This is a genomic window from Bacillus sp. REN3 (assembly GCF_017912555.1).
Lineage (GTDB): Bacteria > Bacillota > Bacilli > Bacillales > Cytobacillaceae > Mesobacillus.
The window spans coordinates 132,467-190,137 of record NZ_JAERSD010000001.1; the positions used below are offsets into that span (position 1 = coordinate 132,467).

Consider the following 57,671-nt stretch of genomic DNA (forward strand, 5'->3'; position numbering starts at 1 on the left):
AAAAGCGATGTCATCTGCTGCTGAGCAATTGGACCCACAGCCGGATTTCCTGCTTATCGATGCAGTTGATCTGGTGACACCGTATCCTTCTGAAGCTTTGATCAAAGGAGACGCAAGGAGCATAACAATTGCAGCAGCTTCCATCATTGCGAAGGTAACGAGAGACCGGCTGATGAAGGCAATTGCCAAGGAGTTCCCTCACTATGGATTCGAGGCGAATATGGGCTATGGCACAGCTTTCCATTTGGAAGCGATAAAGGAGCATGGCGTGACTCCTTGCCATCGGAAAAGCTTTGCTCCTGTCAAGGAATGTTTAGGAAGTGGACAAAAGTAAGGCGGTGTGGATGATGGACACAGTAACATTGCAATCCATGTTAAGCCAAATGGGAGCAACACAGCAGATAAAAACGGTTGTATTCATCCCTGGACAGATCATCAATGGGAAAATCCTGAAGCTCTTTCCCGAACGAATGGCAGAGGTGCAGATCGGATCCCAAAAGCTGATTGCCCAATTGGAGGCTCCGCTATCGACGAACGAACGGTACTGGCTGCAGGTGCAGCCCGGTGATGGGAACAAGATTCAGTTAAAGGTCATGGCTGCAGCAGAGGATACAAGGCAGAGTGAAGGCCTAGGCAAAATTCTTCGCGGACTTTCCGTCCCGGTTACTAAAGAGAATCTGGAACTTATCCGATATTTTGTGAAAGAAAAGCTTCCTGTCAGCAAGGAAACATTGCCAGTCGCTTCGAATTTGCTGAGATCAGCAAATTCAAAGAGTGAGGGACTGGAAGCGGTCAAGATGATCCTGACTAGGGCGCTGCCGCTGACTCCGGCAACTTTTTCGGCATTATATACATTCAATAAGGAGTCTTCCCTTATCCAGCTGATGATCCAGCTACACGGCGGTTTAACGGATTTGCCGCCAACTGAAACGATCATGAAGTCAAAGGCTTTGCTTGAGGAGTTGCTTCCTCTGAAAAAGGGCACGGAAGCTGGCAGTCCTCCGCCTGTTGATCTTGATTCGAATCCGCTGTCGCCCGCAAAAATAAAGAAATTCCTTTCCACGCTCGGCATGTCATATGAAAGGCAGCTTTTCTCTGAAGCAGACACCAGGCCGGCGGGAGAGCAGCGCAGCATCACAGAAGGCTTGAAACCGCAACTGTTGCGCCTGATGCATGAACAACCGCCACAGGCTGTAAAGGATGCAGCAGAACAAATTGTAAACAAAATCACCGGGTTTCAGCTGCTATCGCAGGAATCAGGGCCCGTCCAGCAGCTGGTTATGCAACTCCCTATTATCATTGGGGGGAAAATGAATGAAATCACGATGCAGTGGAGCGGGAAGAAGGCACCAGACGGAAAAATCGACGCTGGCTATTGCAGGATCCTGTTTTATCTGAAATTAGGACATCTTAAGGAAACAGTCATTGATGTCCAAATCCAAAACAGGGTCATGAGCATAGGGGTAATCAATGAACAGCCAGCGTTAAGTGATCATTGCTCGCAACTGTTGCCAGAGCTGAAAAGCAAACTGTCGGAAATTGGTTATTTATTGTCGTCACTGTCCTTGAAGGCGCCCGAAGAGAATCCTGCTGGCGGGGGAGGCAAAATGCTTGCTGATTTGTACGGCAAGAAAGAATACACCGGGGTGGATATCAAAATATGACAAATTCAAAGTCAAAGGTCAGGAAAACTGCAGTTGCCCTAGGTTATGATCCAAAAACAAACGACCCGCCAAGGGTGCTGGCAAAAGGGAAAGGCCTGGTAGCTGGGGAAATCATTGAAAGGGCAAAAGACAATGATGTGCCGGTCCAGGAGGATGCTTCACTTGTCGAAGTCCTTGGCCAGCTTGAGCTCAATGAAAGGATTCCTGAAGAACTTTATCAGGCAGTCGCCGAAGTTCTAGCCTTTCTTTACCGGCTCGATAAACTGGCAGGCGAACCAAATGAATGATGCTCATGGAGGAGAAACAGGGCAAAATGATTCTTCGAAACTTACTCTAGTCGGGAAAAATGAGGTACCCCGGCTTTTTTTGTTTGTTCTAAACAGCTTGTAAAATGCCAGAATTTATTTTTGAATATCTGCAGGTTGGAGGATGGCGTGAAAACGCCCATAAATATTGGAGGTCACTGGAAAACATTTCGCCTTGGCACGATGAAGTCATGGAGGCCCCTATATGGAGTTAAATGGATCGATTGTTACATTGGCCATTCTGTTTGTGTAAAGTAAGTTTCTGTTTAATAAAACTAGGTTGATTGGAACGGAAGGTGCGAGACTCCTTGAAAATGCTGACGCATTTTCTTCGTGCGCGGATGAATTCACGGAAGCCCATTCAGTGTCCTGCGGGATTAGCGGGACAGGTGAGACACCGCACGCCCCGCGGAAAGCGAGGCATCCCGATGTGAAAATCAACCGGCCAATGAACAAAGGCTTTCCTTCAAGTATTTTTTCAGTGGCCTGAAATATCGCGGGGTTTTCCTCCGGGGAAGTCTGCTCAAAACTCCTGGGGAACCGGGCAGCCAGGAGTGGAAACTGAGCATTGATTAAAGGGCAGCCATGTTGGCAGAAACCGCCTTTGCCAATAGACGGAAGCGCTTACAAAGTTTTTTTGGAATATTTAAAAAGCCTAAATATTTAAATCATAAAGGTAGACAAGCTATATTTCATTATATAAAATGAAAGCGCAGTCTATTATTAATAATTGAGATGAATAATATTTTCTACTTAGAAGAGCCTGTATGATAGATGGACCAGATAGGCTGTTCTAATAGATAGGAGGATGGGAAATGAATGTCCATGAGTATCAAGGGAAAGAAATCCTCAGAAAATATGGGGTAAAGGTGCCTAATGGCAAGGTTGCTTTCACGGTTGAGGAAGCGGTTGAAGCAGCAAAGGAACTGGGAACGTCAGTATGTGTCGTAAAAGCTCAGATCCATGCCGGCGGAAGGGGTAAAGCTGGCGGTGTAAAGGTTGCCAAGAACCTAGAGGAAGTACGTACATATGCAAGTGAAATTCTTGGAAAAACCCTGGTTACACACCAGACAGGTCCGGAAGGCAAGGAAGTAAAGCGTTTGCTGATCGAAGAAGGCTGCGACATCAAGAAGGAGTATTATGTCGGTTTAGTGCTTGACCGCGCTACATCTCGTGTCGTCCTGATGGCATCCGAAGAAGGCGGCACAGAAATCGAGGAAGTTGCAGCAGCAACTCCAGAGAAAATCTTCAAAGAAGAAATCGATCCTGTTCTTGGGCTTATGCCTTATCAGGCTCGCAGGATTGCATTCAATATCAATATCCCTAAGGAGCTTGTCAACCAGGCTGTCAAGTTCATGATGGGCCTTTACACTGCCTATATCGAGAAGGATTGCTCGATTGCGGAAATCAATCCGCTTGTCGTGACAGGAGATGGTCAGGTATTGGCGCTTGATGCCAAGCTGAATTTCGATTCAAACGCGTTATACCGCCAGAAAGACGTCATGGAATACCGCGACCTTGATGAAGAAGATCCGAAGGAAATCGAAGCGTCCAAGTATGATCTGAGCTACATTTCCCTTGATGGGAATATCGGCTGCATGGTTAACGGTGCCGGCCTTGCGATGGCGACAATGGATATTGTCAAACATTATGGCGGGGATCCTGCCAACTTCCTTGATGTTGGAGGCGGCGCGACTGCGGAGAAAGTAACGGAAGCGTTTAAAATCATCCTTTCAGATCCGAATGTTAAGGGTATTTTCGTAAATATCTTCGGCGGCATCATGAAGTGTGACATCATTGCCACTGGTGTAGTGGAAGCCGCAAAACAGGTTGGCCTCCAGGTTCCGCTTGTTGTCCGTCTTGAAGGTACGAATGTTGAACTTGGCAAACAGATTCTGAATGAATCCGGCTTGAATATCATCGCTGCTGAATCAATGGCAGACGGTGCTGAAAAAATCGTTTCATTAGTGAAGTAGGATCGAAAGGAGAGAAAATTGACGTGAGCGTATTTATTAATAAAGATACAAAAGTCATTGTCCAAGGTATTACGGGTTCAACAGCCCTTTTCCATACAAAGCAGATGCTTGAATATGGTACACAAATTGTTGGAGGAACTACCCCCGGCAAAGGCGGCCAAGAGGTAGAAGGCGTTCCAGTATTCAATACTGTCAAAGAAGCGGTTGATAAAACAGGTGCGAATGCTTCTGTCATCTATGTTCCTGCGCCATTCGCAGCGGATGCGATCATTGAAGCGGTCGATGCTGAACTGGATCTTGTTATTTGTATCACGGAGCACATCCCTGTCCTTGACATGGTGAAGGTAAAGCGTTATATGGAAGGGAAGAAAACACGCCTTGTCGGTCCTAACTGCCCTGGTGTCATTACTCCTGAAGAATGCAAGATCGGCATCATGCCTGGCTACATCCATAAGAAAGGGCATGTTGGCGTTGTTTCCCGTTCTGGTACATTGACATATGAAGCTGTACACCAGCTTTCACAGGCTGGCGTAGGCCAAAGCTCCGCGGTGGGAATAGGGGGAGACCCGGTCAACGGAACGAACTTCATCGATGTCCTCAAGGCATTCAATGACGACCCTGATACTTATGCTGTCATCATGATCGGTGAGATTGGCGGAACCGCAGAGGAAGAAGCGGCTGAGTGGGTCAAGGCGAACATGACAAAACCAGTTGTAGGCTTTATTGGCGGCCGGACTGCACCTCCTGGAAAGCGGATGGGCCATGCCGGCGCGATCATTTCAGGCGGGAAGGGTACGGCAGATGAAAAGATCCGTGTCATGACCGAATGCGGCATCAAGGTTGCCGACACTCCAGCTGTAATGGGTGAGACATTGATCAGTGTCCTGAAAGAACAGGGAATCTACGATAAATGCAAAACACACTAAGGAAAGAGTAACATGAAACCAGCCCCCCCACTGGGTGGGGGCTGTTTCTTCGTGTTTAAAATTTGCTGCCAAAAGGTTGGGAGGCTGTTATTAAATGGATGAAGCGACAAAGAGGCTGATCCATCTTGTCCATAGTACACAAAGTTGGAAAACCATATATTCCATCATTAAAACCGATCCTTTGCTAGAACATATTTATAAGGCTCCATACCATTCCCCATTATTTCCCCAGGCCAGTTCCACACTCGACAATCTCCATACTATTCCAATCGACAAGCTTTTGGCTGAGTATGCTTCCTCTGACATTCAACTGATTTCAATTTTCAATCCTGCTTATCCAGAAAGGCTGAAAACAATATACCAGCCGCCCTGGATCCTTTTTGCCAAAGGAAATACTGCCTTGTTAAAATGCAATCGAATGTTGGCCATCGTCGGATCACGTGATGCTACCCAGTATGGACGGCGCACAATAGAGTATTTGATGCCCGGACTGATTGAGAACGGACTAATGATCATCAGTGGACTCGCAAAGGGAATTGATGCCCATTCGCATAAGGAAGCCATCAAGCAGGGAGGGAAGACAGCTGCGGTCATCGCTGGAGGTTTCAATCATATTTATCCAAGGGAAAATCTTGCCCTCGCCAGCTATATGATGGAAAAGCAGCTTGTCATTTCTGAATATCCGCCGGGGTCACGGCCGGAAAAATGGCAGTTTCCGATGAGAAACAGGATTATAAGCGGGCTTTCATTGGGTACACTTGTTGTGGAAGCAAGGAAGAAGAGTGGCTCACTGATCACGGCGGACTATGCATTGAATGAAGGCAGGGAAGTTTTCGCCATCCCGGGAGATATCCTTTCACCGCATTCTGAAGGATGCCATGACTTGATTCTGCAAGGTGCGAAGCTGGTAAAAAGCCCTTCGGAAATCTTGGAAGAGTTGAATATATATAATGAAAAAACAAGGTGCGAATGCTGACTAGTTGACGGAGAAATTGTCATAAAAATTTCCATTCCATCAAATTTTTTTAAGTTTTAAGGAATATTTATATCAAAAAGGTTGAAATAATTTTCATTCTGTTATACATTTTGCATCAGGTATTTTAAAAAAACTGCCAGGATGAAAACGTTTACCTCGTGGATTGATTTGACATCAGGTAAACAATGTGGATAATAGTAGTCATAATTTTGGACCTCTAAGGAGGATAATTGGATGTCAGATTTTTTAGTAATCGTTGAGTCGCCTGCAAAGGCTAAAACGATTGAACGCTATCTGGGGAAAAAATATAAAGTGAAAGCATCAATGGGCCATTTGCGCGATTTGCCAAAAAGCCAAATGGGTGTTGATATAGAGCATGATTATCAGCCAAAATACATTACAATCAGAGGCAAGGGACCTGTCCTCAAGGAATTGAAAACCGCCGCGAAAAAAGCAAAGAAAATCTATCTCGCGGCTGACCCCGACAGAGAAGGGGAAGCGATTGCCTGGCACCTTGCCCAAAGCCTTGATGTTGAGGTTGAGTCGGATTGCCGGGTTGTTTTCAACGAAATCACAAAGGATGCCATCAAGGAATCGTTCAAGCATCCACGCCCAATCAACATGGATTTGGTGGATGCACAGCAGGCAAGGCGTGTTCTGGACAGACTTGTGGGCTATAATATCAGCCCGCTCCTATGGAAAAAAGTCAAAAAAGGGCTGAGCGCTGGACGGGTCCAGTCTGTAGCGATGAGGATGATCATTGACCGGGAAAAAGAAATCAATGAATTCAAACCGGAAGAGTACTGGACGATTAAAGCGGATTTCCTGAAAGGCAAGTCCTCCTTTGAAGCGTCCTTTTACGGAATTGGTTCCAAGAAGATGGAATTGAAAACTGAAGAAGATGTCAATAATATCCTGAAAAGGATTAATGGGAACCAATTCACAGTTGCTTCCGTGACGAAAAAAGAACGAAAACGCAACCCTGCCCCATCTTTCATCACTTCTTCCTTGCAGCAGGAAGCGGCAAGGAAATTGAATTTCCGGGCCAAGAAGACGATGATGCTCGCCCAGCAGCTTTACGAAGGGATCGACCTTGGCAAAGAAGGGACAGTTGGTTTAATTACTTATATGAGAACCGATTCCACCCGAATTTCAGAAGTAGCCCAGCGAGAAGCGAAGGATTACATCACCGGGGAATTCGGCAGCCAATATGTCCAGACGGAGGCGCGGAAAGAGAAAAAGCAGACAAACGCTCAGGATGCGCATGAAGCGATCAGGCCGACAAGCGCTTTGAAAGTTCCTCAAAAAGTGAAGGAGTACCTTTCAAGAGACCAATATAGACTTTATAAACTGATTTGGGAACGATTTATCGCAAGCCAGATGGCACCGGCGGTCATGGATACAATGAGCGTTGATTTGAAGAACGGGGATATCACTTTCCGGGCTACAGGATCAAAGATCAAGTTCCCGGGTTTCATGAAGGTGTATGTGGAAGGGACGGATGATCAGGTTGAAGAAAAGGAAAAATTCCTTCCTGATCTGATAGAAGGCGATCAAGTCAGCAAGAAGGACATCGAACCGAAACAGCACTTTACGCAGCCTCCGCCAAGGTATACGGAGGCAAGGCTTGTCAGGACGCTTGAGGAACTGGGAATCGGCCGGCCTTCCACCTACGCTCCGACTCTTGATACCATCCAGAAACGGGGCTATGTCTCTCTTGATAATAAGCGATTTGTCCCTACTGAATTGGGAGAAATTGTCCATGAATTGATGATGGAATTCTTCCCGGATATCCTGGATCTCGAATTCACAGCCAAAATGGAGCAGGACCTTGACAGCGTAGAAGACGGAAAAGTCGATTGGGTAAAAATCATTGATGATTTTTACCGTGAGTTTGAAAAGGATTTGAAAGTGGCAGAGCAGGAAATGCAGCAAATCGAAATCAAGGATGAACCTGCCGGGGAAGACTGTGAACAGTGCGGAAGCCCAATGGTATTCAAGATGGGGAGATACGGGAAATTTATGGCCTGCAGCAATTTCCCGGATTGCCGCAACACAAAGGCAATCGTGAAGGAAATTGGGGTAAAATGCCCGAAATGCAAAGAGGGGAACATCATTGAGCGGAAAAGCAAGAAACGGCGAATCTTTTATGGTTGTGACCGTTACCCGGAATGTGACTTCCTATCATGGGATAAGCCGCTTGCCCGCAGCTGTCCGAAGTGCGAGAGCTTCCTGGTTGAAAAGAAGCTCAAAAAAGGCGTGCAGGTTCAATGCACCGAGTGTGATTATAAAGAAAAACCACAAAGCTAGAGTGAGCCCAAGCTCACTCTTTTGTGATTTCTGGAATCCATTCAAAAAATAATCATGCTGTACACAAAATCAGAAAAAACGAAACTTTTCGCTTTTATTTTCGTATAGGAAAGTGCAAAATGAAACAGGTAATAGGTGATTAGGAAGATAGGGAAACAAAACAGAAGATTTTTGGACAGGTAAATGCTATAATGGGTATTTTGATGCCTGGAGTGGCATTTTAATGTTTCCAGCCTATCAAAATTGGTGAACAGTCAGCAAGAAGCTTAAGATAAAGCTAGTGAAAAGCAATTGGAGGTAACTTTTATGACCGAAGCAACCGTTAATGTCATCGGTGCCGGACTCGCAGGCAGCGAGGCTGCATGGCAGTTGGCCCAAAGAGGCATTAAAGTCAATTTATATGAAATGCGTCCCGTTAAACAGACGCCGGCACATCATACAGATAAATTCGCGGAATTGGTCTGCAGCAACTCCCTGCGCGCCAATACACTGACGAATGCGGTAGGAGTTTTAAAGGAAGAAATGAGGATGCTTGATTCTGTCATCATTGGAGCAGCCGATGCGTGCGCTGTACCTGCCGGGGGAGCGCTCGCAGTTGACAGGCATGAGTTTGCAGCTCACGTTACCGAACGTGTCAAGCACCATCCCAATGTGACGGTTATCAACAAGGAAATCACGGAGATCCCTGATGGCCCTACAATCATTGCGACAGGACCTCTGACCAGCGAGGCGCTCTCCCAGCGACTGAAAGAATTGACGGGTGAGGAATACTTGTATTTTTATGATGCTGCGGCGCCGATCATCGAAAAAGATAGCATAGACATGGACAAAGTTTATTTGAAGTCCAGATATGACAAAGGTGAGGCCGCATACTTGAACTGTCCGATGACAGAAGAAGAATTTGACCGCTTTTATGAAGCGCTGATTGAGGCGGAAGCAGTTCCGCTGAAGGAATTCGAGAAAGAAATCTTTTTTGAAGGCTGCATGCCAATCGAAGTGATGGCCCAGAGAGGACGCAAAACGATGCTCTTTGGTCCGTTAAAGCCTGTTGGCCTTGAGGATCCGAAGACAGGTAAACGCCCTTACGCTGTCGTCCAGCTCCGCCAGGATGATGCAGCAGGTACCCTTTATAACATCGTTGGCTTCCAGACCCATTTGAAGTGGGGGCCGCAAAAAGATGTGATTAGGCTGATTCCCGGCCTTGAAAACGCAGAAATTGTCCGCTATGGTGTCATGCACCGGAATACATTCATCAACTCTCCAAAGGTGTTGAAGGCAACATACCAGTTCAGGAACCGGGAGGATTTATTCTTTGCAGGCCAGATGACTGGAGTGGAAGGGTATGTGGAATCTGCGGCAAGCGGCTTGATTGCCGGCATCAATGCTGCGCGGCTTGCCAAATGCGATGAGCCAGTTGAGTTCCCGCAGGAAACGGCAATGGGAAGCATGGCCCGCTATATCACAACGACAAACGCAAAGAACTTCCAGCCGATGAATGCGAACTTCGGATTGTTCCCGGATCTACCAGAAAGAATCAAAGCAAAGCAGGAACGCAATGAAAAGCACGCTTCCAGAGCATTGGAAACAATTCAGAAATTTGTGAAAAATTTGTAATTTATATTGCGGGGGCTATACAAATATGATACTATTATGTAGCCCTTGTGAGGTGACTTTATGGAGCCAAATGTGAACAATTCATTAAAGTTATTTATTGAATATTTACAAATTGAAAAAAATTACTCACAATATACAATTGAACATTATCAACATGATATTAGGGAATTTTTTATGTTCATGTCTGAACAAGGGATTCCATCGGTTGGGGATGTAGAGTATTCAGACACTCGTATCTACCTGACGAAATTATTCGACCATCAACTATCCAGAAAATCGGTAGCCCGCAAGATCTCCTGCCTAAGAAGCTTTTATAAGTACTTGCTGAGGGAAAAGATGGTTGAGGAAAACCCTTTTTCACTTGTATCGACCCCAAAGCTGGAGAAACGCCTTCCTGATTTTTTTTATGAGCAGGAGCTTTCCCGGCTATTTGATGCGTGTGAAACCGATACACCGTTAGGAAAAAGGAATAAAGCGATCCTGGAATTGCTGTATGCGACAGGGATGCGGGTAGGCGAATGCTGTCAGGTCCAATTGAAGGACATTGATTTTTCATTGTCAACGGTTTTGGTCCATGGAAAAAGGAAAAAAGAAAGGTATGTGCCTTTCGGAAGCTTCGCTCATGATGCGCTCGAGGATTACATATTGAATGGGAGGCGGGAACTCCTCAAAAGCAAACAGGACCATGGTTTTTTATTCGTCAACTTCCGTGGGGGCCCACTGACAGACCGGGGAATACGGGATGTGCTGAATCGATTGATTGAGAAATCGGCGCTGACCGGGAAAATCCATCCCCATAAGCTACGGCATACGTTCGCAACCCATATGATGAGCAATGGGGCGGACATGAGAACTGTCCAGGAATTGCTCGGGCATGCAAACCTTTCATCGACTCAGGTATATACCCATGTCACGAAAGAGCATCTGCGCAATATTTATCTGTCACACCACCCGCGGGCATAAGAAAAAGGAGGACGAGAGAGTTGTCAGAATTCCACTCTACCACGATATTTGCAGTCCGGCACAAAGGCCAATGCGCAATGTCAGGCGATGGGCAGGTGACCTTTGGAAATGCGGTGGTCATGAAGCATACTGCCAGGAAAGTAAGGAAGCTCTCCAATGGAAAAGTGATCGCAGGCTTTGCAGGCTCTGTTGCCGATGCCTTCACCTTATTCGAAATGTTCGAAGGGAAGCTGGAAGAATACAATGGCAACCTCCAAAGGGCAGCTGTCGAGCTAGCGAAGGAATGGCGCAGCGACAAAGTGCTTAGACGCCTTGAAGCAATGCTGATTGTCATGAATGAAAAGGACCTGCTGCTCATTTCCGGTACTGGTGAGGTTATCGAACCAGATGATGGCATCCTGGCGATCGGCTCGGGCGGCAACTACGCTTTATCAGCTGGACGGGCGCTTAAGCAATTTGCGGGCGACCATTTGACAGCCAGGGAAATAGCAAAATCCGCGCTTGAAATCGCGGCTGATATTTGTGTCTATACAAACCACAATATCATTGTCGAGGAACTGTGATGGAAAAGGAGGGTATAGTGTGAAGCAAACAACCAATTTGACTCCAAGGCAGATCGTTGAACGGCTTGATCAGTATATCGTCGGGCAGAAGGATGCAAAAAAAGCTGTTGCCGTAGCACTTAGGAACCGTTATCGAAGGGGATTGCTTTCCGACAATATAAGGGATGAGGTCATTCCCAAGAACATCCTGATGATTGGGCCGACTGGTGTCGGAAAAACCGAGATTGCCAGGCGAATGGCAAAACTTGTCGGCGCGCCGTTCGTAAAGGTAGAAGCTACGAAATTCACAGAGGTAGGATATGTCGGCCGCGATGTAGAATCAATGGTAAGAGACCTGGTGGAAACCTCGATCAGGCTCGTAAAAGAAGAAAAGGTGCAAATGGTCAAGGAGCCGGCCGAGGAAAATGCCAATAAACGCCTTGTCGAACTGCTTGTTCCCTCAGCGAAAAAATCATCCAACTATAAAAATCCGCTCGAAATGCTGTTTGGCGGATCGAATCAGCCAGAGCAGGAAACAAACCAGACGGAAGACATAGGGTTGTTTGAAAGGCGGAAAGCAATCAAACAAAAGCTGGAATCCGGAGAACTGGAAGATGAGATGGTCACGGTGGAAGTTGAAGAGCAAATTCCGTCAATGTTTGATATGCTGCAAGGATCCGGGATGGAACAAATGGGCATGAATATGCAGGACGCCTTAAGCGGCTTGATGCCTAAAAAACGGAAAAAAAGAAAGCTTCCTGTCCGAGAGGCCAGGAAGGTACTGATCAATGAAGAGGCACAAAAGCTAATCGATATGGATGAAGTCACACAGGAAGCAACGAACCGCGCTGAACAGGCAGGAATCATTTTCATTGATGAAATTGACAAGATTGCCAGCAAGAGCTCAGGCGGAACTAGCGCTGATGTTTCCAGGGAAGGTGTACAGAGGGATATCCTCCCAGTAGTGGAAGGGTCGACAGTCGTTACCAAATATGGGCCGGTCAAGACGGATCATATCCTGTTTATCGCTGCCGGTGCCTTCCATATGGCGAAACCGTCGGACTTGATCCCGGAACTTCAGGGACGCTTCCCTATCCGGGTCGAACTGACGAAGTTGACAGTCGATGATTTCTATCGGATCCTTGTCGAGCCGGATAATGCATTGACGAAGCAATACCAGGCATTGTTGGAAACGGAAGGTATACAAATTGAATTTTCTGACGATGCTATTCGTAAGATTGCCGAAGTGGCATTCGATGTGAATCAGAATACCGACAATATTGGTGCGAGAAGGCTTCAGACGATCCTGGAAAAGCTGCTTGAGGATTTGAGTTTCGAAGCTCCTGACATTACCATGGAAAAGATAGCCATCACTCCTCAATACGTTGAAGAGAAGCTTGGTGCCATTTCACGCAATAAAGATCTTAGCCAGTTTATATTATAAGGTATGCCGTTTCATAGGATTGCCAATAGGGTAGACAAATAGAGGAAACTATTGTGCTGAAGAAATGAAATGAACCTGAGAAATAAAAAAATGTAAATAGTGTTGAAGCAAATAGGAGGAAGAAACAATGGACTTACTAACAAAAACCAGAAAAATTAATGCGCTGCTCCAAAAAGCTGCAGGCAAACCAGTTAACTTTAAAGAGATGTCTGAAACATTGAGTGAAGTTATTGAAGCGAACATATTCGTGGTAAGCCGCCGCGGGAAGCTATTGGGATTCGCAATCAATCAGCAGATTGAAAACGAACGTATGGTAAAAATGCTCGAAGACCGTCAATTTCCAGAAGAGTACACAAAAAATCTTTTCAACATCCAGGAAACATCTCCGAATCTTGATGTCAACAGTGAGTATACTGCCTTCCCGGTTGAAAACAAAGACTTATTCAAAAATGGCTTGACAACAATTGTGCCAATCATTGGCGGCGGTGAGCGCCTTGGGACACTGATCCTGGCAAGACTTGAAGAACAGTTCCACGATGATGACCTGATCCTGGGTGAATACGGAGCTACAGTTGTAGGGATGGAAATCCTTCGGGAGAAGGCTGAAGAGATCGAAGAAGAAGCACGAAGCAAGGCTGTTGTCCAAATGGCTATCAGTTCCCTTTCCTACAGTGAGTTGGAAGCAATTGAACATATTTTTGAAGAACTGAATGGCAAGGAAGGATTGCTGGTCGCTTCCAAAATCGCCGACAGAGTAGGAATCACACGTTCTGTGATCGTCAACGCACTTCGCAAACTTGAGAGTGCTGGTGTCATTGAGTCGCGTTCCCTAGGAATGAAAGGAACGTATATCAAAGTCTTGAACGATAAATTTTTATTTGAGCTTGAAAAATTGAAAAGCAACTAATTCATCATCATCACCCGCCTCTGGCGGGTTTTTTCTTTTTACACTCCAAAAAACACGAGCATAGGTCCGAGTAAAGAAGTGTCAACTTTGTGCTTGTTGTACAGAGAATTGTTACAAAATTGTTTCGATTATTTTACGGAATTCAAGAAAAAATGGAATATTTCAAATAAAATCAATCTGCTCCTTTGGGACAGCAAATAGGCTTTTTATCACGAAATAAAGCTAGTGGAGGTAAAAAAATCCAATTCTTTATACCTATAAAACAGTCTGAAACACATATATAATTTCAAGTTTTTAACCATTTTTTACAAAAAATGAAAATGAATAGGAATAAAGTAACGGTTAGGAAAATAAGTCGAAATAAGGATGAAATTTAACTAAAAGTACATAGACAGTTTATTACATCTTCTTTACAATTAACCATATATGACGAAATTCACCAAAGAACTACAAATTTCTTCAAAATGAATTCATGGCAATTGTGAGGTGTAAAAATTGAAGCTGTTTTCAAATACGATTACGACGCTTGAACAAGCGTTGAACTATTCGTCGCTGAAACAAAAAGTCGTCTCGCAAAATATTGCGAATGCCGACACGCCGAACTATAAAGCAAAGGATGTGCGGTTCAAGGCGGAATTCGACAAGGCGCTTGCGCATTCATTAGAGGCAACCAAAACGGATCATCGCCATTATGATTTTAAGAACAATGGGCCCGGAACCTCGCTGATGTACAGGAACAATCTTAACTACAATGAAAATGGCAACAGTGTGGATCTGGATAAGGAAATGTCAGATCTTGCCGCGAACCAGATTTATTACAATGCGTTGACTGAGAGAATCAGCGGGAAGTTCAATTCACTTCAGTCCGTGATACGAGGTGGGAAATAATTATGTCGATGTTCCATAGTATGAATACAACCGCATCCGCCTTGACTGCACAGCGTTTAAGGATGGATATCATTTCCTCGAACATGGCTAATGTGGATTCCACAAGGAGCATTAACGGGGAAACATACCGCCGTAAAATGGTCGTCCTTGCACCCAAAGAAGGGAGCTTTTCTTCGCTCCTCAATAAAGCGATGGGCACCGCAGGCAGTCAAACAGCAGGAAATGGCGTAAAGGTAACGAAAATCAAAGAAGATGAAACGCCATTCAAGATGGTTTATGACCCGGAGCATCCTGATGCTGACCCGGCAACAGGGTATGTGGAATATCCGAATGTCGATCCATTGAGGGAGATGGTCGATTTGATCAGTGCTACCCGTTCCTATGAAGCAAACGTAACCGTGTTCAACGCTTCAAAAGGAATGATGATGAAAGCCCTTGAAATTGGCAAATAAGGAGATTAAACAGAATGAATAGTCCAGGAATAAGTTCCGTTACGCAAATGGTCAAGCCATTTGGGGCAAATGTGTCTACTCCCACACACAAAACATACGAAGCGGAAAAGAGTTTTTCGTCCGTACTTAAGCAATCAATCGAAAAATTAAATGAATCCCAATTACGATCGGACATCATGACTGAAAAATTGGCGCGTGGGGAAAATGTCGACCTGCACCAGGTGATGATTGAAAGCCAAAAAGCCAGCATTACCCTCCAGGCGACTTTGGAAGTAAGGAACAAAGTAATCGAAGCATATCAGGAAATGATGAGGATGCAGGTTTAACCAAGTAGCTAAAAACTAGAGTGTCAGCGGTTATTAGCTGTATACAAGAAGAGACATAATAACCGGGGGATTGAAATGAAAGAAACCGTTCAAAAGTATATGCATGCAACGAGGGATTTCTGGCACAGGCGCTCCAAAAAGCAGAAAATCAGTCTGGCTGCGTCCCTTTTATTCGTCCTGGCGATTGCAGGCCTGACAGCCTTTTTCTCTGCCGGGACAACACTTGTGCCCCTTTACAGCAATCTCTCCCCTGCAGAGACAGGGACAATCAAGGAGAGCCTTGACGCAAGAGGGATAAAATCAGAGATCACGGACGAAGGGAAAACGATCCTCGTTCCGGAAGAATCGGTCGACAGCCTGAAGGTTGAACTAGCTGCGGAAGGAATCCCGAAATCGGGAAGCATCGATTATTCATTTTTCAGCCAGAATGCCGGAATGGGCATGACCGATAATGAATTCAATGTGCTGAAGCTTGAAGCGATGCAGACAGAACTGGCTGATTTGATAAAAGGGATTGAGGGTGTGAATGATGCCAAGGTGATGATCAACCTTCCTGAAAAAGGTATCTTCGTCAAAGACAGTGCTGAGCAAGCGTCTGCATCCATCGTCCTTAACACTAGCCCGGGTTATCAATTCAAGGAAGAACAGATTGCGGCGCTTTACCATCTGGCTGCAAAAAGTGTGCCGAATCTTCCTACTGATAATATCGTCATCATGAACCAGTTTTTTGAGTATTTTGATTTGAAAAATGAAAGCAACTCCAATGGATCATCATTTGCTTCACAGCACGAAATCAAGCAACAGGTCGAAAGAGATGTGCAAAGACAGGTCCAAAGCATGCTCGGTACATTGATGGGGCATGACAAGGTGGTTGTATCTGTCACTGCAGATATAGATTTTACTCAGGAAAACAGGGAAGAAAACCTGGTTGAACCGGTTGATAAAGAAAACATGGAAGGAATTGCGGTCAGCGCCCAGCGTCTCACTGAAACTTTTTCAGGGAAGGGGGCGGGACCTGGGGGTACGCCAACAAGCGGGGATAATCCTGATGTCCCAACATACCAGGAGGGTGCAGAGGGGAATGGCGATTACGAAAAGGTTGAGGAAACAATCAACAATGAAGTCAACAGGATCCGCAAGGAAATCACCGAAAGTCCATACAAGGTAAGGGATTTAGGTATTCAAGTAATGGTTGAACCTCCGACACCGGATGATCCGAATTCCCTTCCGCAGGAACGTGTTGACGATATCACAAGGATTCTTGGAACAATCGTCCGGACTACAATCGATAAAAAGACCTTGGAAAATGAACTGACGGACGAAGCAATTGAAGACAAAGTAGTGGTTTCAGTCCAGCCGTTTAACGGAAAAGTCACATTCGACAACAAAACGGCAGAAAAACTGCCATGGTGGATCTACCTTGTCGGAGGTCTCCTGCTTGCGGCGATCATCATCCTGATCATCCTATTCATCAGGCAAAGGAGGAAGGATGATGAGGAAGAAATCGTGATGGAGGAAAACACAGAGCAAATTTATGTTCCGGACGTGAACAAGGAATACGAAACTGAAAAAACAATGAAGAAAAAACAGCTTGAAAAGATGGCGAAAGAAAAACCAGAAGACTTTGCTAAATTATTGCGGACCTGGATTTCTGAAGATTAGGAGGGGGATTCATGGCAAGGAAAGACCAGAAAGAACTGACAGGCAAACAAAAAGCAGCGATCCTCCTGATCTCGCTTGGACCGGATGTTTCCGCCTCAGTATACAAACATTTAAGTGAAGAGGAAATCGAAAAGCTGACACTCGAAATCTCAGGAGTGAAAAAGGTGGATTCGCTTGCTAAAGAAGAAATTATGGAGGAATTCCATAATATAGCCCTTGCCCAGGATTATATTTCCCAGGGCGGGATAGGTTATGCGAAAACAGTACTGGAAAAAGCCCTTGGGGCAGATCAGGCGGCTGTGATCATCAACAGGCTGACTTCATCCCTGCAGGTAAGGCCATTTGATTTTGCCAGGAAAGCGGATGCCGGACAAATTCTCAATTTCATTCAAAATGAGCATCCCCAGACTATTGCCCTGATTCTTTCTTATTTGGATTCAACCCAGGCAGGACAGATCCTTTCGGAACTTCCGCAGGAAGTCCAGGCAGATATCGCAAGAAGGATTGCAGTGATGGACAGCACTTCACCAGAAATCATCAGTGAAGTGGAACAAATACTGGAAAGGAAGCTGTCGGCAACGGTCACCCAGGATTATACCCAGACAGGCGGTGTCGAAGCGGTTGTCGATGTCCTGAACGGTGTTGACAGATCGACTGAGCGGACAATCCTCGATGCGCTTGAAATACAGGACCCAGAACTTGCGGAAGAAATCAAGAAGCGGATGTTCGTTTTCGAAGATATTGTTACGCTCGATAACCGGGCGATCCAGCGTGTCATCCGGGATTGCGAGAACGAGGACCTTATGCTTGCCCTTAAAGTATCAAGTGAAGAAGTCAAAGAGATTGTCTTTAAGAACATGTCCAAGAGAATGGTTGAAACATTCAAAGATGAGATGGAATATATGGGTCCTGTCCGCCTCCGAGACGTAGAGGAAGCACAAACGAGAATCGTCGCCATCATCCGCCGCCTTGAAGAAAGCGGAGAAATTGTCGTAGCCCGTGGCGGAGGGGATGATATCATTGTCTAGGCTCATCAAATCCCACCTGGGCAGCCAGGAGGCAGGAGAAACGAAAGTCATATCTGTACGGATAGTGGAGATGGGAACACAGGAAGAAAGCAGGCCAGACCTGTCACTGATGGATGCTGATCGTGCAAGAGTACTAGAGAAAGCAGCACAGGAGGCAGAGGCAATTGTAGCGAAAGCAACAGCCGAAGCAGAGGCAATCAAGCAGCAGATCATGAAGGAGCAATCAGGATGGGAGCAGCAAAAAGCTCTTATCGCCGAGGAAGCCCGTACTGACGGGTACACACACGGTCTGGAAGATGGCAGAAGGGAGGGGTATGCGGAATACAGGGAAAGTATTCTTTTGGCAAGGGAAATGGTGGAGGCCTCCAAACGGGATTACCATCAGCATATCGAATCATCCGAAAAGGTCATCCTTGAACTAGGCATGAAGGTTGCAGGGAAAATCCTCGGCAAAAAAATCAGCTTTGAAGAAGAGTTCCTCGGATTAGTAAAAAGAGCTTTGAAGAATGCCAGGGATTATAAAAATATCCAGCTGCATATCCATCCTAATCATTTTCAGTTCTTATTGGCGCAGAAAGAAGAATTGGCTGCTGTTTTTCCACAGGAAGTGGATTTCTATATCTACCCGGATGATGAAATGCCGGAAGACGCATGCATCATCGAATCCGAAAACGGGAGAACCGACGCGAGCGTGGATAGCCAGCTAAATGAAATAAAGCTACGGCTCTTTGAACTGTTGGAGGATGATAGTCAATGAAGGCTGCTGATTTGATTGGTCATATCGACTTTGTTGAAAGCTTCAAACGGTATGGGCGCGTCAAGAGAGTCGTCGGGTTGATGATTGAGTCGCAGGGACCGGAAAGCTCAATCGGTGATGTTTGCTTCATTCATGTCGGGACGAAAAAGAAGCGAAAGATCCGAGCGGAGGTAGTCGGCTTCCAGGATGAGAATGTCATCCTCATGCCGTATACATCGGTCCATGATATCTCTCCAGGGTGCCTTGTGGAAACCACGATGAAACCTCTGGAAATAAAAGCTGGAGAGGGCTTGATTGGCAAGGTTGTTGATTCCTTGGGGCTACCGCTTGACCAGTCCAGCCTTCCGAATGGATTAACTTCCGTACCGACAGAGCAAGACCCGCCTAATCCGTTGAGCCGGCCGCCGATATCGGAACCCATTGAAGTAGGCGTAAGGATGATCGACAGCCTCCTGACTGTCGGAAATGGACAGCGTGTCGGGATATTTGCAGGGAGCGGCGTCGGAAAAAGCACTTTGCTTGGAATGATTGCCAGGAATACAACCGCTGACTTAAACATCATTGGACTAATCGGGGAACGCGGCCGGGAAGTTCGCGAGTTTATTGAACGGGACCTCGGGCCCGAAGGCCTTAAAAGGTCGATTGTCGTTGTCGCAACTTCTGACCAGCCGGCGCTCATGAGGATTAAGGGTGCCTACACCGCCACGGCCCTTGCAGAGTATTTCCGCGATAAAGGGCTGAATGTCATGCTGATGATGGACTCGGTCACAAGGGTAGCCATGGCGCAGCGGGAGGTTGGGCTTGCAGTAGGCGAGCCGCCGACGACAAAAGGATATACGCCATCCGTTTTCGCCATCCTGTCGAGGCTCCTTGAACGTACAGGCACGAACGAAACAGGTTCCATCACCGGTTTTTACACCGTGCTTGTTGATGGGGATGATATGAATGAACCGATTGCGGATACTGTCCGAGGCATTCTGGACGGCCACTTTGTCCTTGACCGTGACCTTGCGAATAAAGGTCAGTATCCGGCTGTGAATGTCCTGAAAAGTGTCAGCCGGATCATGAACAATATTGTCAGTCCTGACCATATAAAATCCGCAGAGAAATTGAGGGAGCTTTTAAGCACCTATACCAAATCGGAGGATTTGATCAATATCGGAGCCTATAAGAAAGGATCTTCATCCGAGATCGATGAAGCAATCCAGCGTTATCCGCAAATCCTCAGTTTCATGAAGCAAAGCACCGCTGAAAAGGTTTCGATCGCAGAGAGTATTAGTCAGCTGAAGCAATTAGTAGGGAAAGGTTGATGGTTCAAATGCGTTTTCAGTATAAATTCGAAAAAATCCTCTCACTGAAGTCCCGGGAAAAGGAGGAAGCGCAGGCGGTCTATGAGGAAGCGGTCAAAAAGTTCGAAGAAGCTGCGGACAAGCTATATCACTTGCTGAAGAAAAAAGAAGATCTGGAAAGCTATCAATCCAGCAAGCTCACAAACGGGCTGCAGGTGCAGGAAATCCGCCATCATCAACAATTCATCGGCAATCTGGAGAAGTCAATCGAACATTGCCAGAAGATTGTCATGAACGCAAGGAACATGATGAACTTTCAACAAAGTCAGCTGATGGAAAAAAATATTGAAGTCAAGAAGTATGAAAAGATCAAGGAAAAAGATCATCTTCAGTTTTTAGCTGATGAAAAATATGCTGAAGGCAGAATGATGGATGAGATCTCGATTCAGCAATATATGAACCGGGAAATTAGGTGATTGAATGGGTAAGAGTATCGAGGAAAAAGAGAACCAGCGTGAAAATAGGTTCCAATGGTTCTTGTTTGTCATTGTGATTCCAACATTATTTGCGATTGTGATTGCCCTTGTCGTCCTGACGTTTGCCGGGATCAACGTCTTCCAGACGGCGAAGGATATTGGCGCAAAACTCCCTTTTGTCTCAAAGATGGTGGAGGACACCAAGCAGCCATCAATCGAGGAGTACGAGAAAAATATCATCCGTCTCGAAGCAGAGATAAAAGACGGGGAAGCAAAAATGGAGCAATTGCAGTCAAAGATTGAAAGCAAGGATTTGCAGGTAGAACGCCTGGAACTGGAGAAGTCCCAGCTTGAAGCGCAAATAGAGGAATTGACAGCCATACAGCAAGATAACAAGCGGGCATTCAGGGAGATCGTGAAAACATATGAATCAATGTCGGCAAAAAGTGCAGCTCCCATCATCGCTGAGATGAAGAACGAAGAAGCGGTCAGGATATTGACCAATATCAAACCGGATGCGCTGGCGGCTATCATGGAAAAGCTTCCTGCAGCAGAGGCAGCTAAATATACGGAAATGCTGACCAGCGAATCAGAGAAAAAGGTACAGTGATATTCCAGTTGAATGAAAGGGGGTGAGAAAGTGAAAGTAGGAGGTTTGGGTTTTTGTCATACCGTTGCATCCGGAATGCAAAATTCAACTGAATCGAAAGGGGATTTGGGAGGGTTCAATGAATTGATGGCAGCCGTGCTGACCGGTATGGCCGGAAAAGCAGATGCAAGTCAGGCTGGACAGCAGCAAACAGTTCCAGGTGAATGGGGACTGACGGGACTTTTTGATTTCCTTAGTAAGCAGGAGCTGGCCGAACTGGAAGAAGGGATGCACATCCTCGAAGATTTAATCGTTGAATCTGGAAATCTTCTTGACCATGCATTAGTCCATCTTGATATTCAGGTGGATGAGATCGAATCCCTGCTTGCGAAGTGGGGGCTGACAGAGGAAACAACTTTTGGTGCAGATATGGATAAAGATGATATTTTGGCATTCCTTTCTGCGTTCGTGGCGGACCTTGCTGGACTTTCCCAAAAGGATTTGGCAGGAAAGCTAGGAAAAGAAGAAATACAGGCAATTAAAGCCGTTAAACTGATTGAACTGATGGCTAAGTATTCAGATGCAGATGAAGGAGAAAAAATAGAATCCATCAAGGAGTCATTGCGCCTTATCGGCAGCAAGCTTGAGGTGATTATTGGCAGCAAACAAGCTACAGATCAAATACAGTCGCGATTTACCCGTTTGGCAGCTGAATTAAACATATTGAATGGAAAAAATGTTGAAAATCAAAGCTCAGCTTCAACAGATGCCAGCGTAAAAGCGGAAGGCCCAGGAGGAACGATTCCTTTCCTGCCGCATTTAGCAAGGGCGGAGCAGCTGACAATCATGTTACAAAATGAAGATAAGCCGTTTTCTGCGGAACAGCTAATGAAGCAATTCGAATCGATCCTTTCCAAAGCTCGGTTCATGAACAGCGGCGGGATGCAAAAGCTTTTCTTCAAGCTTTATCCTGAGCACCTTGGCAGCCTGAGGGTCGAACTGTTCCAGAAGGATCAGACGATGATGGCCAGGATCATTACGACAACCAGTACTGCAAAAGAAATACTCGAATCACAAATAAACGGCCTGAAGCAGGCATTTGCAGCACAAAACATTTCAGTCGACCGGATTGAAGTGTCGCAGCAGACACTGCAACAGGAACGGTTCTTGAACAAGGATTCCCAGCAACAGCAGCAAAGGCAGCCTGAAGGGCATTCCGAGGAAAAGCAGGAAGAACATGAAGATTTCCGGTTTTCTTTCGAGGAAGCGCTGCTGAACACAGAAATATAGGAGGATAATGGAATGGTGAATACAATAAATCCTTCATACCTGCTATCCAGCATCCAGAAAGAGAGAAAAAATGCAGGTTCGGATATCTTGGGGAAGGATGACTTTTTAAAGATCCTGATGACCCAGCTTCAAAACCAGGATCCTTTGAATCCGATGCAGGATAAAGATTTTGTTGCCCAGATGGCTACCTTCTCTACTTTGGAGCAAATCACCAACATGGGGAAATCAATTGATCGTTTTGTCCAGGCAGAACAGCAAAACCAAATGATTTCATACAGCCAGTTTGTCGGCAAGGATGTTACCTGGCATAAAATCGAGGTTGTGGATGGCGAGGAAGTTGTCAAACAAGGTACCGGAAAGATTGCTTCCGTCCAATTTAAGGAAGACGGCGTAACGTTTGTAATGGAAGATGGGTCAGTACTTGAGCCAGCGAACATTTCACAGATCAATGAAATTTCAAGTGAAAACCATATGCTGCAGGCAAGCATGCTGATCGGAAAGACTGTTACTTATCTTGATGGAAATAAAGAAGAAAAATCAGCGGCAGTGCAATCGGTCTCTTTCAAAAATGGCAAGACTTCCTTTACGCTTGCCGATGGAAACAATACAGAAATCGGTTCTTCACAGATTACTAAAATTCAATAATTTAGGGAAGTGATGTGATGGATAAAGCAAGTTTCCGTCCCATCCAATCACTGCATGCGGGTACGGCCGGCAACAGGCCTGTTAAATCGAACCAGCTGCCGCGAACGCCATTTTCAGTGCAGCTGCAATCCGCGATCCAGACGAACAGTCAACTCTCTGTCAGCAAGCATGCAAAAGAGCGTCTGGCCCAGCGTGGAATCGAGATTTCGCAGGAGCGATGGGCGAGGATTGAGGAAAAAGTCAAGCAGGCAAAGCAAAAAGGCGTGAATGATTCTCTTGTACTGCTGAAGGATGCAGCGCTGATCGTCAGCGCCAAAAACAATACAGTGATAACGGCAATGGGGCGGCATGAAGCTGCAGAACAAATTTTCACGAATATAAATGGCACAATCGTAATGGAACACTAAATGGAAAAGGGCTGGACCTTGATAGGGGGCCTGGGCTGTGGACTGATTGAAGCAGCCCGTAAAATAGGGAGGAGTCAAATAAATGCTACGTTCAATGTACTCAGGAATTAGCGGAATGAAAAACTTCCAAACCAAACTGGATGTCATTGGTAACAATATCGCCAATGTGAATACATACGGCTTCAAAAAGGGCCGTGTCACCTTCAAGGATACAATGAACCAGACGATTTCCGGGGCAAGCACAGCGCAAAATAACCGCGGCGGTAAAAATCCGATGCAAGTCGGGCTCGGATCGACACTGGCAACAGTGGATACAATCCATACACAATCAAGTTTACAGACAACCGGCCGCTCACTAGACCTGGCGATTTCGGGTGACGGCTATTTCGTTGTAAAGCAAGGGAATGCCCAATTCTACACAAGGGCAGGGAACTTTTATCTGGATGAACAAGGAACACTCGTCAATGGCGATGGATATAAGATTCAATCCTACAATAACGGTGTCCTTCAGGATATTAAGGTCGATGTGAACTCGATTCTGCCAGCGCGGCAAACAACAAGCATTACGATTGACGGGAATTTCCCTACAGAGGTTTCTGGGAATACTGAGCAATTGCAGCAATTGAAGGTTGTTGATGGTGACGGTGTGGAGCATACGGTAGAAATGAAATTGACAAATATCAGCGGAAACGTCTGGGAAATGACATTGCAAGACAGAAGTTTAAGCAGTCCGCAGCCGCAAGTTGTAAGGTTCGATACTAGCTCGAAAACATTCACTCCGGCAAACTTCACATTGGCAGTAGAGGGAGGAAGCGTCCCCCTTACTTTTAACAGTGGAAATGTCACAACGACTGGGAGCAATCTGAATGCTCTTTTTAGCCCTGATGGTTCAACCCAGGGTTCAATCGAGAGCTTCAGCATCGGGCAAATGGGTGAGATCAGCGGCGTCTTTTCCAACGGAAAAGTTGAGCAGCTGGGAACGATCGCCCTGGCGAAGTTCAGCAACAGTTCTGGATTAAGCAAGGTTGGAAATAACCTTTTCCAGGATTCAGTGAATTCCGGAACAGCAAATATTGGCACACCTGGTGACGGATTCGGGACGATCGCTTCCGGCGCATTGGAAATGTCGAATGTGGACTTATCTGAAGAATTCACTGAAATGATCACCGCCCAGCGTGGGTTCCAGGCCAACACAAGGATCATCACAACTTCGGATGAAATCCTCCAGGAACTCGTGAATTTGAAACGATAGATTAAGAGAGGAGCAGGGCTGAAGGCAAATGCTTTTGGCCCCTGGTGATTATTGTGATCAAAGTGACGAAATTGAATGGCAAAGCATTTACACTCAATGCACTTTTTATTGAAGCGGTTGAATCCTTTCCCGATACGACGATCACCCTTGCAAACGGGAGGAAATACGTTGTTCAGGAGAGTGAGGGACGCGTCAGTGATTTAATCAGGGAATTCTACCAGGATGTTGGCCTGATAGGAAGGCGAATGTTGGAGGAACAGAAAGATGAAGAATAATAAGCTGGTTACAGTGATGGCGATCATGCTGGTCGCAATTTTGCTGGTTGGCACGATTGCAGTCGTGGCAGTCCTGAAGCTTACGGGTGAAGATAAAAAAGAGGAGCCAACCATCGATGAGGTGTTGGAAGCTTCTGTCGATATTCCCGAAGTGACCACGAACCTTGCTTCTAATGATTTTATCAAGATTTCTTTTAAAATCGAAACTGATAGCAAAGAAGCTAAAGAGGAACTTGAGAAAAGGGATTTTCAAGTGAGGAATATCATCATCTACGAATTATCGGAGAAGAAATCCGAAGAGCTGCAGGGCGTAGAAGGAAAGAAAGGCCTAGAGGAAACGCTTAAAACAAAAATAAATAGCCTCATGCAGGATGGCAAGATAAAGAAAGTATATATTACAGGGTCAATCCTCCAGTAACAGCATACTGCAGATCAATATGAATTGGAGGTGAAGGGAATGTCAGGAGAAGTATTATCCCAGAGCGAAATTGACGCTCTGCTATCCGCCCTTTCGACAGGTGAGATGGACGCCGATGAGTTGAAGAGGGAGCAGAATGAAAAAAGGGTGAAAACATACGATTTCAGAAGGGCTTTAAGGTTTTCGAAGGACCAGATCCGCAGCCTCACCCGTATCCATGAAAATTATGCAAGGCTGCTGACGACATTTTTCTCGGCACAGCTGAGAACTTATGTGAATATCAGTGTTGCCTCTGCGGACCAGATTCCGTATGAAGAATTCATAAGATCAATCCCAAAAATGACCATCCTGAATGTTTTTGACGTTCCTCCATTAGAGGGCAAGGTCTTGATGGAAGTCAATCCGCATATTGCTTATGCGATGCTTGACAGGATGTTGGGAGGAAAAGGCGCCAGCCATAACAAAGTGGACAGCCTGACAGAGATTGAAACAAAGATCATGTCTAACATGTTCGAAAAAGCATTCGAGAACTTCAGGGAAGCATGGAGCACCATTTCGGATATTGATCCGCAGCTCGCGGAATTTGAAGTGAACCCTCAATTCCTGCAAATGGTTTCCCCGAACGAAACAGTGGTTGTCATCTCATTGAATACGACGATTGGCGAAGCAAGCGGAATGATCAATGTCTGTATCCCGCATGTGGTGCTGGAGCCAATCATCCCAAAACTTTCAGTGAAGTATTGGATGCAGTCAGACAAAAAGGAAAACCTGCAAATCGAGAATTGGAAACTCCAGCAGGAAATCCAGAGAGCGGATGTGATGGTGACTGCCGAACTGGGATCATCGGATCTTTCGATACATGACTTCCTGATGCTCGGAATTGGCGATGTCATTGAATTGAATCAGAAAATTGACCAGCCAATGGTCATAAAAGTCGGCGAGATCCCTAAATTTGTTGGACAGCCAGGGAAAGTAAACAAAAAATTAGCCATTCAAGTGTTTGATACATTGAAGGGGGGAGACGATGATGATGAGCGATGACATGCTTTCACAAGACGAAATTGATGCGCTTTTGAAGGGTACCTCGGATGAAGCGGATGACACTGAAGAGATGATTGATGTAGATGATTACTTTTCTTTCATGGAAAGGGATGCTCTTGGCGAGATAGGCAATATCTCATTTGGGAGTTCAGCCACGGCCCTGTCGACTTTATTGAATCAAAAGGTGGAAATCAATACACCTACAGTCACGGTCGTACAGCGTGCCAAGCTGTCAGATGCCTTTCCTGACCCTTATGTAGCTGTGCAGGTTTACTATACGGAGGGATTCACTGGCAGCAATATGCTTGTCATTCAACAAAGTGATGCTGCTATTATTGCAGATTTGATGCTGGGCGGCGACGGCCTCCATCCAAGGGACTTAATGGACGAGATCCAATTGAGCGCTGTGCAGGAAGCGATGAACCAGATGATGGGCTCCGCAGCGACATCCATGTCGACTGTCTTTAGCAAGAGGGTAGATATTTCCCCTCCGGATATCAATCTATTAAACGTCGTTGAAGGAGAAGGAACGGAAGCAATCCCAAAGGACGATATACTCGTCAAAGTATCTTTTTCCCTCAAAATCGGGAATTTGATAGATTCGAATATTATGCAGCTGCTGCCAGTTTCCTTTGCCAAAAGCCTTGTGGATGAGTTGCTGAATCCTGGTTCGCAGAGGTCCAGCTTGGAGGAGCCGGCACAACAAGCTAGACAGGATATCCAGGATGTGTCCTCTATGTCCAGGCAGGATGGAGCTGACCAGCCGCAGGACGGTCAATATCAGCAAGATTACAATCAACAGCAGCCTTACAATCCAGGGGGACACCAGGGAATGCCATCAGGGAACGGGTGGAATCAGCAACAGGCAAAGCCGGCAGGATCACAGCATTTTGGCCATTCAAAGCCAGTGCCGCAGCCAACGGTCCAGCCTGCTGTTTTTTCAAACTTTGAAACGTATCAGCCGATGCAAACTGAAACGAAGAATCTTGAAATGCTTCTTGATATTCCATTGCAGGTCACAGTTGAACTGGGCCGGACCAAGCGATCAGTGAAGGATATCCTTGAACTGGGGGCGGGCTCCATCATCGAATTGGATAAGCTTGCAGGTGAACCCGTTGACATCCTGGTAAACAACCGACTGATTGCCCAGGGAGAAGTAGTGGTCATTGATGAGAACTTCGGTGTCCGGGTTACAGATATAATCAGCCAGACAGACCGTTTAAAAAAACTGAAATAGCATTTTAGGGGGAAGAACAGTGACAAAGAAAATTCTAGTCGTTGATGATGCGGCTTTCATGAGAATGATGATAAAGGATATTTTGTCTAAAAATGGATTCGAGGTAGTAGCAGAGGCTGCCGATGGAGTACAGGCGCTGGAAAAATACAAGGAATTCAATCCGGATTTAGTGACTATGGATATTACGATGCCGGAAATGGATGGCATTACTGCATTGAAGGAAATCAAGAGCATGAATCCAAATGCAAAGGTCATCATGTGTTCCGCAATGGGCCAGCAGGCAATGGTCATCGATGCCATCCAGGCCGGAGCGAAGGATTTCATTGTTAAGCCATTCCAGGCTGACCGGGTGATCGAAGCGATTTCCAAAACACTTAGCCAGTGAACTTAATTCTTAGAGGGTGCGGCAATTGTCAAGATTATTAAAAACTGCCACAGCGGTCCTTTTCCTGATAACTGCTCTGCTGAGCCCGCATGGCATGGCATCTGCTGAGCAGCAAAACAAAAGCGCGAAGGATTGCGTAGAAAATCCTGCTTCATGCGATGATTGGCAGCCAGGCAAAGCAGGGATAAACAAGACGAAAGATACAAAAACAACCGTAGGGGTTACCTTCTGGGATTTCCTGAAGATGATATTCGCCACTATATTCGTGGCTGGCCTTTTATATTCACTGCTCAAGTTCATCAATAAGAAAGGTGCATCCTACAAACGCTCCCAGCTTGTTGAAAATCTTGGAGGTACCAGCCTTGGAGGCAATAGGTCCATACAGGTTGTCAAAGCAGGGAACAGGCTTCTGGTCGTGGGAGTGGGAGAGAATATCCAGCTCCTTAAGGAAATCGATGACCCTGAAGAGTACAGCCAGGTCATCAAAGAATATAACAACAAAATGGACCAGCTTGCACAGCCCAGCGACATTGTCTCGAAGATACGCGGAAAAATGAAGAAGGACGGAAAGAATGAATATACATCCTTTACCGATTTATTGAAGGAACAGCTGGATGATATGTCGGGCGGAAGAAAAAAGCTTCTTCAAGAGCTTAAAAAGAAAGGGTCAGGCAAAGATGAATGAATTTATGGAGTTTTTTAACAGCAGCGCTCCTGAAAATGTTTCTACCTCTGTAAAGCTGATGCTGCTTCTTACCGTCCTTTCCCTTGCGCCCAGCATTTTGATCTTGATGACAAGCTTCACAAGGATTGTCATTGTCCTGTCATTTGTCCGGACGGCGCTGGCTACTCAGCAGATGCCGCCCAACCAGGTGTTGATTGGTCTATCTTTGTTCCTCACTTTCTTCGTGATGGCACCGACCTTCCAGGAAGTGAACGAACAAGCCCTGACCCCGTTATTCAATGAAGAAATCAATTTGGAGCAAGCTTACGATAAAGCCTCGATTCCATTCAAAGAATTCATGAGTGCCCATACAAGGCAGAAGGACTTGGCTCTCTTCCTTGAATACTCCAAGGCCGAAGCGCCCAAGTCGGTGGAAGATATACCGATGACTGCACTTGTCCCGGCCTTTGCCATCAGCGAAATCAAGACTGCGTTCCAGATCGGGTTCATGATCTTCATTCCCTTCCTTGTGATCGATATGGTAGTCGCCAGTGTTTTGATGTCAATGGGGATGATGATGCTCCCGCCGGTGATGATTTCACTGCCATTCAAGATTTTGCTGTTTGTCATGGTGGATGGATGGTATTTAGTCGTGAAGTCGCTTTTACAAAGTTTTTGAGCAGGTGAATAATAATGACATCAGAATCCGTAATATCAATAGCGGAACAAGGGATCTATACAGTCCTGATGATAGCAGGCCCGCTCCTGGCACTTGCCCTTGTTGTCGGATTGGTCGTCAGCATCTTCCAGGCTACGACGCAAATCCAGGAGCAGACACTTGCCTTCATCCCGAAAATCGTCGCCGTGCTTCTCGGTGTTGTCTTCTTTGGGCCATGGATGCTTAGCTACATGCTTTCGTATGCAAACGATATACTATCGAATTTGACCAGGTTTGTAGGGTAGAGCCGTGGATTTCATTCCTTCATTCCCTGCATTCCTGCTGATTTTCGTCAGGGTGACGTCCTTCTTCTTGATGATGCCGCTGTTTTCATACAGGACGATCCCAGCTTCCCAAAAAATTGGCCTTGGTTTTTCACTTGCATTGATCATGTTTTCGGCGATGGAAGTGCCCGGAATCACGATTGATGGTACATTTTTCATGCTAGTCATCAAGGAAGCGCTTGTCGGGCTTTTGATTGGCTTCATTGCCGCCAAGATGATGTCGGCTGTCCAGATTGCCGGCGGATTCATCGACTTTCAGATGGGTTTCGCAATAGCGAATGTTCTTGATCCGCAAACGGGTGCGCAAAGTCCGCTGATGGGCCAATACCTATACACGCTTGCCCTGCTGTTTTTGCTTACAGTCAATGGCCACCATTTGCTGATCGACGGTATCTTCTACAGCTACAGCTTTGTGCCGCTCGACCAGGTGCTGATCCCTTTCGGGAACAAGGATGTGGTTGAATTCATCATGATGTCCTTCAACAAGATGTTCATCATCGCCTTCCAGATGTCCATTCCGGTGGTAGGCAGTTTATTCCTTGTGGATGTCGCATTGGGAATCGTGGCAAGGACAGTTCCGCAGCTGAATATTTTTGTAGTAGGGCTGCCAGTTAAAATCGGCGTAAGCTTCATTGTGCTGATCGCTGTCATGGGTGTTTTGATGATGGTCATTTCCGATCTGTTTTCAGCGGCGCTGTCGACGATGCGGGGCCTGATGGAATTAATTGGAGGAGCATAGATGAACCGATTGACATTGGACCTGCAATTTTTCGCAGGCGAAAAAACCGAAAAAGCTACTCCCAAAAAGAAACAGGATGCGCGGAAAAAAGGACAGGTTGCAAAGAGCCAGGATGTTAATACGGCGGTTGTCCTGCTGTCTGTATTCTTGTTTTTGATGTTTTTTGGAAAAGTGATGGGTGAACGGCTGATAGGCGTCCTCCGGCATGCCTTGCAGCAATATATGTTCATGGATTTGACGGAAAAGAATATTCAATCGATCTTGATAGAAATTCTTTCTGAATTGATATTTTTCCTTGGGCCAGTCATGCTTGTCGCTCTTATTGCAGGGGTCGCAGCGAATTATGTCCAGGTCGGCTTCATGTATTCGCCAGAAGCGATCCAGATGAAGCTTGAAAAAATCAATCCGATCAGTGGGTTTAAAAGAATTTTTTCGATGAGGGCGCTGGTGGAGATGCTGAAATCGATCCTGAAAATCAGCTTTATTGGCGTCATTGCATTCTCTGTACTGTGGTCGCGGATGGACGAAGTACTTAGGCTGGCAAATAAAAGCGTTGGTGCTGCAATGGCGACAATTGCTGGATTGACTCTTCAAATGGGGCTTTTTGCTTCCGGAGCATTGCTATTTTTATCTTTATTGGATTACCTCTATCAAAAATTCGACTTTGAAAAAAGCATCCGAATGTCCAAGCAAGATTTGAAGGATGAATACAAAAATATAGAGGGCGACCCATTGATCAAATCAAAAATCAAGCAGAAGCAGCGTGAGATGGCAATGCGGCGGATGATGCAAGAGGTTCCAAAAGCGGATGTGATCATAACAAATCCAACACATTACGCAATTGCTCTTAAATATGACGATCAAAAAGCGGATGCTCCGATCGTTGTCGCAAAAGGGGTGGACTTCGTTGCCCAGAAGATCAAGCTGATTGCAAAGGAAAATGAAGTTGCTGCCGTGGAAAACCGGCCGCTTGCAAGAGCGTTGTACAGCCAGGCTGAAATCGGGGATACAATCCCTGAAGAGTTTTTCAAAGCAGTCGCCGAAATTCTTGCCTTTGTCTATCAATCTAAAAATAAAGTGCTGTAAATCCAAGGTATGCAGTGTTAGGAGAGAAAAAGTATGTCAGCAAGAGACCTGTCTGTCCTGCTTAGTGTCATTTTAATCGTAGCTATGTTGATCATTCCTTTTCCATCATGGCTGCTCAGTGTCCTGATCATGGTCAATATTTCAGTCGCGCTTCTTGTGCTGCTGAACACAATGAATATGACGGAGCCGTTGCAATTTTCGGTATTTCCTTCACTGCTCTTGCTGCTGACGCTTTTCCGTCTCGGCCTGAACGTATCCACTACACGTTCCATCCTATCCAAGGGTGAAGCAGGAGGAGTGGTAGAGACGTTCGGGACCTTCGTGGTCGGCGGCAATGTCGTTGTCGGGATGGTCGTCTTCCTGATTCTGATCATCATTCAATTCATCGTCATTACCAAAGGATCGGAGCGTGTTTCGGAAGTTGCCGCTAGATTCACGCTGGATGCGATGCCTGGGAAGCAAATGAGCATCGATGCCGATTTGAACGCTGGGATGATATCCGAGCAGCAAGCGCGTGAACGCCGGGAAAAAGTCAGCAGGGAAGCCGATTTTTATGGAGCGATGGACGGTGCCAGCAAGTTTGTCAAAGGGGATGCGATTGCCGGTATCATCATTGTCATCATCAACCTGATTTTTGGGATTGTGATCGGCATGACACAGCAGGGGCTTTCCATTGGCGATGCAGCGTCAAGGTATTCGCTCTTGACTGTCGGAGATGGCATTGTCAGCCAGATTCCTGCATTGCTGATATCAACTGCGACCGGGATCGTTGTCACTAGGGCTGCTTCAGATGGAAATCTCGGTGTTGATATTACATCACAGCTATTGGCCTATCCCAAAATGCTGTATGTTGCAGGAGCGACGATTTTCCTGTTGGGCTTGTTCACGCCGATTTATGATTTGCTGACCATTCCGCTTGCAGCTTTGATGGTTGCTGGTGGATATGCTTTCTCACGGGTGCCTGAACCTGATCGGCAGCAGCTTGAAGAGATGGAAGAAGAAATCCAGATGGATGAGATGAAAAGCCCGGAAAGTGTTGTCAACCTGTTGAATGTCGATCCAATCGAGTTTGAATTCGGCTATGGGCTCATTCCGCTTGCCGATGCAAACCAGGGGGGAGATCTCCTTGACAGGATCGTCATGATCAGAAGACAGCTTGCCATTGAACTTGGGCTAGTGATTCCGGTGGTCAGGATCCGCGATAACATCCAGCTCCAGCCAAACGAATACAGGCTGAAGATAAAAGGGAATGAGATGGCCAGAGGAGAATTGCTTCTCGACCATTACCTGGCGATGAGCCCAGGAGTTGAGGAGGACGGCGTCGAAGGAATCGAGACAATCGAGCCAAGCTTCGGCCTTCCTGCGAAATGGATTACAGAAGAAATGAAAGAACAGGCAGAAATTTTCGGCTATACAGTCGTGGATCCTCCGTCGGTTGTTTCCACACATATCACTGAGGTCATTAAAGCGAATGCCCATGAACTTTTAGGAAGACAGGAAACGAAACAGCTGATTGACCATCTGCGGGAAAGCTACCCAATTCTTGTAGAGGAAGCAACGCCAACTCCCCTATCAGTCGGCGAAATTCAGAAGGTGCTTGCCAAGCTGCTGAAGGAAAATGTCTCGATCAGGAACCTGCCTGTCATTTTCGAGACACTGGCTGATTACGGTAAAGTAACTAATGATACAGAAATACTCGCAGAATATGTCCGCCAGGCGCTTGCAAGGCAAATTACGAGCCAGTATGCAAGGGCAGATGAAACAATGAAAGTCATTACGCTGTCTGGCCGGGTTGAAAAATTGATAGCAGAGGGTGTGCAGCAGACAGAGCATGGAAACTATCTGTCGCTGGATCCAGGGGTTTCACAGAGCATTCTTGAATCAGTCGCCAGTCAGGTCGAGCAGCTGAGCCTGATGGAGCAGACCCCCATCCTCCTTTGCTCGCCTGCGGTCAGGATGTATGTGCGTCAATTGACAGAACGCTATTTTGCGCAAATTCCTGTGCTGTCTTATAACGAACTAGAAGCAAATGTAGAAGTCCAAAGTGTCGGGGTGGTGAATGTGGAATGAAAGTAAAGAAATATACAGCGTCATCCATGCCTGAGGCGATGATGAAAGTAAGGTCAGAATTGGGAAGCGATGCAGTGATCCTGAACTCCAAGACGTTACAGAGTCACGGATTTTTTGGTCTTTTCAAAAAGAATAGCATTGAGGTCATTGCCGCGATTGACCCCGAATTAACATCGTCCCCAAGGCAGCATGCCAAGGAAAGGGTCGAACCTGGGACATTCCGCAGTCAGCAAAGCAGGGTGCCCGAGGAGCGGAGAGCTGCCGGGAATCAGGAAGATAACGAGTTGTTGAAGGAAATTTCCCAGTTGAGGGAAATGCTGCAGGACACCGGTCTGGAAAACAAACTGGCAGTCCCACTGCCAGCTCCCATCAAAAGCCAGGTAGAATGGCTGGCTGGCCAGGAGGTCGATCCAGAGTATATAAATGAACTAACTGCCAGCCTCCTAGAAAGATGGTACGTTAGCGGTGCTGCAGAAGAGGAGCGAAAAGTAAGGCAATGGTGTGCTGAAGAGATAAAGGGAAAGCTATCAAACTACTCATTTGGCGGGTTGACATTCAGGAAAAAATTCATCAATGTTGTCGGGCCAACAGGTGTAGGAAAGACTACTACACTGGCAAAAATAGCTGCTGAAAGTGTATTGAAACATAACAAGAAGGTTGCTTTCATCACTACCGATACTTACAGGATTGCTGCCATTGAGCAGTTGAAGACGTATGCCGGGATCCTTGATGTCCCGATTGAGGTTTGCTACAACCTTGAGGATTTTAAAGAAGCAGCGGATAAGTTCGATGAATATGATCATATTTTCATTGACACCGCCGGCAGGAATTTCAGGAATAAGAAATATGTTGAGGACTTAAAGAGGGCGATTGACTTCGGCCATGAAATGGAAACATTCCTTGTTCTTTCCTTAACTGCAAAACAGAGGGATATGGAAGAGATATACAGACAGTTTTCCTTAATCGCGATTGATCGATTCATTTTCACAAAGCTGGATGAAACAGCAATGCATGGTTCGATGCTGAATATGATCAACAAATTCTCAACAGGAGCTGCCTATTTGACGAATGGTCAAGACGTTCCAGATGATTTGATAGCGGCGTCTCCTGGAATCATCGCAGAAACAATCCTCGGAGCCAGATCATATGAATGACCAGGCGGAAAAATTAAGGAACAGGCTGAAACAAAGCAGCATGACAAAAGAAGCAAAGACAATCGCTGTCGTCAGTGGAAAGGGAGGGGTTGGAAAATCGAATTTTTCGCTGAATTTTTCGATATCGCTTTCCCGGAAAGGAAAAAAAGTTTTGCTATTCGATCTTGATATCGGGATGGGAAACATCGAGATTTTAATAGGCAAAACCTCCCCTTATTCGATTGCTGATTTTTTATCAGGAAACGCCTACCTTGAAGAGGTAGTTTTCAGTGGCCCCGAAGGAATTGATTACATCTCGGGCGGGACAGGTTTAAGCCAACTGATCAGGATGGACAAGGAAGCTGTAGACTATTTCACCAACAGCCTCAGTGAGATGCTGAAAAGGTATGATTATTTGATTTTCGATATGGGTGCCGGGATGAATGAAGAAACACTCTCGATCCTTCTGGCGGTTAACGAAATCTTTGTCATCACAACAACGGAGCCAACAGCAATCATGGACGCATATGCAACGATGAAATATATCCATCTTGCGGACCCCACTCTGCCTTTCTTTCTGATAGTGAACCGAGCCGGTTCGCCCCGGGAAGGAAACGAAACATTGTCGCGGCTCGGCGAGGTCCTCGAAAGGTTCCTTAGTCGTTCGCCGGTAGGGCTAGGGATCCTTCCGGATGACAAAAGTGTCCATGAAGCAGTAAAAAGGCAGATTCCCTTTATGACTTTCAATGGTAAATCGCAAGCCTCAAAAGGGATGGCTTTGATAGCCGAAAAGTATCTGGCCAATATCGGCACAGGAACAGCAGGGAAAGAGCCTAAAAGTTTTACAGCCCGGCTGAAGCAATTCCTGTATGGAAGGCAGGGATCTTGAATTGACAAAAATCAAAGTTCTTGTCGTCGATGATTCAGCCTTCATGCGGAAACTGATCAGTGACTTCTTGTCAGAACATCCTGAGCTGGAGGTAATTGGGACGGCGAGGAACGGGGAAGATGCTATTAAAAAGTGGAAGGCTTTGAAACCGGATGTCATTACGCTGGACGTTGAAATGCCGGTTTTAAACGGCCTTGAAACTTTAAAGGCAATCATGCAGGAAAAACCAACCCCTGTCGTCATGCTATCAAGCACTACGAGAGAAGGAGCTGATACAACGCTCCATGCGATTCAGGCCGGTGCGGTCGACTTCATAACCAAACCTTCAGGTTCGATTTCCATCGACCTCCATAAAATCAAGGCAGACCTGATCGAGAAAGTTCGATCAGCAAGCAAAGCGAATCTGTCAGGGATCAAAACAGGGACAAAAAAGCAGCCGGACTTTCCCGGTAAACCAAACGCTCCATTCGCTGATCCAATTCCCAAAGGGAAGGGATCGATCCGGTATCAGGCAACCCAGCAGCATGGAAACACAAAAAAGCTGATCTGCATTGGAACGTCAACTGGCGGTCCAAGGGCGCTCCAGCAGGTGCTGACTTTACTGCCAAAGGATATCGATGCACCTATCCTCGTTGTCCAGCATATGCCTGCGGGCTTCACGAAATCGCTTGCGAACCGCCTTGACTCTTTAAGCCAGATTACAGTCAAGGAAGCTGAGGACGGGGAGTTAATCAAAAAGGGAGTCGCTTATATCGCTCCCGGTGGGTTGCATCTCGAGGTAAAGGAAGTCGGGACAAGCCTGGCTATCAGTCTTGGCACATCGGAACCCCGCAATGGGCACAGGCCATCTGTCGATGTGATGTTTGAATCAATATCGAAAATCAGGAATATTGATAAAGTCGCAGTCATCATGACGGGAATGGGGTCGGATGGTGCAAAAGGGCTGGTTCAATTAAAGAAAAGCGAGGCAGTCAAAGCGATTGCGGAGTCGAAAAATACGTCCGTCGTTTTTGGGATGCCAAAGTCCGCGATTGCTACTCATTTGGTAGACGAAGTTGCGGATCTTGAGAATATCGCAGAATCAATCATGAAGTATATTTGAGGCCGGAGGTGCGCTGCACATGGAGTTGAATCAATATTTGGAAGTTTTTATAGAAGAGAGCAAAGAACATATACAGGCCTGTAACGAACAATTGCTGGAACTTGAGAAAAATCCAGATGATTTGACCATCATCAATGAAATTTTCAGGTCAGCCCACACATTGAAGGGAATGTCGGCGACAATGGGCTTTGAAGACCTGGCAAGCCTTACCCATCAAATGGAAAATGTCTTGGATGGAATCCGGAACAGCAGGATCAAGACATCACCAGAAATCCTCGATGTCATCTTCATTGCTGTCGATCACCTTGAGGACATGGTTGAATCAATTGCTGCCGGAGGGGACGGCAAAAGGGATGTTTCCGAAGCTGTTGATAAGCTGAAAAGGATTGAGATGGGTGAGCACATGAGTGAACCGTCAAGATCCGAAACAGCTGCGGCCATTGCCGAATCCCCAGGCCTTGCTGGTTTTGATGAATTCGAGCTGACTGTATTGAAGCAATCAAAGGATCAGGGATTCGGTGTTTTTGAAATTACCATCGCTTTGCGGGAGGATTGCCTTTTAAAAGCTGCCAGGGTATACATGGTTTTCGAAGTTCTTGAAAAGATTGGCGAAATCATCAAGGCAGTCCCTTCAGTCGAACAGCTTGAGGAGGAGCAATTTGACCAGGAATTCTCTGTAACGATTGTTTCGAAAGAAAATCCGGAAGAGATTAAAGCTAAAATCATGAAGGTTTCTGAAGTGTCGAAGACTGAGGTCAGGGATATTGATCTGGAGCAGTCAAAACAAACAGAAAATGAAAGGGAGCAGACTGATGCACAAATCGTGGAGGATCCGGACAAAGAAACCGAAGTAGCGAGAGGGCCAGGAAAGGAAACCTCACCTGTAACGGAAACAAAAAGTACAAAGCAGACGAGCAGCAAGACAATCCGGGTCAATATTGAACGCCTGGATATCTTGATGAATCTGTTCGAAGAGCTTGTCATTGATCGGGGACGCCTTGAACAAATCTCTAAGGATCTTGAGAATCCTGAACTGACTGAAACGGTCGAGCGTATGACAAGGATTTCCGGAGACCTTCAGAATATCATTCTGAACATGAGGATGGTCCAGGTTGAAACAGTATTCAACCGGTTCCCGAGGATGATTCGCCAGCTTGCGAGGGACTTGGATAAAAAAATCAATCTTCAAGTCATCGGGGCCGAAACAGAGCTGGATAGGACAGTCATCGATGAAATAGGGGATCCCCTCGTCCATCTTCTGCGTAATTCAGTCGATCATGGAATTGAGTCACCCGAAGACCGGAGGAAGAAAGGCAAGAACGAGGAAGGAACGGTTTTTCTTCGCGCTTATCACAGCGGGAACCATGTTTTCATTGAAATCGAAGACGATGGGGCTGGGATCAGCAGGGATAAAGTATTGAAGAAAGCGATCAGCAAAGGACTTGTCAATGAGCGGTCTGCAGCAGGTCTCACTGACCAGCAGGTATATGAATTCATCCTGTCTTCTGGCTTTTCGACTGCTGAGAAAGTATCGGATATTTCCGGGCGCGGCGTTGGGCTTGATGTCGTCAAGAACACGATTGAATCACTTGGCGGAAAGATATCGATTGATTCAGCAGAAAACAAGGGGACAGTGTTCTCGATCCAGCTGCCGCTTACGCTCTCGATCATTTCAGTCATGTTAGTAGGAATCGCGAATGAAAAATTCGCTGTCCCTCTTTCTTCAATCATCGAAACGGCAATCGTTAAAGATTCTGACATCATGAATGCCCATAATCAAAAGGTCATTGATTTCAGGGGCAAGGTTGTTCCGCTGCTGTTCTTGAAGGACGTTTTTGAAGTTCCGTCAGACGAGCAGAATGATCAATTCCATTCCGTGATCCTTGTCCGCAAGGGCGAAAAAATGGCAGGGCTCGTGGTTGATTCATTCATTGGCCAGCAGGAGGTCGTCCTGAAATCGTTGGGTAACTATTTGACGAATGTATTCGCGATTTCCGGAGCAACGATCCTGGGGAACGGCCAGGTTGCAATGATTGTTGATTGCAATGCCCTCATCAAATAGAGTGCCCATAGGATCAAAACCTTGGACGAAGATGGAATAGGAGTGAAGGATATGACTGAAACAATGGTTTCAGATATGAAAGCAATTGTCTTCCAGCTCAATGACAAAGAATATGCCATACCTGTCAGCCAGGTGAAAGCGATTGAAAAAATCATGCATTTTACGAGGGTTCCCAATACACAGCCTTTTGTAAAGGGGGTAATGAATCTCCGAGGAGTCGTTACCCCGCTCATTGACCTGAGAGTGAGATTCAATCTTGAAGAACAGCCTTACTCAGACAACACAAGAGTGATCATCGTCTCTGTTGCCGACGTAGAAGTTGGATTGATTGTGGATGGTGCGAATGATGTCATCGATATCCCGTCCAGCTTGATTGAACCTGCACCGGAAATTGTTGGTACTGCAGCTGCGGAATTCATCAATGGAGTAGCAAAGATAGATAAAAGGCTATTAATCTTGATTGAACTTGAAAGCATCCTTGAAAAAAAATAAGCTTCGATTTCTTTTCAGGAAGGGATTAACGTTATGTTGCTCAATAAAATTACCGATTTGCACATTGATATATTAAAAGAGATTGGCAATATCGGCGCTGGCCACGCTGCTACCGCCCTTTCCACAATGCTGGATAAAAAAATCGAGATGAAAGTGCCGAGTGTACGTGTTGTCAGCTTTGACGAAGTCATGGAGCTTGCAGGGGGAGCAGAAAGCGTGGTTGCGGGCGTCTTCCTGAGAATTGAGGGGGATGCGCCCGGAAGCATGTTCTTCATCCTTCCCTTGAACCAGGCGGAAAGGTTCATCGGCAAGCTGATTGGCCAGCAGGCGTTTTCATTCAGGGACAGCGATGTGAATGAGCTGGCTTTCTCCGCCTTGCAGGAGCTCGGGAATATCCTTTCTGGTTCTTACCTTTCATCCTTGTCGGATTTTACAAAGCTGAATCTTCACCCGTCCGTCCCAGCATTAAGCATTGACATGGCGGGTGCGGTCATCAGCATTGGATTGCTCGAGCTCTCCCAGGTCGGCGATTACGCGATTGTCATTGATACGGCATTGAATGACCAGGGAAGCCAGATCGATGAGGTGAAGGGACATTTCTTTCTTCTCCCTGACCCGGATTCTTTCGGGACGATTTTCAAAGCATTGGGAGTATCAAGCAATGTATAGGACTGCTGAAATCGTGAAAGTCGGCATAGCCGATTTGAATACAGTGACATCACCTGATTTGATCAGGACGACAGGACTGGGTTCCTGTGTAGGAGTCGTACTGTATGATCAAACAAAGGGAGTGGCGGGGCTGGCTCACGTCATGCTCCCTGACTCATCCTTGTTAAGGTCCGGATCTCTCAATAAGGCGAAATACGCCGATACTGCTGTAAAGGAACTCTATTCCCATTTGCTTAAGCTTGGTTCACGGCATCCTGCTTTGAAAGCGAAGCTTGCGGGCGGTGCCCAGATGTTCCAGTTCGCCGGAAGCAATGACATGATGAGGATCGGTCCCCGCAATGTAGAGGCAGTCTTGCATGAACTTAAGAAGCTTGGAATACCGGTAGTCGCAAAGGACGTCGGCGGAAATAACGGCAGGACAATCGAATTCGACCCGAAAACGGGTTTGATGCAAATAAGGACAGTCAATAAAGGTAATAGTGAAATATAGCGATCATAGCATTGCCGGGGAAAGGTTGGACAACGCCATCGAGAATAATACGGCAGTATGCATGAGGAGGGATACAATGGTACGGGGTTCTACTTTGGAAGAGCAATTGACATGGGAGAGATGGGTTCAATCCCGTGATTCAGAGGCAGGTAATTTGCTGATCAAAAAATATATGCCGCTTGTTTCCTATCATGTGCAAAGAATAGCTGTAAGCCTTCCAAAAAGCGTATCAAGGGACGACCTTAAAAGTCTCGGCATGATTGGACTTTATGACGCCCTTGAGAAGTTCGATCCAAAGCGTGATTTGAAATTCGATACGTACTCATCTTTCCGTATCCGAGGGGCGATCCTTGATGGATTGAGAAAAGAAGATTGGCTGCCAAGGAGCACGCGGGAAAAAGCCAAAAAAATTGACGCTGCAACGGAAAAGCTGGAACAAAAATATATGCGTAATGTTACCGTTGAAGAGATTGCAGAGGAATTGGAGACAGATGTGGGAGATATTTATTCCACAATCAATGAACATTTCTTCGCGAATGTCCTCTCCATCGACGAACAGCCGAATGAACATGATAACCGTGACAATCACTCATTTGCCATCCGGGATGAAAAATCGGAAATCCCTGAGGAGAGAATCATAAAGAATGAACTGATCGAAGAAATGACAGCAATGATTTCACACTTGAATGAAAAAGAACAGCTTGTGCTAAGTTTGTTTTACAAAGAAGAGCTTACACTCACTGAAATCGGCCAGGTAATGGAGTTATCGACGTCAAGGATTTCACAGATCCACTCAAAAGCTATTTTCAAGTTAAGGAAATGGCTTGAAAAAGTGTAACGGGCAGGGGATATTAATGGGACGGGTGTTTGAAATAAAATTGGCCAGGAACCGTTTGGAAGCTGAATTGGATTTGAGGCAGGGGGAAGGGGATGCCGCCATTTCGATGGATGATCTGGCGGAACTCCTGGCAGAGCAGAAAATCGTTCATGGGGTTAAGACTGAAGTACTGAAGCAGGTTGCTGCAGACCCTGCTTCGATTGCATTTCCTGTCGTCATAGCGGAAGGTGTGGCACCACAAAATGGTTCGGATGCTTATTTGCGCAATGAGATAAAAGAAATGGATGCACCGGGCACAGAACATTTCAATTTCAGGGTCGTGATGCGTATTCCCTCCGTTAAACAAGGACAATTGCTTGCGACGGTGGTCTTGGAAGGACATGGTGAAAATGGCGTTGATGTCACTGGCCAGCCGATCATGGCCAAGCCTGGCCGCCCCCTCCGGGTAAGGGCTGGAAAAAACGTTGTCCAAAAGGAAGGGCGTTTTTATGCTGCGGTCGATGGCGAGGTCAGCATTACCAAAAGAACGATCTCTGTCAATCCTGTTTTTGAGGTGAAAGGCGACCTTGACCTGAAAACTGGAAATATTGATTTTGTCGGGAATATTACCATACATGGGAATGTGCCAAGCGGCTATGAGCTGAAAGCGGGCGGGGACATCAGGATAAACGGGATGGTCGAAGCAGCGATCCTTGAAGCTGAGGGGAATATCATTGTCGATGGCGGGATTGCAGGCGGCATGAAAGGGAAGGTATTGGCCGGAGGAAATATCCAGGCAAATTACCTGAACCAGGCTTCCGTGAGGGCAGGTCAGGATCTATACATAAAAACATCGATTCTCCATAGCAGTGTGAATGCCGGCGGGAATGTTGACTGCCGATACGGAAAAATCATCGGCGGAACCCTCACGGCCGGGAGAATTATCCTTGTCAAGGATTTAGGCAATGAGCTTTTCACGAAAACTGAGCTGGCCGTCGGCTGGGATCCAGCCCTGGAAAAAAGGGAACAGGACACTTTGAAATCACTTGTGGCCGTCGATGAGAATATCCGAAAGCTTGCTTCGATCGAATCCAAACTGTCAGAGATCGCCAAATTGCAGGGGAGGCTGAACGCTGAACAGAAACAAATGCTGCATAAGCAGCAAGTAACCAGGTTAGACCTCGAAAAGCAAGCAGCTGAAATGAAAAGAGAATTGGAAACTTTGCACGCTGAAAAGATCGAAAAGCAGAATTCTACCTTATGGGTGTTCGGAAAAGCATTTCCCAATGTAAAGGTTTACTTTGGGAAATATGCCTTTATGACAAATAAGATGTATGAAAAGGTCATCTTCAGCCTTGAACATGGTGAGGTAAATGTTAATCCAGCAGATGGCGCTGTGAAAATCCACTGATGAGGACGTGTCGGGATGACGCTCAAAGCGATTGAATTGCAGGTTGCCCTCCCAAGGACACATGAAGCCGGCAAAATCCAGGAACAGTTACAGCAGCGGGGACAACACCTTCAGGAACAAGCGGCACAAAGTGTGACGAAGGAAGAAGAGTTAAAACGCAAGACAGTAATCAAGAATGATCAAAAGCAGGAAGCAAGATTGAACAAAGAGGATGGCGGCGGACAGGAATCCAGTGAGGAAGCCAGCCGGGATACGAAGAAAAAGGACCATAAAAAGGGTAAGCAGCAACACCCCTATAAGGGAAGAGTAATAGACTACAGCGGATAGGGGGATGGAATGATATGACCGCGTTACTATTATTGGCCAGCCTGATATTGAATGCAACTGCAATCTTTGCCATCATTCTGTTATATTTAAGGCAGAACCGCCTGTTCGAAGAGGAAAAGCAGCAAGGCAGGATCATCAAGGATATTGAAGAGGTCTTTTCTGCATACTTGCTTGAGATGAAGGATGAAAATGAAAAGCTCATCGAATTGATCAAAGAAACTGCTTCCGGAGAGGGAACTGAAGCTGAAAAGCTTCATGAATACGGAGTGGGCCAGGAGCAGAAGGCGCTGAAGGAAGCGACAGTGGAATCATCAATAAGGAAAGAAAGCGGAGTATCTTATCAGGCCGCAAGGAAAGCATATGAGCAGAATGCCTTCCGTTTCCCGCCTGGAGAAGAAGCATTCCCTGCGCCGATTCCGGATGACCCGGAATCGGCTCAACAAGAAACAGCGGATCAGCGTCCCTCCATTGAACAGGTGCTTGAATTGAAAAAGGAAGGTCTTACGATAGAAGAAATTGCCCGTAAGCTTAATAAAGGGAAAACAGAGATTGAACTTTTGCTCAAATTTCATCAAAATGGCAAAGAATAACTTGATTGTCGGTTTTAAATATGCTATATTATCTCTTGGTGTTAATACACACGTTCAATGATTCAGTCAGTTGGTGCTGTGTTCTACAGTTTCTGGCAGAAAATGACTTGAGCGGAGGAAATCAAAACCATTAGGAGGAAATACAATGTCAGTAATTTCTATGAAGCAACTGCTTGAAGCTGGTGTGCATTTCGGTCACCAGACTCGCCGTTGGAACCCGAAGATGAAGAAATATATCTTCACTGAGCGTAACGGTATCTACATCATCGACCTTCAGAAGACAGTAAAGAAGGTTGAAGAAGCATACAACTACGTGAAGGAGCTTGCTGCTAACGGTGGAACTGTCCTTTTCGTAGGTACTAAGAAACAAGCCCAGGATTCTGTCAAGGAAGAAGCTGCTCGGTCTGGCATGTACTATGTCAACCAGCGTTGGCTTGGAGGTACTTTAACAAACTTCGAAACAATCCAAAAGCGTATCGCTCGTCTTAAGAGCATCGAGAAAATGGCCGAAGATGGAACCTTCGAAGTCCTTCCGAAGAAAGAAGTCGTTCAATTGAAGAAAGAACAAGAGCGTCTAGAGAAATTCCTAGGCGGAATCAAGGACATGAAGAGCCTTCCGGATGCTCTATTCATCATCGACCCTCGCAAAGAACGCATCGCGGTGGCTGAAGCTCGTAAATTGAACATTCCGATTGTCGGAATCGTCGATACAAACTGTGACCCGGATGAAATCGATGTAGTCATCCCAGCGAATGATGACGCGATCCGTGCAGTTAAATTGCTTACTTCCAAAATGGCTGATGCTATTATCGAAGCTAAGCAAGGCGAAGAAACTACAGAAGAAACTGTAGAAGCTTAATTTAAAAAAGGTGATACAGGGAAGCACCCCTTATCACCTTTTTTTAAAGGTTTAGCTTCATGAATTGAAGTTAAAATAATGGTAAAGCTACATAATCATGATTTCTTAGGAGGAATTCATTATGGCAATTACGGCACAAATGGTTAAAGAATTGCGTGAAAAAACCGGCGCAGGAATGATGGACTGCAAAAAGGCGCTTCAGGAAACAGATGGCGATATGGAAAAAGCGATCGATTTCCTTCGTGAAAAAGGGATCGCTAAAGCAGCTAAGAAAGCTGACCGAATCGCTGCAGAAGGAACTACTTACATCCTGACAAAAGGCAATGAAGCAGTCATTCTTGAAGTGAACTCCGAAACAGATTTCGTTGCAAAGAACGAAGGATTCCAAGTGCTTGTGAAGGACCTTGCTGAACACCTTCTTAAGCACAAGCCTGCTACAGTTGAAGAAGCAATGAACCAGACAACCGAGAATGGCGAAACAATAGAAAGCCTCATCAATTCCGCTATCGCTAAGATCGGGGAAAAGCTTTCTCTTCGCCGTTACGAAATCAAGACTAAGACTGATAACGACGTTTTCGGTTCATACCTTCACATGGGTGGACGTATTGGCGTGCTTTCCGTTCTTGAAGGAACGACAGACGAGGCTGCGGCAAAAGACGTTTCCATGCACATTGCTGCACTGAACCCTAAATATGTTTCCCGTGACGAAGTTTCCCAGGAAGAAATTGAGCATGAACGTCAAATCCTTACACAGCAAGCGCTGAATGAAGGAAAGCCAGAAAACATCGTTGCCAAGATGGTTGAAGGCCGCCTCAGCAAATATTTCGAGGATGTTTGTGTTCTCGACCAGGCGTTTGTTAAGAATCCTGACCAAAAGGTACGCCAGTTTGTTGAATCAAAAGGTGGGACGCTTCGTGAGTTTACTCGTTACGAAGTTGGCGAAGGAATCGAAAAACGCGAAGATAACTTTGCTGAAGAAGTAATGAACCAAGTAAACAAGAAGTAAAGACCATTCAATTTCCAGGGAACACTATGTGTTCCCTGTTTTTGGACATAGCTATAGAGATTACATATGGAGGTACCCTATGACCAGCCCAAAATACAAACGTGTGGTATTGAAGTTAAGTGGAGAAGCTTTAGCCGGAGAGCAAGGATTTGGCATCAATCCGTCCGTGATCAAAAATGTTGCAGACCAGGTAAAAGAGATTGCTGAACTTGGTGTGGAAGTCGCGGTGGTAGTAGGCGGCGGGAATATCTGGCGAGGCAAGATCGGTGAGGAAATGGGAATGGACAGAGCAACCGCGGACTATATGGGCATGCTAGCAACAGTCATGAATTCCCTGTCTTTGCAGGATAGCCTTGAGCAAGTGGGAATCGAGACAAGGGTCCAAACTTCCATAGAAATGCGGCAGGTGGCTGAACCGTATATCCGCAGGAGAGCGATCAGGCATCTTGAGAAAAAACGCGTCGTCATTTTTGCTGCTGGCACTGGAAATCCATACTTCTCGACAGACACAACTGCTGCATTGCGTGCGGCCGAGATAGAAGCCGATGTGATTCTGATGGCCAAGAACAATGTCGACGGCGTTTATTCTGCCGACCCTCGGGTTGATAAGAATGCTAAAAAATATGATCAGCTTTCTTATCTCGATCTTTTGAAGGAAGGATTGGCGGTGATGGATTCAACCGCTTCGTCTTTATGCATGGACAATGATATTCCATTAATCGTTTTCTCCATTATGGAGCAGGGCAACATTAAGAAAGCCGTTATGGGCGATACAATCGGAACAATTGTGAGGGGGAAAAACTAATGCCGAAACAAGCAATTGCTAATGCAAAAGAAAGAATGTCCAAAGCTATCCAGGCCTATACCCGCGAACTGGCCAGCATCCGCGCTGGAAGAGCCAATGCCTCATTGCTTGACAGGATCCAGGTAGACTATTATGGTGCCCCGACACCTGTCAATCAGCTTGCCGGGATTTCTGTTCCAGAAGCCCGTCTGCTTGTCGTTCAGCCATACGATAAGTCCATCCTTGGCGAAATCGAAAAAGCGATCCTGAAATCCGATCTTGGCCTGAATCCATCAAATGATGGCTCCGTGATCAGAATCTCGATTCCGCAGCTAACAGAAGAACGACGTAAGGAACTGGCAAAGCTAGTCAAAAAAGAAGCAGAGGATGCGAAGGTCGCTGTCCGCAATATCCGTCGCGATGCAAACGATGATTTGAAAAAGCTCGAGAAAAACGGTGAAATCACCGAAGATGAACACCGGGGTTATGCTGATGATATTCAGAAGGTAACAGACGAGCATATTGCAAAAATCGATCAAATCACGAAAGAAAAAGAAAAAGAAATTTTAGAAGTATAAAATGTTTGGCAGGAATGGCGCCTGAATGGGCTGATTTCGCAATCAGCCTGGAAACCCTCTGTTTTACAGGGGGTTTTTTCTCTATATAAATCCTTTTTCTCTTGGAAAGAATCTGGCCAAGCCGCAATTTAAAGGATGAAGCACAAGAGAAAAAGAATTGGTACCAGGGCTTCCGCCATTGTAATAATCAATCAGGCCATTTTCACGCTGAACCACACTGTCATCGCCTTCAGGCTCGCCGCAAGAGGGCGAGCTTCCTTTGCCAGTTGGATGAGTTCCCAGCCTTCCAAACCAGAATACATAAACTCCGTCTCTGATTCTGTTTCCCTCGCCTTTTACATAGTCTTTTTATAGAGATATCTTTTTTCTTTTTTGGTATGATAGGAGCATGTGGAAATAGAAGAAAAAGCACATCGGCAACATTTATTCCTATGTCATCACAGCTAAAGATAATCCTATTTTGGGGGAGCTGTCCTAATGTTAAATAAAATCAATCCATGGAAGAACAACAATCCTTCTTCCAGCCTCCGGGAGCGTATTCATGAAATAAAAGAACATGAAGTCCCGGGACATGTAGCCATCATTATGGATGGCAATGGACGCTGGGCGAAAAAGCGTGCCTTGCCAAGGGTAGCGGGTCATCACGAAGGAATGAAGGTAGTCAAGAAAATAACCAGGCTCGCAAATGAACTGGGTATCAAAACCCTAACGGTATATGCTTTTTCGACTGAGAATTGGAAGCGGCCAAAAATGGAAGTCGACTTCCTTATGAAACTGCCTGAAGAGTTCCTCGGCACCTATTTGCCTGAATTGATCGAAGAAAATGTCCGCGTCGATATGATGGGCTATATGGATAAACTGCCGGAACATACAAAGAAAGCAGTTGGAAAAGCGATGGAAGATACGAGAGAAAATACCGGCCTGACACTCAATTTCGCCCTGAACTATGGGAGCAGGGCAGAGATTATCGAAGGTGTCAAACAGGTCTTAAACGATATTAAAAATGGTATAATAAATGAAAATGAAATCGATGAGGAAGTTTTTTCCTCATACTTGATGACCAGGAACCTGGGTGACCCTGACCTCCTCATAAGGACGAGCGGCGAAATACGGCTGAGCAATTTCATGCTCTGGCAGCTCGCTTATACTGAGTTCTGGTTCACTGAGGTGCTATGGCCTGATTTCAATGAAGAACATTTTCTCGAAGCAATCGAAGCATTCCAGGGCCGCCAGCGGCGTTTTGGAGGAGTATAAAAAAGGTGTGAGTATTTAGATGAAGCAAAGAATCATTACCGCTGTGGTCGCTGCAGCCATTTTCCTCCCAATAGTCATTTATGGGGGACTTCCATTTGTCGCGATGACCTATTTGATCGCGGCTATTGCCTTATTTGAAGCATTGAGGATGCGCCGGCTTAAGCTGTATTCTGTACCCGGGATTTTAGCGCTGGCAATGCTGTGGGTTTTCATGGTGCCTGCGCAATACGAAAAACTGTTTGACGGTTTAAAGTATACAAAAATGGAATTGTTCATTTTTGGCGTTTTGCTGCTACTGGCCTATACCGTCATCACCAAGAATCGTTTTACATTCGAAGAAGTTGGTTTCACCCTTCTTTCTGTTTTATATGTCGGGATAGGTTTTTATTTTTTCATCGAGACAAGGGATGAAAGCCTGACATTTGTTTTCTATTCGCTTTTCATCATTTGGGCAACCGATTCTGGAGCTTATTTCATCGGACGTGCGATTGGCAAACAGAAGCTTTGGCCGGAAATCAGCCCGAACAAGACAATCCAGGGATTCTTTGGCGGTATTGCCTCTGCCCTTGTCGTAGCCGTTTTATTCAGTGTCTTTGCGGATATGGACGTATCGGTTCTCCTGCTGATCATTGCGACAGCTTTCCTGTCTGTTTTCGGACAGGTTGGGGACCTGGTGGAATCTGCTATGAAAAGGCATTATAATGTAAAAGATTCAGGCAGGATCCTGCCTGGCCACGGAGGCATGCTGGACAGGTTTGACAGCTTGCTGTTCGTGTGGCCCTTAATTCATCTATTCCATTTGTTATAAGACCGGGGAGGGCGTCCCCCCCCGCTTGGTTATATTAGGAGTGAAATGCGTGAAAAAAATAAGTTTGTTAGGTGCTACTGGATCGATTGGAATCCAGACACTCGATGTCATAAGGGAACACCAGGACCTGTTTGAGCTAGTGGCAATGTCTGCAGGCAGGAATCTGGAGCTTGTCCGGAAAATCATTCCTGAGTTCAAGCCAGAGCTTGTTTCAGTCCAGGAAAAAAAAGACTCTGAGACCTTGAAGGCTGAATTTCCTGGAGTGAAATTCGTTTATGGGAGTGCCGGACTTGAAGGGACGGCCGTTTTCGATAAAGCGGATATACTAGTGAATGCCGTTCTTGGCAGTGTAGGGCTAAAGCCGACACTTGAAGCAATAAAAGCCGGAAAAACAATTGCAATCGCAAATAAAGAAACATTGGTGACAGCAGGACACATTGTCATGGAAGAAGCGAAACGCCATGGAGTTGACCTATTGCCGGTGGACAGTGAACATTCAGCCATATTCCAGGCTTTGCAGGGAGAAAATCCTCGGAACATCGAACGGCTGATCCTGACGGCTTCAGGGGGAAGCTTCAGGGACCGTATGAGAGGGGAGCTGCAGCGGGTAACTAAAGCGGATGCCCTAAACCATCCAAACTGGTCGATGGGTGCCAAGATAACGATTGATTCAGCAACAATGATGAACAAAGGGCTGGAAGTCATCGAAGCGCACTGGCTGTTTTCCTTGCCATACGACAGGATTTCAGTTTTGCTCCATCGTGAAAGCATCATCCATTCTATGGTGGAGTTCCATGATACAAGCATCATTGCCCAACTGGGGACACCTGACATGAAAGTGCCGATCCAGTATGCATTGACCTATCCTGATAGGTCCCCTCTCGTATCTGGCAAGCGGCTCAACCTTGCGGAAATCGGGAAGCTCCACTTTCAGGAAATGGACTTTGAGCGCTTCCGCTGCCTAAGGTTCGCATATGAAGCCGGAAATGCCGGCGGAACTATGCCCGCAGTGATGAATGCAGCAAATGAAGCTGCAGTGGCCGCCTTTTTGGAAGACAAGATCACTTTTCTGCAAATTGAAGACTTGATCGAAAAAGCAATGGACTCCCATGAAATCACACAGAATCCAAGCCTGGAAATGATCCAGGAAGTTGATAAAGAAACAAGGATGCTTGTAACATCATTTTTATAAGCAATGGTTTTCAGGCTTGGAAAAAGTGCATTCTTATCCTTAAAAAAGGTGGTTAGATAATTTGAATACAGTCATTGCCTTTATTGTCATATTTGGCGCCCTTGTATTCTTTCACGAATTAGGACACTTGATTTTTGCCAAACGGGCTGGCATTTTATGCCGTGAATTCGCAATCGGGTTCGGCCCAAAGGTTTTTTCCCATAAAAAGAATGAAACGGTCTATACCATAAGGCTGCTTCCGATCGGTGGATTCGTCAGGATGGCAGGCGAGGACCCGGAAATGATTGAGATCAAGCCCGGCCACAGGGTTGGATTGCTATTCGATGATCAAGAAAAAGTTTCCAAGATCATCCTTAATAATAAGGACAAATATCCGGATGCACGGATATTAGAGGTCGAGAAGGCTGATATCGAACACGGTCTGGTCATTAGGGGATACGAAGAAGGAGAAGAGAATTCCGGGCAGTCAGAATTCCCGATCAGCAAGACGGCTGTTCTTGTGGAGAATGGGGTTGAAACCCAAATCGCTCCTTACGACAGGCAATTCGGTTCGAAAACCCTTGGCCAGAGAACTATGGCTATTTTTGCAGGTCCTATGATGAACTTCCTGCTAGCGATGGTCATTTTCATCCTTTTGGCCCTTTTACAGGGAATCCCTTCAAATGAAGCAGTCCTTGGCAAGTTGACTCCAGACGGATCTGCGCTTAAAGCAGGATTACAGGAAGGGGATAAAGTCAATAGTGTCGAAGGCTCAGAAGTTTCGAATTGGACGGATGTCGTTGAAATCATTCGGAAGAACCCTGGAAAAGAACTTGATTTTTCAATCACACGCGAAGGGAAGGAAATGGAGATTCCGGTAACACCAGAAGTGAAGGATATAGAAGGGGAGAAAATCGGGCTGATTGGTGTGTACAGTCCTGTCGAAAAATCCCCCTTGAAATCCATTCCTTATGGAGTGAAGGAAACGTATTTCTGGACAACAGAAATATTTTCGATGCTTGGAAAACTGATTACTGGCCAATTTTCGATCGACGCGCTGTCAGGTCCGGTTGGGATATATGTTTCTACCGACACGGTGGCTAAGTCGGGCATCTTTTACCTGATGAAGTGGGCAGCGATCCTTAGCATTAACCTTGGAATCATGAATCTGCTTCCATTCCCGGCATTAGATGGCGGGCGGCTTACATTCTTCGCCGTCGAGGCACTAAGAGGGAAGCCGGTTGACAAGCAGAAGGAAGGGATGGTCCATTTCATTGGTTTTGCCCTTTTGATGCTCCTGATGCTTGTAGTCACGTGGAATGACATCCAGAGGTTCTTCCTTTAATATTGAAATGGCATTGAATGCAGTCTCGTTCCTGTCCGGGCTTGTACCGGGCAGGTCCATTTTTTACTGCGTCCATTTGAGACATAGTGATGGGCATCACCTTAATGAGGATTCGTTCCCTGGAAGATGAGGATATGGATCCCTCAGTCCAAATCTTGACGGTTATGATTCAAGAGCTTTTTTTAAAGAATTCCTATATATCTAATGAGGTGTTTATCTATGAAGCAAAGCATGACACTAATTCCTACTCTAAGAGAAGTGCCAGCAGATGCCGAAATCAAAAGCCATCAGCTGCTCCTGCGTGCGGGTTTTATGCGCCAGAATGCCAGCGGTGTGTATTCGTATATGCCTTTGGGAAGGAAGGTCCTCCAAAAGGTAGAAGCGATCATCAGGGAAGAAATGAACAATGCCGGAGCTGCGGAATTGCTGATGCCAGCGCTGCAACAGGCAGAGCTTTGGCAGGAGTCAGGCAGATGGTATTCATATGGACCGGAATTGATGAGGTTGAAAGACCGCCACGACCGTGAATTCGCACTTGGGGCCACACACGAAGAAGTGATCACTAGCCTTGTACGTGATGAAGTCAAGTCATATAAACGCCTGCCGCTGACACTTTATCAGATCCAGACAAAATTCCGTGATGAAAAGCGTCCGCGTTTCGGTTTGCTGCGCGGCCGTGAATTCATCATGAAGGATGCCTATTCCTTCCATGCAACGAAGGAAAGCCTTGACGAAGTTTATCAACGGATCTTCCAGGCTTATACCAATGTGTTCAGGCGCTGCGGCTTGAATTTCCGATCGGTGATTGCTGACTCAGGAGCGATGGGTGGAAAGGATACGCATGAATTCATGGTCCTTTCAGAAATCGGAGAGGACACCATTGCTTACTCGGATACATCAAGCTACGCAGCCAATATTGAAATGGCTCCTGTCATTGCTGATTATGAAAAAAGCTCTGAACCGGCAAAAGAACTTGAAAAGATCCATACAGGAAACAATAAGACTATTGATGATGTTTCAACATTCCTGAAGGCTGAGCCGCAGCAATGCATCAAATCGCTCCTCTTCAGGGTGGATGACCGCTATGTGCTCGTCCTTGTCAGAGGAGACCATGAAGTAAATGATATCAAACTCAAAAACTTCTTTGAAGCAACAGCAGTTGAACTTGCTGAACCTGGGGTGACAAAAGAAATACTGGGTTCATCAGTCGGATCGCTCGGTCCTGTCGGGGCAGAGAACATCGAAATTGTGGCGGACCAGGCAGTTGAATCGATTGTCAACGGCGTATGTGGCGCAAATGAAGAAGAGTATCATTATCTAAATGTGAACCCGGGCCGTGATTTCAAGGTAAGTGCGTATGCTGATTTCCGCTTCATCAAGGAAGGGGATCCCTCACCTGATGGCCAGGGAAGGATCGTTTTTGCCAAAGGCATCGAGGTTGGACATGTCTTCAAGCTGGGAACGCGCTATAGTGAAGCGATGGATGCAGTGTTCCTTGATGAAAATGGGCGGGCAAAGCCTATGATCATGGGCTGCTATGGCATCGGTGTTTCAAGGACGGTGGCTGCTGTTGCGGAACAGTTCAATGATGACAAAGGACTTGTTTGGCCGCTTAGCGTATCTCCATTCGATGTCCACTTGATCGCTGTCAATATGAAGGATGCCGATCAATCCGCGCTGGCAGAAGAACTCTATGGCGGTTTGCAGGGAGCTGGGTTTGAGGTCCTGATGGATGACCGACAGGAACGTCCGGGTGTGAAATTCGCCGATTCCGACCTGATCGGCCTTCCTGTCAGGATTACGGTCGGCAAAAAAGCAGGCGAAGGAATCGTCGAAGTGAAGGTCCGCAAGACAGGGGAAATGCAGGAAGTCCACAAAGACAGCCTTGCAGAAACAATCAAAAATATTTTACTTGATTTGTAATCCAGTGGCGGGCCCTGACCGGGGCCCGCTTTTTAAGGAATTCAGTCTCCAAACAGGAATAATGGCCTTATGGTTTTGTGTTATAATCATGAGTGTTTGAAGCAATTCAAAAAGAAGTTTTGACAGAGAGATTTTCAATGTTTTACAGAGAGGTGAGATGAATATGGGCAACCTTTCCTCAGGGAAAAAAGAAAGGTTCCAGCTCTTGCTGCAGCAGCTGCAGTTAACGGAGGATGCGATTGTCCCCTACTTTGCCAATGCCGAGATTGACAGAGTCGTCATCGAAAAGCAGGCAAGGAAGTGGCATTTTTATTTCCATTTTGAAAAGCTGATTCCATGCAAGCTGTACAGCCGGTTCACGACTGAGCTTCAGAGGGCTTTTTCTCATATCGCCAATATATCCTATACAGTCAAGGTAAAGGAGCAGTCATTCACCGAGCAGGATATCGTTGATTACTGGCAGGATTGTATCAAGGAAATCGACGGCATTTCGCCGCCACTCCTTAAGCTTCTCTCCGAACAGAACCCAAAGGTGCAGGGAGCTAAGCTTATCCTGGACGCGAGGAATGAAACAGAGGGCCTTGCGATTAAAAGAAAATACGGCAGCATCATTTCAGATATCTACCAGAGCTTTGGTTTCCCGATGCTCACGATTGATTATGAGATCAAGGAAGGCGCTGGTTCTGACGAATATGAGAGATTCGTCAAAGAGAAAGAGAAGGAAGACCAGGAACGCGGCCTGATGGCGATGATCGAAATGCAGAAGAAGGAAGCCGAAAAAGCAGCTCAGGGCGACCCGGGACAATATGACGGACCGCTTACGATCGGCTTGACAATCAAGGATGACGCCGATTTCCGCAGGCTTGAGGATATCGTTGATGAAGAGCGCAGGGTTGCGATTGAAGGATATGTCTTCTTTGCGGAAACCAAGGAACTTCGAAGCGGGCGCACTTTGCTGACATTCAAAATCACTGATTATACAAGTTCCATCATGGTCAAGATGTTCTCGCGCGACAAGGAGGACGCTGCCCTCTTTCAGCGGGTGTCTAAAGGAATGTGGCTGAAAGTGCGGGGAAGCATCCAGAACGATACGTTCGTACGTGATCTTGTCATGATTGGAAATGACATCAACGAAATCAAGCCAAAGGGTAGGATGGATACTGCTCCCGAAGGAGAGAAGCGCGTCGAGCTCCATCTCCATACACCGATGAGCCAGATGGATGCCGTCACTTCAGTGAAGGACCTTGTCGGCCAGGCAGCAAAATGGGGACACAAAGCAATCGCGATTACCGACCATGCTGTTGTCCAGTCCTTTCCTGATGCCTACGCAGCCGGGAAGAAAAATGATATCAAGATCCTGTATGGATTGGAGGTTAACCTCGTCGATGATGGGGTGCCAATTGCCTATAATGAGGTACATCGCCTGCTTGCTGAGGATACATATGTTGTCTTTGACGTTGAGACGACGGGACTGTCAGCGGTTTATGATACAATCATCGAGCTTGCCGCAGTCAAAATCCGCGAAGGGGAAATCATCGACCGCTTTGAATCATTCGCCAACCCTCATCACCGGCTGTCAGCAACGACAATCAATTTAACCGGGATCACAGACGACATGGTCCGCAACGCTCCCGAAGTCAGCGAAGTGCTGATGAAGTTCCATGACTGGATCGAAGACAGCGTTCTCGTTGCCCACAATGCCTCGTTCGATATGGGTTTCCTGAATGTCGGCTACCAAAAGGTCGGATTGGAAAAAGCAGCGAATCCCGTCATCGATACACTAGAGCTCGGCCGTTTCCTCTATCCAGACATGAAGAACCACCGCTTGAACACATTGACGAAAAAATTCGACATTGAATTGACCCAGCACCACCGGGCGATTTATGATGCCGAGGCAACTGGATACCTACTAGTCCGGATGCTGAAGGATGCGCTTGAAAAGGGCATCGAGTACCATGACCAGCTGAATGATAACATGGGCCAGGGCAAAGCTTATCAGAGGGCCCGGCCATACCACGCTACTTTGCTTGCACAGAATGATACCGGATTGAAGAATCTCTTCAAGCTTGTTTCCATCTCGCATATCGATTATTTTTACAGGGTCCCGAGGATTCCAAGGTCTGTGCTGAGCAAGCATCGCGAAGGAATCATCATTGGATCAGGCTGCGATAAAGGGGAAGTTTTTGAAGGAATGATGCAAAAGGGTCCCGAAGAGGTCGAAGAAATCGCTCGATTCTATGATTACCTCGAGGTCCATCCTAAGCAGGTCTATGCCCACTTGCTTGAACTGGAGCTTGTGCGGGATGAAAAAGCGCTGGAGGAAATCATCACGAACATTGTAAAGCTTGGCGACAAGCTTGGAATTCCAGTCGTCGCGACAGGCAATGTCCATTACTTGAATGAAAATGATAAGATTTACCGCAAAATCCTGATCAGCTCACAGGGCGGAGCGAACCCGCTCAACCGTCATGAACTCCCGGATGTCCATTTCCGGACGACGAATGAGATGCTGGATGCCTTCAAGTTCCTTGGGGCGGAGAGAGCAAAGGAAATCGTCGTGGAAAACACGAACAAGATAGCAGATATGGTCGATGTCATCAAGCCAATCAAAGATGACCTCTACACGCCAAAGATTGAAGGCGCAGACGAAGAAATGCGTAACATGAGCTATAGCATGGCAAGGAAAATTTACGGGGACGAGCTGCCGGAGATCGTCGAAGCAAGGCTGGAGAAAGAGTTGAAAAGCATCATCGGCCATGGCTTCGCGGTCATCTACTTAATTTCGCACAAACTCGTTAAAAAGTCATTGGATGACGGGTACCTCGTTGGTTCTCGTGGTTCGGTAGGGTCGTCGTTCGTAGCGACAATGACCGAAATCACCGAAGTCAACCCGCTGCCGCCGCATTATGTCTGCCCTAAGTGCAAAAAGTCGGAGTTCTTCAATGATGGCTCGGTTGGTTCCGGGTTCGATCTTCCTGATAAGGATTGCCCGGAATGCGGCATAAAATATAAGAAGGACGGGCACGACATTCCTTTTGAAACCTTCCTGGGTTTCAAGGGGGACAAGGTACCGGATATCGACCTGAACTTCTCGGGTGAATACCAGCCTCGCGCGCATAATTACACAAAGGTGCTTTTTGGCGAAGATTACGTATATCGAGCAGGAACAATCGGCACAGTTGCGGATAAAACAGCGTATGGTTATGTAAAAGGCTATCAGGGAGACAACAATCTATCTCTTCGCGGTGCTGAAATTGACCGTCTTGCGGCAGGCTGTACCGGAGTGAAAAGGACGACCGGCCAGCATCCGGGAGGCATAATCGTTGTACCGGACTATATGGATATTTATGATTTTTCACCGATTCAATTCCCGGCAGACAGTAATACATCAGAGTGGAGGACAACCCATTTTGACTTCCATTCCATCCATGATAATTTGCTTAAGCTAGACATCCTCGGGCACGATGATCCGACGGTCATAAGGATGCTCCAGGATTTGAGCGGCATTGATCCCAAGACGATCCCGACAGACGATCCCGAGGTCATGAAGATTTTCAGCGGCCCGGAACCACTTGGCGTGACAGAAGAACAGATCATGTGCAAGACGGGGACGCTTGGAATCCCTGAATTCGGGACGCGCTTTGTGCGCCAGATGCTCGAGGATACGAAGCCGACAACCTTTTCCGAGCTTGTCCAGATTTCCGGGCTTTCACATGGGACGGATGTATGGCTGGGAAATGCCCAGGAACTGATCCATAATAATATCTGTAACCTGAGCGAAGTAATCGGCTGCCGTGATGATATCATGGTTTACTTGATTTATCAGGGGCTTGAGCCCGCATTCGCTTTCAAAATCATGGAATCAGTCCGTAAAGGAAAAGGCCTGACTGATGAAATGGAAGAGGAAATGCGCAAAAACAATGTGCCAGAATGGTATATCGATTCTTGCAAAAAAATAAAATACATGTTCCCAAAGGCTCATGCCGCTGCCTACGTATTGATGGCTGTAAGGATTGCCTATTTTAAAGTGCACCATCCGCTTCTTTACTACGCAGCATATTTCACGGTTAGAGCCGATGATTTTGATGTTGAAGCAATGGTCCGCGGTTCTGAAAGCATCCGGGCGACGATAGAGGAAATCAACGCCAAGGGTCTAGAGGCATCAACGAAAGAAAAGAACCTTCTGACGGTAATGGAGCTTGCGCTTGAGATGTGCGAACGCGGATTCAGTTTTGCCCACGTTGATCTCTATAAATCCAGTGCATCCGAGTTCATCATTGAGGGCAACTCATTGATCCCTCCGTTCAACTCGATTCCCGGCCTAGGAACAAACGCAGCGATTAATATTGTAAAAGC

At 46.2% G+C, this 57,671-nt stretch carries 57 protein-coding genes (2 of these 57 running past the window's edge); all 57 read left to right on the forward strand.

The window, feature by feature from the left end; genetic code table 11:
• Window positions 1-334 carry the 3' end of a ribonuclease HII gene (locus JJQ88_RS00670; RefSeq protein WP_210363801.1) on the forward strand. The gene continues 449 nt to the left of window position 1, outside the view, so the window shows 334 of its 783 coding nt (coding positions 450-783); the start codon falls outside the window, past its left edge; it ends in the stop codon at window positions 332-334.
• A 13-nt stretch (window positions 335-347) separates the two neighbouring features.
• Window positions 348-1,664 (forward strand): hypothetical protein, encoded by a 1,317-nt coding sequence (locus tag JJQ88_RS00675; protein WP_210363802.1) that lies wholly within the window; start codon window positions 348-350, stop codon window positions 1,662-1,664.
• A complete protein-coding gene (locus tag JJQ88_RS00680; protein WP_210363803.1) occupies window positions 1,661-1,951 on the forward strand; it encodes an EscU/YscU/HrcU family type III secretion system export apparatus switch protein in 291 nt (96 codons plus the stop codon). The genes JJQ88_RS00675 and JJQ88_RS00680 overlap by 4 nt, the downstream gene beginning before the upstream one ends.
• Window positions 1,952-2,784: 833 nt before the next feature.
• On the forward strand, window positions 2,785-3,945 hold the full coding sequence (sucC, locus tag JJQ88_RS00685) for an ADP-forming succinate--CoA ligase subunit beta (RefSeq protein WP_210363804.1): 1,161 nt from the start codon (window positions 2,785-2,787) through the stop codon (window positions 3,943-3,945).
• Window positions 3,946-3,968: 23 nt separating this feature from the next.
• Window positions 3,969-4,871: a succinate--CoA ligase subunit alpha gene (gene sucD / locus JJQ88_RS00690; RefSeq protein ID WP_210363805.1), complete on the forward strand. Its 903-nt coding sequence runs from the start codon at window positions 3,969-3,971 to the stop codon at window positions 4,869-4,871.
• A 94-nt stretch (window positions 4,872-4,965) separates the two neighbouring features.
• Window positions 4,966-5,847 carry a DNA-processing protein DprA gene (gene dprA / locus JJQ88_RS00695; RefSeq protein WP_210363806.1) on the forward strand — a complete coding sequence of 294 codons (882 nt, stop codon included), beginning with the start codon at window positions 4,966-4,968 and terminating at the stop codon, window positions 5,845-5,847.
• Window positions 5,848-6,081: 234 nt separating this feature from the next.
• Window positions 6,082-8,157: a type I DNA topoisomerase gene (topA, locus tag JJQ88_RS00700; RefSeq protein ID WP_210363807.1), complete on the forward strand. Its 2,076-nt coding sequence runs from the start codon at window positions 6,082-6,084 to the stop codon at window positions 8,155-8,157.
• A 306-nt stretch (window positions 8,158-8,463) separates the two neighbouring features.
• A complete protein-coding gene (gene trmFO / locus JJQ88_RS00705; protein WP_210363808.1) occupies window positions 8,464-9,771 on the forward strand; it encodes an FADH(2)-oxidizing methylenetetrahydrofolate--tRNA-(uracil(54)-C(5))-methyltransferase TrmFO in 1,308 nt (435 codons plus the stop codon).
• A gap of 60 nt (window positions 9,772-9,831) precedes the next feature.
• Window positions 9,832-10,734: a tyrosine recombinase XerC gene (xerC, locus tag JJQ88_RS00710; protein WP_210363809.1), complete on the forward strand. Its 903-nt coding sequence runs from the start codon at window positions 9,832-9,834 to the stop codon at window positions 10,732-10,734.
• A 20-nt stretch (window positions 10,735-10,754) separates the two neighbouring features.
• Complete coding sequence (gene hslV / locus JJQ88_RS00715) at window positions 10,755-11,297, forward strand: ATP-dependent protease subunit HslV (protein ID WP_210363810.1); 543 nt, start codon at window positions 10,755-10,757, stop codon at window positions 11,295-11,297.
• Between the two features lie 19 nt (window positions 11,298-11,316).
• On the forward strand, window positions 11,317-12,720 hold the full coding sequence (gene hslU, locus JJQ88_RS00720; RefSeq protein ID WP_210363811.1) for an HslU--HslV peptidase ATPase subunit: 1,404 nt from the start codon (window positions 11,317-11,319) through the stop codon (window positions 12,718-12,720).
• 127 nt (window positions 12,721-12,847) lie between these two features.
• Window positions 12,848-13,627 (forward strand): GTP-sensing pleiotropic transcriptional regulator CodY, encoded by a 780-nt coding sequence (gene codY, locus JJQ88_RS00725; protein WP_210363812.1) that lies wholly within the window; start codon window positions 12,848-12,850, stop codon window positions 13,625-13,627.
• Between the two features lie 495 nt (window positions 13,628-14,122).
• Window positions 14,123-14,515, forward strand: a complete 393-nt coding sequence (gene flgB / locus JJQ88_RS00730; protein ID WP_210363813.1) for a flagellar basal body rod protein FlgB — start codon at window positions 14,123-14,125, stop codon at window positions 14,513-14,515.
• Between the two features lie 2 nt (window positions 14,516-14,517).
• A complete protein-coding gene (gene flgC, locus JJQ88_RS00735; RefSeq protein ID WP_210363814.1) occupies window positions 14,518-14,967 on the forward strand; it encodes a flagellar basal body rod protein FlgC in 450 nt (149 codons plus the stop codon).
• A 47-nt stretch (window positions 14,968-15,014) separates the two neighbouring features.
• A complete protein-coding gene (gene fliE / locus JJQ88_RS00740) occupies window positions 15,015-15,293 on the forward strand; it encodes a flagellar hook-basal body complex protein FliE (RefSeq protein WP_246860857.1) in 279 nt (92 codons plus the stop codon).
• Between the two features lie 75 nt (window positions 15,294-15,368).
• The gene (fliF, locus tag JJQ88_RS00745; RefSeq protein ID WP_210363816.1) at window positions 15,369-16,955 is read left to right on the forward strand and encodes a flagellar basal-body MS-ring/collar protein FliF; all 1,587 of its coding nucleotides are present in this window, start codon (window positions 15,369-15,371) and stop codon (window positions 16,953-16,955) included.
• Between the two features lie 11 nt (window positions 16,956-16,966).
• Window positions 16,967-17,983 (forward strand): flagellar motor switch protein FliG, encoded by a 1,017-nt coding sequence (fliG, locus tag JJQ88_RS00750; protein ID WP_210363817.1) that lies wholly within the window; start codon window positions 16,967-16,969, stop codon window positions 17,981-17,983.
• Window positions 17,967-18,740 carry a flagellar assembly protein FliH gene (gene fliH, locus JJQ88_RS00755; RefSeq protein ID WP_246860837.1) on the forward strand — a complete coding sequence of 258 codons (774 nt, stop codon included), beginning with the start codon at window positions 17,967-17,969 and terminating at the stop codon, window positions 18,738-18,740. Before fliG ends, fliH begins: the two co-directional genes overlap by 17 nt.
• Window positions 18,737-20,050, forward strand: a complete 1,314-nt coding sequence (fliI, locus tag JJQ88_RS00760) for a flagellar protein export ATPase FliI (protein ID WP_210363819.1) — start codon at window positions 18,737-18,739, stop codon at window positions 20,048-20,050. The genes fliH and fliI overlap by 4 nt, the downstream gene beginning before the upstream one ends.
• An 8-nt stretch (window positions 20,051-20,058) precedes the next feature.
• Entirely contained in the window at window positions 20,059-20,505 is a 447-nt protein-coding gene (fliJ, locus tag JJQ88_RS00765) for a flagellar export protein FliJ (RefSeq protein WP_210363820.1), read from the forward strand.
• Between the two features lie 4 nt (window positions 20,506-20,509).
• Complete coding sequence (locus JJQ88_RS00770) at window positions 20,510-21,115, forward strand: MotE family protein (protein WP_210363821.1); 606 nt, start codon at window positions 20,510-20,512, stop codon at window positions 21,113-21,115.
• 30 nt (window positions 21,116-21,145) lie between these two features.
• A complete protein-coding gene (locus JJQ88_RS21630; RefSeq protein WP_210363822.1) occupies window positions 21,146-22,384 on the forward strand; it encodes a flagellar hook-length control protein FliK in 1,239 nt (412 codons plus the stop codon).
• 12 nt (window positions 22,385-22,396) lie between these two features.
• Window positions 22,397-23,029 (forward strand): flagellar hook assembly protein FlgD, encoded by a 633-nt coding sequence (gene flgD / locus JJQ88_RS00780; RefSeq protein WP_210363823.1) that lies wholly within the window; start codon window positions 22,397-22,399, stop codon window positions 23,027-23,029.
• Between the two features lie 17 nt (window positions 23,030-23,046).
• Window positions 23,047-23,436 carry a TIGR02530 family flagellar biosynthesis protein gene (locus tag JJQ88_RS00785; RefSeq protein ID WP_210363824.1) on the forward strand — a complete coding sequence of 130 codons (390 nt, stop codon included), beginning with the start codon at window positions 23,047-23,049 and terminating at the stop codon, window positions 23,434-23,436.
• An 82-nt stretch (window positions 23,437-23,518) separates the two neighbouring features.
• Window positions 23,519-24,688 (forward strand): flagellar hook protein FlgE, encoded by a 1,170-nt coding sequence (locus tag JJQ88_RS00790; RefSeq protein WP_210363825.1) that lies wholly within the window; start codon window positions 23,519-23,521, stop codon window positions 24,686-24,688.
• Window positions 24,689-24,741: 53 nt separating this feature from the next.
• On the forward strand, window positions 24,742-24,963 hold the full coding sequence (locus tag JJQ88_RS00795; RefSeq protein WP_210363826.1) for a flagellar FlbD family protein: 222 nt from the start codon (window positions 24,742-24,744) through the stop codon (window positions 24,961-24,963).
• Window positions 24,953-25,381, forward strand: a complete 429-nt coding sequence (fliL, locus tag JJQ88_RS00800) for a flagellar basal body-associated protein FliL (protein ID WP_210363827.1) — start codon at window positions 24,953-24,955, stop codon at window positions 25,379-25,381. The genes JJQ88_RS00795 and fliL overlap by 11 nt, the downstream gene beginning before the upstream one ends.
• Before the next feature lie 39 nt (window positions 25,382-25,420).
• Window positions 25,421-26,422, forward strand: coding sequence for a flagellar motor switch protein FliM (fliM, locus tag JJQ88_RS00805; RefSeq protein WP_210363828.1), 1,002 nt, complete (start codon window positions 25,421-25,423; stop codon window positions 26,420-26,422).
• Window positions 26,409-27,659: a flagellar motor switch phosphatase FliY gene (fliY, locus tag JJQ88_RS00810; protein WP_210363967.1), complete on the forward strand. Its 1,251-nt coding sequence runs from the start codon at window positions 26,409-26,411 to the stop codon at window positions 27,657-27,659. The genes fliM and fliY overlap by 14 nt, the downstream gene beginning before the upstream one ends.
• A 19-nt stretch (window positions 27,660-27,678) precedes the next feature.
• Window positions 27,679-28,044, forward strand: coding sequence for a response regulator (locus JJQ88_RS00815; protein WP_210363829.1), 366 nt, complete (start codon window positions 27,679-27,681; stop codon window positions 28,042-28,044).
• 25 nt (window positions 28,045-28,069) lie between these two features.
• The gene (locus JJQ88_RS00820; RefSeq protein ID WP_246860838.1) at window positions 28,070-28,729 is read left to right on the forward strand and encodes a flagellar biosynthetic protein FliO; all 660 of its coding nucleotides are present in this window, start codon (window positions 28,070-28,072) and stop codon (window positions 28,727-28,729) included.
• A complete protein-coding gene (gene fliP / locus JJQ88_RS00825; protein ID WP_210363830.1) occupies window positions 28,722-29,387 on the forward strand; it encodes a flagellar type III secretion system pore protein FliP in 666 nt (221 codons plus the stop codon). The genes JJQ88_RS00820 and fliP overlap by 8 nt, the downstream gene beginning before the upstream one ends.
• Window positions 29,388-29,401: 14 nt before the next feature.
• On the forward strand, window positions 29,402-29,671 hold the full coding sequence (gene fliQ / locus JJQ88_RS00830) for a flagellar biosynthesis protein FliQ (protein WP_210363831.1): 270 nt from the start codon (window positions 29,402-29,404) through the stop codon (window positions 29,669-29,671).
• Window positions 29,672-29,675: 4 nt separating this feature from the next.
• Window positions 29,676-30,449, forward strand: a complete 774-nt coding sequence (fliR, locus tag JJQ88_RS00835; protein WP_210363832.1) for a flagellar biosynthetic protein FliR — start codon at window positions 29,676-29,678, stop codon at window positions 30,447-30,449.
• Window positions 30,450-31,535: a flagellar biosynthesis protein FlhB gene (gene flhB, locus JJQ88_RS00840; RefSeq protein WP_210363833.1), complete on the forward strand. Its 1,086-nt coding sequence runs from the start codon at window positions 30,450-30,452 to the stop codon at window positions 31,533-31,535. It begins immediately after the preceding gene.
• A 33-nt stretch (window positions 31,536-31,568) separates the two neighbouring features.
• On the forward strand, window positions 31,569-33,605 hold the full coding sequence (gene flhA, locus JJQ88_RS00845; protein ID WP_210363834.1) for a flagellar biosynthesis protein FlhA: 2,037 nt from the start codon (window positions 31,569-31,571) through the stop codon (window positions 33,603-33,605).
• Window positions 33,602-34,759, forward strand: a complete 1,158-nt coding sequence (gene flhF / locus JJQ88_RS00850; RefSeq protein ID WP_210363835.1) for a flagellar biosynthesis GTPase FlhF — start codon at window positions 33,602-33,604, stop codon at window positions 34,757-34,759. Before flhA ends, flhF begins: the two co-directional genes overlap by 4 nt.
• A complete protein-coding gene (locus JJQ88_RS00855) occupies window positions 34,752-35,627 on the forward strand; it encodes a MinD/ParA family protein (protein WP_210363836.1) in 876 nt (291 codons plus the stop codon). The genes flhF and JJQ88_RS00855 overlap by 8 nt, the downstream gene beginning before the upstream one ends.
• Before the next feature lies 1 nt (window position 35,628).
• Window positions 35,629-36,729: a protein-glutamate methylesterase/protein-glutamine glutaminase gene (locus tag JJQ88_RS00860; RefSeq protein ID WP_282597642.1), complete on the forward strand. Its 1,101-nt coding sequence runs from the start codon at window positions 35,629-35,631 to the stop codon at window positions 36,727-36,729.
• 19 nt (window positions 36,730-36,748) lie between these two features.
• Complete coding sequence (locus JJQ88_RS00865; RefSeq protein WP_210363838.1) at window positions 36,749-38,791, forward strand: chemotaxis protein CheA; 2,043 nt, start codon at window positions 36,749-36,751, stop codon at window positions 38,789-38,791.
• 51 nt (window positions 38,792-38,842) lie between these two features.
• Window positions 38,843-39,283 (forward strand): chemotaxis protein CheW, encoded by a 441-nt coding sequence (locus JJQ88_RS00870; RefSeq protein ID WP_210363839.1) that lies wholly within the window; start codon window positions 38,843-38,845, stop codon window positions 39,281-39,283.
• Window positions 39,284-39,316: 33 nt separating this feature from the next.
• Window positions 39,317-39,952 (forward strand): chemotaxis protein CheC, encoded by a 636-nt coding sequence (locus JJQ88_RS00875; RefSeq protein ID WP_210363840.1) that lies wholly within the window; start codon window positions 39,317-39,319, stop codon window positions 39,950-39,952.
• Entirely contained in the window at window positions 39,945-40,442 is a 498-nt protein-coding gene (locus JJQ88_RS00880) for a chemotaxis protein CheD (protein ID WP_210363841.1), read from the forward strand. The genes JJQ88_RS00875 and JJQ88_RS00880 overlap by 8 nt, the downstream gene beginning before the upstream one ends.
• A 76-nt stretch (window positions 40,443-40,518) precedes the next feature.
• Complete coding sequence (locus tag JJQ88_RS00885; RefSeq protein ID WP_210363842.1) at window positions 40,519-41,280, forward strand: FliA/WhiG family RNA polymerase sigma factor; 762 nt, start codon at window positions 40,519-40,521, stop codon at window positions 41,278-41,280.
• Between the two features lie 16 nt (window positions 41,281-41,296).
• A complete protein-coding gene (locus JJQ88_RS00890) occupies window positions 41,297-42,670 on the forward strand; it encodes a DUF342 domain-containing protein (RefSeq protein ID WP_210363843.1) in 1,374 nt (457 codons plus the stop codon).
• A 15-nt stretch (window positions 42,671-42,685) separates the two neighbouring features.
• Window positions 42,686-42,997, forward strand: coding sequence for a hypothetical protein (locus JJQ88_RS00895; RefSeq protein WP_210363844.1), 312 nt, complete (start codon window positions 42,686-42,688; stop codon window positions 42,995-42,997).
• A gap of 14 nt (window positions 42,998-43,011) precedes the next feature.
• Window positions 43,012-43,587: a hypothetical protein gene (locus JJQ88_RS00900; protein WP_210363845.1), complete on the forward strand. Its 576-nt coding sequence runs from the start codon at window positions 43,012-43,014 to the stop codon at window positions 43,585-43,587.
• Window positions 43,588-43,732: 145 nt separating this feature from the next.
• The gene (rpsB, locus tag JJQ88_RS00905) at window positions 43,733-44,446 is read left to right on the forward strand and encodes a 30S ribosomal protein S2 (RefSeq protein WP_210363846.1); all 714 of its coding nucleotides are present in this window, start codon (window positions 43,733-43,735) and stop codon (window positions 44,444-44,446) included.
• A 121-nt stretch (window positions 44,447-44,567) separates the two neighbouring features.
• The gene (gene tsf, locus JJQ88_RS00910; RefSeq protein ID WP_210363847.1) at window positions 44,568-45,452 is read left to right on the forward strand and encodes a translation elongation factor Ts; all 885 of its coding nucleotides are present in this window, start codon (window positions 44,568-44,570) and stop codon (window positions 45,450-45,452) included.
• A gap of 79 nt (window positions 45,453-45,531) precedes the next feature.
• Window positions 45,532-46,257, forward strand: a complete 726-nt coding sequence (pyrH, locus tag JJQ88_RS00915) for a UMP kinase (RefSeq protein ID WP_210363848.1) — start codon at window positions 45,532-45,534, stop codon at window positions 46,255-46,257.
• A complete protein-coding gene (frr, locus tag JJQ88_RS00920; protein WP_210363849.1) occupies window positions 46,257-46,814 on the forward strand; it encodes a ribosome recycling factor in 558 nt (185 codons plus the stop codon). Before pyrH ends, frr begins: the two co-directional genes overlap by 1 nt.
• 477 nt (window positions 46,815-47,291) lie before the next feature.
• Window positions 47,292-48,068: an isoprenyl transferase gene (locus JJQ88_RS00925; RefSeq protein ID WP_210363850.1), complete on the forward strand. Its 777-nt coding sequence runs from the start codon at window positions 47,292-47,294 to the stop codon at window positions 48,066-48,068.
• Window positions 48,069-48,087: 19 nt separating this feature from the next.
• Window positions 48,088-48,876, forward strand: coding sequence for a phosphatidate cytidylyltransferase (locus JJQ88_RS00930; RefSeq protein WP_210363851.1), 789 nt, complete (start codon window positions 48,088-48,090; stop codon window positions 48,874-48,876).
• A 49-nt stretch (window positions 48,877-48,925) separates the two neighbouring features.
• Window positions 48,926-50,068, forward strand: a complete 1,143-nt coding sequence (locus tag JJQ88_RS00935; RefSeq protein WP_210363852.1) for a 1-deoxy-D-xylulose-5-phosphate reductoisomerase — start codon at window positions 48,926-48,928, stop codon at window positions 50,066-50,068.
• A gap of 61 nt (window positions 50,069-50,129) precedes the next feature.
• Window positions 50,130-51,392 carry an RIP metalloprotease RseP gene (gene rseP / locus JJQ88_RS00940; protein WP_210363853.1) on the forward strand — a complete coding sequence of 421 codons (1,263 nt, stop codon included), beginning with the start codon at window positions 50,130-50,132 and terminating at the stop codon, window positions 51,390-51,392.
• A gap of 219 nt (window positions 51,393-51,611) precedes the next feature.
• A complete protein-coding gene (locus tag JJQ88_RS00945) occupies window positions 51,612-53,315 on the forward strand; it encodes a proline--tRNA ligase (RefSeq protein WP_210363854.1) in 1,704 nt (567 codons plus the stop codon).
• Between the two features lie 163 nt (window positions 53,316-53,478).
• On the forward strand, window positions 53,479-57,671 hold the 5' portion of the coding sequence (locus JJQ88_RS00950) for a PolC-type DNA polymerase III (RefSeq protein ID WP_210363855.1). The gene runs 136 nt beyond the window's last position; only the first 4,193 of its 4,329 coding nucleotides appear in the window; the start codon lies at window positions 53,479-53,481; its stop codon lies beyond the right edge, outside the window.

Bases quoted from the DNA above. Each gene is read 5' to 3' on its own strand.
- JJQ88_RS00675 (WP_210363802.1), top strand. From the start codon at position 348: ATGGACACAGTAACATTGCAATCCATGTTAAGCCAAATGGGAGCAACA.
- JJQ88_RS00680 (WP_210363803.1), top strand. From the start codon at position 1,661: ATGACAAATTCAAAGTCAAAGGTCAGGAAAACTGCAGTTGCCCTAGGT.
- sucC (WP_210363804.1), top strand. From the start codon at position 2,785: ATGAATGTCCATGAGTATCAAGGGAAAGAAATCCTCAGAAAATATGGG.
- dprA (WP_210363806.1), top strand. From the start codon at position 4,966: ATGGATGAAGCGACAAAGAGGCTGATCCATCTTGTCCATAGTACACAA.
- topA (WP_210363807.1), top strand. From the start codon at position 6,082: ATGTCAGATTTTTTAGTAATCGTTGAGTCGCCTGCAAAGGCTAAAACG.
- trmFO (WP_210363808.1), top strand. From the start codon at position 8,464: ATGACCGAAGCAACCGTTAATGTCATCGGTGCCGGACTCGCAGGCAGC.
- xerC (WP_210363809.1), top strand. From the start codon at position 9,832: ATGGAGCCAAATGTGAACAATTCATTAAAGTTATTTATTGAATATTTA.
- codY (WP_210363812.1), top strand. From the start codon at position 12,848: ATGGACTTACTAACAAAAACCAGAAAAATTAATGCGCTGCTCCAAAAA.
- flgC (WP_210363814.1), top strand. From the start codon at position 14,518: ATGTCGATGTTCCATAGTATGAATACAACCGCATCCGCCTTGACTGCA.
- fliE (WP_246860857.1), top strand. From the start codon at position 15,015: ATGGTCAAGCCATTTGGGGCAAATGTGTCTACTCCCACACACAAAACA.
- fliF (WP_210363816.1), top strand. From the start codon at position 15,369: ATGAAAGAAACCGTTCAAAAGTATATGCATGCAACGAGGGATTTCTGG.
- fliG (WP_210363817.1), top strand. From the start codon at position 16,967: ATGGCAAGGAAAGACCAGAAAGAACTGACAGGCAAACAAAAAGCAGCG.
- fliH (WP_246860837.1), top strand. From the start codon at position 17,967: ATGATATCATTGTCTAGGCTCATCAAATCCCACCTGGGCAGCCAGGAG.
- fliI (WP_210363819.1), top strand. From the start codon at position 18,737: ATGAAGGCTGCTGATTTGATTGGTCATATCGACTTTGTTGAAAGCTTC.
- fliJ (WP_210363820.1), top strand. From the start codon at position 20,059: ATGCGTTTTCAGTATAAATTCGAAAAAATCCTCTCACTGAAGTCCCGG.
- JJQ88_RS00770 (WP_210363821.1), top strand. From the start codon at position 20,510: ATGGGTAAGAGTATCGAGGAAAAAGAGAACCAGCGTGAAAATAGGTTC.
- flgD (WP_210363823.1), top strand. From the start codon at position 22,397: ATGGTGAATACAATAAATCCTTCATACCTGCTATCCAGCATCCAGAAA.
- JJQ88_RS00785 (WP_210363824.1), top strand. From the start codon at position 23,047: ATGGATAAAGCAAGTTTCCGTCCCATCCAATCACTGCATGCGGGTACG.
- JJQ88_RS00790 (WP_210363825.1), top strand. From the start codon at position 23,519: ATGCTACGTTCAATGTACTCAGGAATTAGCGGAATGAAAAACTTCCAA.
- fliL (WP_210363827.1), top strand. From the start codon at position 24,953: ATGAAGAATAATAAGCTGGTTACAGTGATGGCGATCATGCTGGTCGCA.
- fliM (WP_210363828.1), top strand. From the start codon at position 25,421: ATGTCAGGAGAAGTATTATCCCAGAGCGAAATTGACGCTCTGCTATCC.
- fliY (WP_210363967.1), top strand. From the start codon at position 26,409: ATGATGAGCGATGACATGCTTTCACAAGACGAAATTGATGCGCTTTTG.
- fliP (WP_210363830.1), top strand. From the start codon at position 28,722: ATGAATGAATTTATGGAGTTTTTTAACAGCAGCGCTCCTGAAAATGTT.
- fliQ (WP_210363831.1), top strand. From the start codon at position 29,402: ATGACATCAGAATCCGTAATATCAATAGCGGAACAAGGGATCTATACA.
- flhB (WP_210363833.1), top strand. From the start codon at position 30,450: ATGAACCGATTGACATTGGACCTGCAATTTTTCGCAGGCGAAAAAACC.
- flhA (WP_210363834.1), top strand. From the start codon at position 31,569: ATGTCAGCAAGAGACCTGTCTGTCCTGCTTAGTGTCATTTTAATCGTA.
- flhF (WP_210363835.1), top strand. From the start codon at position 33,602: ATGAAAGTAAAGAAATATACAGCGTCATCCATGCCTGAGGCGATGATG.
- JJQ88_RS00855 (WP_210363836.1), top strand. From the start codon at position 34,752: ATGAATGACCAGGCGGAAAAATTAAGGAACAGGCTGAAACAAAGCAGC.
- JJQ88_RS00865 (WP_210363838.1), top strand. From the start codon at position 36,749: ATGGAGTTGAATCAATATTTGGAAGTTTTTATAGAAGAGAGCAAAGAA.
- JJQ88_RS00870 (WP_210363839.1), top strand. From the start codon at position 38,843: ATGACTGAAACAATGGTTTCAGATATGAAAGCAATTGTCTTCCAGCTC.
- JJQ88_RS00875 (WP_210363840.1), top strand. From the start codon at position 39,317: ATGTTGCTCAATAAAATTACCGATTTGCACATTGATATATTAAAAGAG.
- JJQ88_RS00880 (WP_210363841.1), top strand. From the start codon at position 39,945: ATGTATAGGACTGCTGAAATCGTGAAAGTCGGCATAGCCGATTTGAAT.
- JJQ88_RS00885 (WP_210363842.1), top strand. From the start codon at position 40,519: ATGGTACGGGGTTCTACTTTGGAAGAGCAATTGACATGGGAGAGATGG.
- JJQ88_RS00890 (WP_210363843.1), top strand. From the start codon at position 41,297: ATGGGACGGGTGTTTGAAATAAAATTGGCCAGGAACCGTTTGGAAGCT.
- JJQ88_RS00895 (WP_210363844.1), top strand. From the start codon at position 42,686: ATGACGCTCAAAGCGATTGAATTGCAGGTTGCCCTCCCAAGGACACAT.
- JJQ88_RS00900 (WP_210363845.1), top strand. From the start codon at position 43,012: ATGACCGCGTTACTATTATTGGCCAGCCTGATATTGAATGCAACTGCA.
- rpsB (WP_210363846.1), top strand. From the start codon at position 43,733: ATGTCAGTAATTTCTATGAAGCAACTGCTTGAAGCTGGTGTGCATTTC.
- tsf (WP_210363847.1), top strand. From the start codon at position 44,568: ATGGCAATTACGGCACAAATGGTTAAAGAATTGCGTGAAAAAACCGGC.
- pyrH (WP_210363848.1), top strand. From the start codon at position 45,532: ATGACCAGCCCAAAATACAAACGTGTGGTATTGAAGTTAAGTGGAGAA.
- frr (WP_210363849.1), top strand. From the start codon at position 46,257: ATGCCGAAACAAGCAATTGCTAATGCAAAAGAAAGAATGTCCAAAGCT.
- JJQ88_RS00925 (WP_210363850.1), top strand. From the start codon at position 47,292: ATGTTAAATAAAATCAATCCATGGAAGAACAACAATCCTTCTTCCAGC.
- JJQ88_RS00930 (WP_210363851.1), top strand. From the start codon at position 48,088: ATGAAGCAAAGAATCATTACCGCTGTGGTCGCTGCAGCCATTTTCCTC.
- JJQ88_RS00945 (WP_210363854.1), top strand. From the start codon at position 51,612: ATGAAGCAAAGCATGACACTAATTCCTACTCTAAGAGAAGTGCCAGCA.